Genomic DNA, 48,440 nt, shown 5'->3' on the forward strand with positions numbered 1-48,440 from the left:
GCTATTTCGCCGCCCAGTTCATAGCCGCCACTGAGCTGCAGTCCGTCACCGCTCCAGAACCGTCCGGGGTCATACCAGTTGGGGCTTCGGTGTTGCGGCAGCAGTCCCATCGACTGGTAGGTCGCGGCCACGATCTCCGCGCAGTACGCGCTTTCCAGCTCCTGGGCGGCCGCTCGGCTCGATCGGCGTCGTGGGAGCCGTACTCGGCCGCGTAGCCAGCGTCCGGCGAGACCGGCAGTGGAAGGGAAGGGGGTTCCGTCGAGTCGGGCGATGGTGCGCAGCAAGCTGTCTTCCATCTCTTGGGTTGCCGGACGGTTCAATTGGCGCAACCAGGCCTGCTGACCGTAGCGGTGTGCCCACACCAGTACCGCGTCGCGCAGGTTGTGCAACTGGACGCCGCGGTGCGCGACTCCGGTCCACATGTCGGGCAGTGATCGGCCGAGCTCCGCGTGCCAGATCAGCGCGGGCAGATCGTCGAGTACGACCGACATGCCGACATGGTTCACCGGACTGTTCGTCGTCATCCGAATCGCACGGTCGGCTGCCGAATGACCGCGGAACAGCCAGATGTCGCCAGTTCTGGTGATCTCGAGCGCTCGATCGAGACTGATGCTCGTACCCGTCATGGACGTAGCCTATGCGGTATGAGGTGGTGGAAGGCAGTGGGTTTGGCGGGCGCGGCCGGTGTGGTCGCGACCGGTGTGGTGGTCGTGCGCGCTGAGCGCCGTCGCCGTGCCTACACTCCGGACCAGGTCCGCGAACAACTGCACATGCGATTCGCTCAGGTGACCTCGTCCGAAGCGGCCGCCGAAACCGCCGCGCCAGTGACTCGGGAAGCCGTCGGCATCCGCAGGCGTATCCGCCGTTTGTTTCAGCGGTGACTACAGCGTTCAGGCGATAGACGGCGCCCGTCGCAAGTTCCTCGCCGGCGACCGGTTGGACATGCAAAAACTCGGCGTCGACCGGTCAACGCTGTTCCGCTGGGTCGGCAATCGCGACCGGCTGCTCGCGACCGTGCTGTGGTCGCTCGCCGAGCCGACATACCGCGCCGCGGTGGCGACGCGAACCTCACCGAGGCGAATCTGACCGGCGTGAAGTACGACGCCAGCACGCAGGGGCCGGTGGGATTCACCCCTCCACCATCGCGGTGATCGTGCCCCAGCGCGTCGCGAGTGGCGTGATTATGGGCTACCCACTCGGACCCTGGTCGCACTGGCCTCGACGGGGTGGTGTCGGTGGGTATCGGTAGCGTCGGGTGCTGTGGAAACTGGGGAACATATCCAAGAGCTCGCGGACCGCATTGTGGCGCTGCGCGACGCCTACTACCAGGGCTCGCCGCTGGTCGCGGACGCCGAGTACGACGCGATCGAGGACGAGCTCCGTGCCCTGATCGAGGCGCACCCCGACCTCACGCCCGACCCGAATCCGCTGGAGCAGGTGGGCGCGCCCGCGGTGCTGCACGCTCCGATCCGGCACTCGCGTCCGATGCTGTCCCTCGAGAAGGCGACCAAGCCTGAGCAGGTCGCGGCGTTCTTCGACCGCTTCCCCGGCCAGTCGGTGGTGGTGATGCCGAAGCTCGACGGCTTGTCCCTGGCCGTGGTCTTCGAGGACGGGCGGCTGGTGCGTGCCGTGACCAGGGGTGATGGCACCACCGGTGACGACGTCACCGTGCTGGTGCGGGCGTTGGTCGATGGTGTTCCTGAGCGGATCGACGTCCCGGGGCGGGTGGAGGTGCGTGGCGAGGCGGTGATGCTGCGTTCGACCTTCCTGGCCTACAACACCGCACATCCGGACAAGCCGCTGATCAATCCGCGTAACGCCGCGGCGGGCACGCTGCGGGCGAAGGACCCGGCCACGGTCTCCGAGCGGCGCCTGCGATTCTTCGGCTTCGACTTGGATACTTCTGTCGGTGGCGCCGCGATCGACCTGGAGGAGGGGCTGCGGGCGCTGGGGGTCGCGGGCGCGCAGATGCGGCTTTGCGCCGACGCCGAGCAGGCGCAGGCGGCGATCGCCGCGATCGAGCAAGGTCGCAACGAGCTGGACTACGACCTCGACGGCGCGGTGCTGCGGCTGGCCGACCGCGATGCCTACGCGGCGGCCGGCATTCGGTCGAACTCCCCACGCGGCGCGCTGGCGTTCAAGTTCGCCGCCGAGGAGAAGACCACGGTGCTGGCCGACGTGGTCTGGGACGTCGGCAAGACGGGCAAGATCGTCCCGGTCGCGTGGCTGGAGCCGGTATTCGTGGGCGGCACGACGGTAACGAAGGCCACGCTGGCCAACCAAGAGGTGATCCGCGCCCGCGACATCAAGGTCGGTGACACGGTACTGGTGCGCCGCGCGGGCGACGTGATCCCGTTCGTGGCAGGCGTTCTCGACGCCTCCAAACGCACGGGCGAGGAGCGAGAAATCGTGCCGCCCACCAACTGCCCCTCGTGCGCACAGCCGGTGACCGAGCAGGGCAACAGCCGAGAACTGTTCTGCACCAACGCCTCGTGCCCCGCACAGACGGTGCGCAGGCTGATCCACTGGGCGTCGCGGGCGGCGGCCGACATCGACGCGATCGGGCAGGTGTGGATCGAACGCCTGGCCGAGGCGGGCATCCTGGAGAGTCCTGCGGACTTCTACACGCTGACGAAGCAGCGCCTGCTCGAGTTCGACCGCATCGGCGAGGTCTCGGCCGGGCGCATGATCGACTCGATCGATGCCAGCCGCCAGGTCGGCCTGCGCCGCGCCTTGATCGGCCTGGCGATCCCGATGGCCTCCGACGGCACTGCCGCTCGCCTGGCCCGGGCGGGATTCGGCTCCCTGGAGGAGGTCGCCGACGCGGGCGAGGAACGGCTCGTGGCGGTGGAGGATATCGGACCGAAGGTTGCCGCCTCCCTGGTCGCGCACCTGGATCGCCTGCGTCCGGAACTGGAGCGGCTGCGAGGGGCGGGCGTCTGTCTGGACGTGCGCGAGGAGGACCTTCCCCCGGTCGTTTCGGCCGGCGCGCCCCTGGCAGGCAAGACGGTGGTGATCACCGGCGCTATCAGCGACCCACGCTCGGGCGAGAAGGTTGCCCGCCCGACGTTCCAACGCCTGTGTGAGAAGGCGGGCGCGACGTCGGCGTCCTCGGTATCGGCGAACACCGATCTGCTGATCACCGGTGCGGGAGTCGGTGAGAGCAAGCTGACCAAGGCGGAGAAGCTCGGCGTCGAGGTCGTCGACCAGGGCGAGATCTGGAGCCTGCTGATCGCCGCCAAGGTCATCTAGACCTCGGTAGGCCCGGCCGGGCCTTGGTGCAGTACCTGCGGTGGCTGGCCGGGCATCGAGGTGAGTCGGGGCGGATCACCCCGCCGGAGACGGTGCGCTCCCGAGGTAGCACCTGCAGCGTGCGGCGATCCTCATCGCCGGACAAGTTCATCAGAACGGACAGCGCGGGCGAGACGGAACGGTATGACCAGGATCCGGGAGCTGCTTACTGATTTCAACACGAGCGCGTCAGTTGTCGGCTCCCGGGTGCCGTCCACGGAAGCCATGCGCGTCATCTTCGCTCATGTTTCCGAAGCATTGTTCTGAGATGCCGCGATCCATGCTGCGATCTGTGCCCGGGAGGTGAAATCCAACTTGGTCAGTAGATGCTCGACGTGTCCCTGGGCGGTGCGTGGCGAGATGACCAGACGAGTGGCGATCTCCCGATTGGTCAGACCTTCGGCGATGAGTTTGGCGACTTCCCGCTCCCGTTTGGTCAGTTTGCGACCGGCACCGTCCGCGGGTGCGGGAGGGGCGTGTTCACCCAGGGCGTAGGCGATCGCGGCGTCGAAACTGAGCGCGGCGCCCTTCCTCTGGGCTGCAGCGTATGCCTGCTCGCTCATTGCCTGGCGAGTCCGGCGCTCGGACTCTTCGTGGCGGACGAGCAGGTCCGAGTACCAGCTCGGCGAACTGCCCACCGACCGGCCGAGTTGCTCAGCGGCCGCCATCAACACGACCGCACGCTCGGCATCCTGCTCGTCGGCGGCAATCCACGCCAATGCTTGTAGACACATGCTCGTGTTCGTCCGGTCGTTCACCGCCCGGCTCGCCCGCAGTGCCTGCGCAAGTAGTCGAGTCGCCCGCGTGAAGTTCGCCTGCCGACACGACGCCACAGCCAGCGACCACAGCACGTATGGCCGGTACATCGTTTCGCCGCGCTCTTCGGCGATGGCGAGCGCGTGCTCGTAGTACTCGACGGCTCCTTCTGTATCGTTGCCCAGTTCCTGGATGAATCCGAGGAGTGTCAATGCGTGGAGGCGGAAGAAGACGTTGTCGAGTTTCGTATACGCCTGGACAGCCTTCTCGAGGTACGGGCGTGCGGCAGAAGGTTTTCCACTGAGTATCGCGAGAATTCCGTCGGCGAGGTCGATGTGTGCGCGGGCAAAGGGGGCGGTAGTCTGCTCGACGAGCGGGCGCCCTTCGCGCACGAGACCCTCGACCGCGGGAAGATCACCCTGTACGGCCGCCATCATGCAGGCGGCGTAGAACGCCGCGGCTTGGTCGATGGTGAGTTGGCCAGTGCGGCGAGCCAGAAGACGGTACAGCCAGCGGCGCGCCTCACTCAGCGAGCCTTGGGAGTACCAGAACGGCCAAATATCGGCGGCGATCCGAATCCCGACTTCAGGGTTGTCGGAGACGCAGAACTCCAGCGCTTGCCGCAGGTTCGGCTGCTCCCGACGTAACCGGGAGATCCACTCGAGCGCCCGCTTACTGGGCCAGTTGGCATACGCGTCGAGCGCCAGCCGTTCGTACCAGTCGCGGTGGCGGCGTCGGTACTGGAGGCATTTGCCGGTCGCTATTGCCTTTTCGTGACCGTAGTCGCGCACGGTGTCGAGCATTCGGAACCGGACCGCAGTACCCGATTCCTCCCGTATCAATATCGACTTGTCGACCAGGGAGGCCACCGTGTCCAGGAAATCCTCTGCCGTGGGATCGTCGCCACAGACGTATTGGGCTGCCTCGAGTTCGAAGCTTCCGGCGAACACCGAGAGCCGGGCCCATACTCGTTGTTCCGTCGGTGTGCACAGGTCGTGGCTCCAGTCGATGCACACGCGCAACGTCTGTTGCCGTGGCGGGGCGCTCCTGCTGCCGCGGGTGAGCAATGCGAATCGATCGGTCAGCCGCTGCAATATCTGCTCCGGCGACATAACTCGCAGCCGGGCTGTCGCCAGCTCGATCGGCAACGGCAAGCCGTCCAGCTGCCGGCAGATCCCGGCGATGGTGGCCGTGTTGTCGTCGGTGATCTCGAATCCCGCGACAGCCGTGGCGGCCCGTTCGGCGAACAATCTCATCGCGTCGTTGCGGGATAGGCTCCTCGGTAGCTGGTCGGGATCGGGGACAGCAAGCGGGTGTACCGGCAATACTGCTTCTCCGTCGAGGCCGATCGGTTCGCGGCTCGTCGCGAGAATCCGCAACCCGGGACACGCGCGAAGCAGTGATTCGGCGAGCTCGGCGACCGCGGCGACCATCTGCTCGCAATTGTCCAGCACGAGTAGCAGTTCCCTGTCGGCCAGGAACTCGGCGAGCACCTCGCACAACGGCCGCACCGACCGGTCCTGCAATCCCAGCGCGTTCGCCACGATGCTCGCCAGCAGCGACTCGTCACGCACCTCGCCGATTTCCACGAAAGCCATACCGTCGGCGAACTCACCCTCCACGTTGGTGGCCACCCGCACCGCCAGCCGTGTCTTGCCCACCCCGCCCATCCCGGTCAACGTCACCAGCCGCGCGGTCGACAACGAGTTCTTCGCCTCGGTCAGCTCGGTGCGCCTGCCGACGAAACTGGTCAGCTCTAACGGAGCCCTCCCCGGTCGAGAAGTCGGCGACGGCCGACGCCGATGCGATTCTGCCGACGAAGACTTTCCGCGTGTGGGTGGCGTGGACTCGTGCTCGGCTTCGGGCCGGGTATGCAGAGCCATCTCATCGACGGGAAATCCATGATGGCGTTGCGAGGCCTGGAGTTGCTCACCCAGTTCCGCGGCGGACGGGCGGCTGCGCGGGTCGCTGCCCATGGCGCGTTCGACGATGGCGCTGACATCCTCGGCAATGCCCTGCTCCCGTAGATCCGGAGCCGGCTCGGCGGTGATCCGGACGAACTGGGCCATCACCTGCTCACCGCTGTGGCGTTCGAAGGCGGCATGGCCGGTGATCGCAGCGAACAAGGTAGCGCCTAAGCTGTAGACGTCCGCGGCGGGACTCGGTGACTCGCCGGCGATCACTTCCGGCGCGGTGAATGCCGGTGTACCTGTCACGATGCCGGTGCCGGTGACGAAACCGCCTGTGAAATGGGCGATTCCGAAGTCCACCAGCGTCGGCTCGTCGTAGTCGGTGAAAAGGATGTTCGCGGGTTTCACGTCGCGATGCAGGACCCCGAAATGATGCGCCGTCTCCAGCGCCCCGGCCACCTTCACCCCGAGCCGCAACGCTTCTCGCAGCTCCAGCGGACCGTCCCTGCGGATCCGTGCGTCGAGAGAGCCGCGCGGATAGTACGGCATCACGAGGAAGGGGCGACCCTTGCCGGTGGCGTCGGCATGCAGGACATGCACGATGTTGGGATGACCGGTGAGCCGGCCCGCCGCGCGCTGCTCGCGGAAGAACCGCGCCCGATTGTCCTCATCGAGATCGGCGGTGAGCAGTTTGACCGCCACCACGCGGTCGAGCTCGGCCTGCGTGCACCGGTAGACGACACCGAATCCGCCGCGGCCGATCTCCACGGCGTTGTCGAACCCGGCCGCGGCCAGTTCCGCCGCGACCGAACCGGACGCGTCGCGTTGCGTTGCGAGTGGATCGGCGCCGGTCATCGACCTATACCGATTCACCCGATCCACGCCATGGCAACAGCACCACTATCCTGCTCACCTCTCGATGACTACCTCGAGGATATCGCTACGGTAGTAACAGCGGGCACCATCGTCGCTGTCGACGGCACGTGAAGACCGATCACTGCTCGGCATCCGAATTTCGACCCCTTGCCCACTGACCCAGGCTATTACCCGAGTCAGGAAGGGCGAAGGGATGCGTTGTGGAGGATTGGGCTGACAATGTGTCGTGAAATGGCAGATGAACAGCATTTCTGAGCTGGTTACAGGCCCTTGACCAGGGCTTTTCCGGGGTGGGCTGACGGTCTGTCAGCCGAGCATGGGCCCGAGTCCGAAGTTCTCGACGAGATCATCGCGTCCGCTGATTTCGCCGAGGGTGATGTGGCGGTGCCGGGTAGTAAGACCAAGCAGTTTCGTAATTGGGCGGTGGGTGATTTCGAGATGTATTCGACGAGTACGTCGTTGCCGACGGTGCAGCATGCGTGGATGCAGGTGTATGCGCCGACTGATGAGGTGGCGTGGGTGAAGTTTCGGGAGTTGTTGGCGATGACGGAGGAGGAGCGTCAGCGTCCGTGGGTCGAGCATTGAGTGACTTATCACGCTGCGGCGGGGTGAGTCCGGGTGTGTCGCACTGAAATCGGGGCCTCCACCCCCGGGTGCGCATGATGATTTCGTGGCCGGGTGATCCCGCAGTCGGCGCGCGGAGTAGCCAGGGCCGAGTAGCGGCATCTCGCGTGAGTGGGTATGCAACAGATGCTTGATTCATTGCACCATTTGTGAGTATGTTGCAAGCATGAGTGGTCCCGGTCACAGCAGTCCTGGAGGTGGTCAGGCGATCGAGGTCGCCCGCCGCAAGTTCCTCGTCGGCGACCGGTTGGACATGCAAAAACTCGCCGCCGAACTCGGCGTCGACCGGTCAACGCTGTTCCGCTGGGTCGGCAATCGCGACCGGCTGCTCGCGACCGTGCTGTGGTCGCTCGCCGAGCCGACATACCGCGCCGCGGTGGCGTCGACCACGCGCAATGGTGCTGCCCGGATCGCCGACGCGACGGGCGCGTTCGGCCAGGCACTCATCGACGCACCGTATTTCCGCACGTTCCTGCGTCGGGAACCCGAACGCGCGTTGCGCCTGCTCACGACCAAGGAAAGCCCGGTCCAGCACGAAATCGTCGGCGCCGCAGAACGCGTGGTGCAACAGGAACTGGACCGCGGCCACCTCATCCATCCGATGTCGGCGCGCGACCTGGCCTACCTCATCGCGCGCATCGCCGAATCGTTCATCTACGCCGATCTCATCACCGGCGACGACCCCGACGCTGCGAAGGCCGCCATCGCGGTGGCGGCGTTGCTCGGCGATGCCACCTATGTACCGAAAGGGATTTCGTCATGACCGTGCGCGGGCACTGTAGCCCCGAATTCGACGAGCTCCGAAGTGAGTTCGAGAGCAACATCGCCTCTGGGGAGGAGCTGGGCGCGTCGGTAGTAGTCGACGTCGACGGCGATGTCGTGGTCGACCTATGGGGCGGGTTCTGCGACAGCGAACGGACCCGGCCGTGGGAGGCCGACACCATCACGAACGTATGGTCGTCTACAAAGACGGTCACGAGCCTGGCGGTGCTGATGCTGGTCGACCGTGGCCGGCTCGATGTGCGCGCACCGGTTGCGGAGTACTGGCCCGAATTCGCAGCCAATGGGAAAGATCGGATCGAACTCCGCCATCTCCTTTCGCATACCTCCGGTGTCGCCGGATGGGAGCCGCCGTTCGGCATGGACGAGCTCTACGACTGGGAACGGGCGAGCTCCCGCCTGGCCGGCCAAGCTCCGCGGTGGGAGCCGGGAACCGCATCCGGATACCACGCACAGAACTTCGGCCAGTTACTCGGCGAGATCGTTCGCCGGGTCTCCGGGCAGACCCTAGCCGATTTCGTCGCCGACGAGATCGCCGGACCGCTGGGCGCCGATTTCCAGATCGGTGCTCGCCAACCGGATTGGCCGCGTATCGCCGAAGTCGTTCCGCCGCCGCCGTTTCCATTCGATCTGACCGTGCTTCCCGAGGACAACCCGACACGCCTTGCCCTCGGCACTCCACAGCTCGATGCGGCCGCCGCGAACACCGCGTCGTGGCGGCGCGCCGATCTGGGCGCCTACAACGGACACGGCAACGCCCGGTCGCTCGCTCGCATCATGTCTGTCATTGCCCGCGGCGGGACCGTCGACGACATCACGTTGTTGACACCGGGCACGATCGACTTGATTTTCGAGGAGCAGTCCAACGGGAACGACCTCGTGCTCGGACTTCCGCTGCGCTTCGGCATCGGATACGGCCTTCCTCAAACAGTCAGCCTCCCGTACATCCCGGACGAGCGGATCTGTTTCTGGGGTGGCTGGGGCGGATCGATGGTCGTCATGGATCTGGACCGCCGGATGACCGTCACCTACGCGATGAACAGGATGGGTCCCGGCATCATCGGTTCGCCGCGAAGCGAGGCGTACCTGCGCACGATCTATCGGCTGGTCGACGCCTGATCGTCGCACACACTGGCCACCCTTGATTTCGATTCTCGAGAGCCCGGATCGGCGGCGCCGTTCCGCTGGAGCCTCGCTGGTCACGGCGCGCGTGCTGCGGCGCGGGTACACGGTGGTCTCGTCTTTCGCGCAGAGATGGCCGTTGTTCGGGTGGACAATGGGAAGATGCACCCGCACGGGACGCTGCCCGGCTCGGGAAAGGGTCTGAGCAGAGCCGAACTGCTGGCCGCGATATCGCTTGCGATCGACCTCGGTCTGGGTCAGCCGATGGAACACATGCTTCGGTCGTCCTTGATCGCGATACGGATCGCCGAGCGGATGGGTCTCGACCGGCAACAGCGGGCGACCGTGTACTACGCCAATCTGGTCGGGTGGATCGGTTGTCACGCCGACTCCCACGAACTCTCGGCGCTCTTCGGCGACGACATCGCTTTCCGGGGCGACACCTACACGGTGGACATGACCGGCATGCCGTTTCTGCGGCTGATGATGAGTCATGCCGGACGTGGATTGCCGGGCTGGAAGCGCGGCATCCGTGCCACTGCCTTGCTGGTCACGGCTCGCAGCCAGGTCGCCACACTGATCCAGTCGCATTGCAGTTCCGCCGGGGTTCTCTCCGATCGGATGGGCTTGGACGAGCAGGTCGGGAAGGCGCTGGCCCACGCCTTCGAACGCTGGGACGGCCGGGGGTTGCCCAACGGTTCCCGCGGAGACGATATCCCGGTCGAGATCCACATCGCTCACGTCGCAGACGTCGTCGAGGTGCACCTGCGGACGGGTGGGCTCGAGCACGCGAAGGATGTCGTCCGTTCTCGGTGCGGCAGTCAGTTCAGCCCAGCCGTGGCGGCGGTGTTCGATCGCGACGCGGCGGCGATCGTGGACGGATTGCTCGAAATCGACGTCTGGACAGCGGCATTGGCCCAAGCACCGGATCGCGACCGAACCCTGACGGCCGAGGAGAGCGATGAGTTACTCGGGGCCATGGCTGATTTCGCCGATCTCAAATCTCCATTCACTCTTGGGCATTCGCGTGGCGTCGCGAATCTGGTGGCCGGGGCAGCCCGACACCTGGGCATGTCGCCGTCGGACATCACGCATCTCTACCGTGCCGGCTTGGTGCACGGCCTTGGCAAAATGGGAGTGTCCAACCGGATCTGGGAGAAGAAGGGGCCGCTCACTACGGCTGAATGGGAACGGGTACGGATGTATCCGGATCTGACCGGCCGGATACTGGGTCGAGTCAACGGCTTGGAGTCGGTAGTGCCCATCGCGATGAAGCACCGGGAACGGATCGACGGGTCCGGCTTTCCCCGGGGGATCGCCGGCGGGGAGTTGAGCGCGCAGGACCGGCTGCTAGCCGCGGCGGACGCTTATCAACGACTGCTCGAGCCGCGTCCCTACCGGCCGCCACTCGATCCTCGCGGCGCTGCCGATCAGTTACGAAAGGAGGCGCGCGCCGGACGCCTCGACGCCGAGTCGGCTGCGGCCGTGCTTGCGGTGGCCAGTCCGCGGAGCTCGCGGCGGACGCCCTGGCCGGCCGGGCTGACCGACCGCGAGGTCGAGATCCTGCGACTCGTCGCGCAGGGCCGATCGAACAGAGAAATCGCCGCCGAACTGTTCATCGCCGAGAAAACGGCACGCAACCACGTCGAACATGTCTACGCCAAGCTCGGCGTCAACAACCGCACGCAGGCCAGCCTCGCCGCGATCGATCGGGGTCTGGCGGGGTCCCCGGTCAATGCGGCCGTCGGAAATTGAAACATCCGCTGCGCCAGGTACTTCAGCTCGGCAACCACTGCGCAGGGCCTTCATCGCCGGGATGCGCTGGGCCGGGACCGCCGGTCCAAGACCCATATCGTGGCCAGCATGAGGCCAACGGCAAACGAGGCGAGCGCGATGAGACTGGCGCCGGTGCCTCCGTGGAAGGTGTCGCCATAGGCGGACATGGCCGGCAGCGTGGCGGTGTACCGCTCGAGATCCAGGTCGCGACCCAGCGCTTCGAATGCATGGCGGTTGGATAGACCGAAGCTCATCAGGCGTCCGGGGAGGGCCATCTCGTCAACAGGGACAATGGCGCCACCGAACAGAACCTGCGGGAAGCAGAGCATCGGCAGTGCGAGGGCGGCCTGCGCGGCGTTGGAGACCGCGGCCGAGGCGAGCAATCCGAGGGCCAGTGCCGAGGTCGCCTCGATCACAATCGTCACGAACAGGAAGGCGGACACGTCCCATCCAACGGCAGGCAGCCGACCGAGCGCCCGCAGCACACCGAGGAGCACCGCGCTCACTCCAGCCAGCACCGGAAGCAGCGCTGTCACCTTGGATGCCACGTAGGCGCCCACGCTGAGCCCGGCCAGGCGCTCCCGCCGGAAGACGGCCATCTCCCCGACGATCTGGAGCAGGCCGTATGTAAGGCCGAAGAAGAAGCCTGCGAATGCGATCCAGAAGACGATCTGGGCCGGGCCGAGGTCGGCTGCGTTACGCGGATCGAACGCGTCTCGCTGGAACAGCGTCGCCATCATGGCAGTGACCAGCACCGGTGAGCCGAGCAGGACCGCCAGGGTCAGCCGGTTGCGAAGGAGAACATCGACATTGCGTCGGGTGAGTAGCCACCATTGCCGGACCATGTCTGTGCGCTTGACATCCGAACGGGTGGCGGGGATGGGCAGTAGAGCCGAGCCAGGCCCGGCCTTCGACTTCCCACCGCTGTCCGCGAATCGCTCCGCCCAGATCTGAGGGGTGTGCTCATGAGCCAGCCGGTCGTACACCTCGGCGAGATCCTCGACGCCGAAGTAGCGCCGAGCCTCGGTCGGGCTGCCGGTGAAGGCCAGGTGGCCGTCGCGCGCCAGGAATACCACCCGGTCACACCGGTCGATGCCGGTCGGCTCATGCGTCGTGAGGACGACGGTGACCCCGCGCTGGCTGAGTCGGCGCAGCAGGCGCATCACGTCGGCTGCGGTCGACGGATCGAGCCCGGAGGTGGGTTCGTCGAGGAAGAAGAGGTGCGGCCGGGTCAGTAGCTCCACGGCGATACTGGCCCGCTTGCGCTGGCCGCCGGAGAGCGCACGGACCGGCACCTCGGCCCGATCAGCCAGGTCGAGGTCATGCATGGTCTCTTCGACCACCCGATCCGCCTCGGCCGCCGATGTGCCTGCGGGCAGCCGCAGCCGCGCCGCGTAGCGCAGCGTGCGGCGCAGGGGCATCTCGAGGTGGATGATGTCCTCCTGGGGCACGTAGCCGATACGGGAATCGGCGCTGACTCGGGCCCCGCGAACGACGCCGTCATGCCGAACCTCCCCGGTAGACGGTGGTCGCAGTCCCGCGAGGATCTCCAGCAATGTGCTCTTTCCTGCTCCACTGCCGCCGGCAATGGCGACCAACTCGCCTGGTTCGACCGACAACGACAGCTCCTGGAGAATCTGCCGCGTCCCGACACGCCGGCTTACGTTGACTGCATCGACTCGCCCGCCGTCCGGCACCCCAGGTGCGTGATTTGAAATGGGCGTACCGAACCGCTCGACGGTCGGTGATTCGAATGTCAATTCGGTCATGACCGGTGATCTCCGTGATTCCTGAACTCGCTTCGTCATGCCCTGATCATCGGTCCGCCGCCCTCGTGGTCGCATGGGGCGTTTGCCTCAAATCCGGCTCTGGCTGTGCCAGTTCCTGAGCATCTCCCCGTCGTAGCCTTGAACCAGCCAGGCTGTGTCGCGGCAGCCCGACCAATCGTAGGAGGCGCGTGATGATCTTCATCGTCGTCAAATTCAAGACCAAGCCCGAAAGGGCGGACGAATGGCTCGACATCGTCGGCCCGTTTACCGCGGCCACCCGAGCCGAGGAGGGCAACCTCTGGTTCGACTGGTCTCGCAGCGTCGACGACCCGACCGAATTCGTCCTGGTGGAGGCATTCCGAGATCAGGCCGCCGGCAGTGCACACGTCGGCAGCCCCCACTTCAAGGCCGCAATGGCCGAACTTCCCGCGGCCCTCGCACAGACCCCGCGCATTATCAGTCAGACCATCGATGCCACCGACTGGTCCGAAATGGGGGAGATGACCGTCGAATAGCCGCTTCTGCGAAACGCCGCATCACAGCCCGGCTTCGCTGAAGTTCCGCCCGCGGTTGTCAGCGCGCGACCTCGCAGACCGTCCACACGCTTCGCAGCCCCCGCAACCTCTGCGAGGCGTGTGAAGCCTCTGCGAGGCTCTGTCCGTCGGCGGCGGCCAGCAGTTCGTTATGGCGCGAATCCCATGCCTGGGTCCATTCACCACGATAAACTGAATCTTGCCGAAGGTGCCCGACCCAGACGGCGCGAAATCCGCCGCTACACAGTGGAATCCCACACCCTCACTCGATGGCCCGTGCTTGGTGGTCACCGACGCCCGCGAAACTGCCCATCCCGAACTTGCGCCAGCCGTTCGCACTTCAGCGCCGAAACTCGGCGGAGGAAGCCATGATCTCATCGACTCGCAGTACTGTCATCGCTCGCATCGGCGCAGCCCTTCTTGTCGGTCCGCTGCTCGCCGCTGTGCCCGGCCAGGCAGCGGCCGCCGACGACTGCAAGAGACCCGTCCAGGCCTCGGATGAGCGCAAATTCACCTGGGACAGAGACATTCGCGTGGGGGACTGCACCATGTTCGCGGGCGCGACTTGGTCGTTGCGACGCGATGGCTGGGCGCGTTTCACCGGGAAGGTGACAAGCAGCGACAGCGACGATGCCTGGCTGATGTACGCCGAGCTTTACCGGAACGGCCGCCACGTTGACAACATCGCCGCGCAGCAGACCGGCGTCGACAACATCCATCGGTTCGTGATGAACCTGGACTCGGACCGCCAGACTGAGTGGGATGTCTGTGGTACGTACAGACCGGAGCTGTTCGGCGACCCCAATTTCCGCATCGATGGGATCAGGCTTCGGTCGCACTGCTGAATAGGCTGGTGGGCTCCCGCGCGGGTTGAGTAGGTCTTGCCGACAACGGAATTGGAAGCCACAGTAGGCAGGTGGTCGATCCGGTCCGCCGGTGCGGCGGGCTGCCTGCCCGGGTCGCAGACAGGCAGCGACTCGAACGACGACTATCGCGCCAATGCCTTCTCGACGATTCCACCGGTGACGGTCTTGACCAGGTAGTGCGTCGAATCGTGCGGCTTCGCACCGTTGTCGAGTGCTTCGGCGGTCACCGGCACGACCGCCGCGCCGGGTGCGGGAGGGAAGAACGGCGCAAGGTCGAGGTGGGCGGCGACGAGGTCGTCGCGATCGACGAGATTGTCCCAGCCGGTCACTGCGGCGGGCACCGAGACCGGCTGCGGCCGCAGCCGGTCGTATACAACGGTACGCAACCCCAACGGGGAACCCATTGTCAGCAATGCGATCTCGTGGTCGCAATGATGCAGCGCCTCATAGGCGACGACCGACCCGAGCGAGTGGCCGATGACCAGTCGGGTGTCCGGGCCGATATGCGCGAGCACCTGCTCCTGGGCGTACTGCCGGACAGTGTCGTCGGTGAAGTAGCGGGTGACCTGGGACAGTGCGCGCCACACGAACTTCTCGGCAAGTCCGATGCCCCACGGCGCGAACCAGCGCAGCCGCGCCAGTCCGTTCAGTGCGGGCCGGATCGCGGCCTTGGCGCCCATGGCGCGCGCGTCCTCGGGAATCGTGGTCAATTGCTGCGCGGCGCGTCGATCCCTGTCGTCGCCGGCATGCTCGGCAGCCGTGGTCAGCCACAGCTTGGCGAGTTGCTCCATGAGTTCGAGCTGGGCCTCGTCGACTCGGCCCGGCCCGGCTCCCTGCGCGCCCGGGGTCAGGAATCGATTGCCGTAGAACGCCATGCGCGTCGATATCTCGCCTGGTAATCCGTTGCGCCACAATCGATCAGCCAGGACCGGGTTACCGTGGTTGCGCACCCCGCCCGCCAGGCCGGGAAGCCATTTCGCCTCGAGGGTATCGGCCGACTCCTGCTCTTGCGCGATGCCGTGCACCAAGACGATCGTTGCCAACTGCGATTCCCTTTCGAGCCGGAGAAGGTTGTATCCGCGCAGGCTGTCTCCGATAGTGTGACCTATGGCTGACAGGGTGGCCCTGGTTATCGGGTCGGAAAGCACGAAATTCGGGCTCCTCGGCTGCACCGGCGAACTCGCCACCGCGTTGTACACGACCTTGACCACCGAAGGCTGCTGGCGGCCACTCGGTGACGGCCCGGTGCTCGACCCGACGGTCGCCGAGTTCCACCGCATCGTGAAGGCAGCATTCCGGCAGGCCGACGCCCTGCGGGCCACGCTGCTGATCGCGTTCATCGGCCATGGCTTCACCGATGACGACGACTTCTATCTGCTTGCCCGCGATTCGGAGCTGCCACTGGACTTCGATACCGGCCTGAGTCTTGTCCATGTAGTCGCTACCCTGCTGAAACAGACGAAGTCGTTGGATGGCCTGATCGTGCTGGTGGATGCCTGCGAGGCGGCCACCGGTGTCACGGGCGCGGGCGATCGCTGGGTGAAGCTCATGGAGAAGTCGTCCGGGCGGATGGAATTGCTGGTGGCCTCGGATCAGGGAAATGCCTACGACGGCTGCTTCACCCGAACCATGTTGCGCACCTTCGATTCCGGCCTCGGCGCCAGAGGCACCAACCTGCTGTGCGGCGATTTGTATCCGGAGATCAACGCCGCCTGCGAGTGGCAGAACCCGCGCCACCTGACTTTCAACGGCGCCCGAGTACAGCGGGGCGATCTCGGACTGTGGCTTGTGCCGAATCGGGCTCGTCGCCGCGACGCGGTGACCGGCAGACCCGTTGCGGGTTTGGTGGATCACCTGCTGTATTCGGTGTCGCCGACCATGACTGTGCAGGAGATCCTCGCCGCGATGGTCGAATCCGGGGGTGACCGCTTGCAGGCGCTGGTCGGTCCGGCCGGATCCGGCAAGTCCACGATCATGGCGCTGCTGGTTCGCCCGGCGCTGATACCGGCGCTGGGTGGGGTGACTCCGGAATTCGTCTCCGCCGCAGTATTTCTCGACCTGACCAGCTCAGTGGAGACGATGATCGCCGAGTTGACGGCGCAGTTGGACACCAGGTTCGGCGGCGAATTCCGTTCCGCCCGTGCGGCCGTGCTGGCGGAAGTGACCGACCACGACCGGGTGACCGAGTTCGAGATCGCCGTTGTGCGTCCCCTGCAGCGGCTTCGGGCACCCGGCCGCCGCATCCGGCTGTTGGTCGACGGCCTCGATCAACCAGAAGAGGCAGGCCGCGATGGCATCGTTACCGCCGTGGCCACGCTCAGCACCGACGAACGCCTCCCACACGTCCGGGTCATCGTCGGCATCCGCTCCGGTACCGAGGTGGAGAACCGCCCAGAACTCGCCCACGCGCGCGTGTTCGCGCTGCGGCCGCCGTCCCTCGCGGAGGTGCTCGCCGGATTCGTCGCCGTCGACAGCGTCCTCCCCGCGGCTCTGGCCTCGGCCATGGCCGGGCTGACCGAGGACACGACCGGGGGCGGCTGGCTGATACCCCGACTCGTCACCGAAATCGACTGGACCCTCGATCCGGACCAGACGATGGATCTCATCGGCCTGGTGGAACATCGATTTCACACAACCGCCCGCCGTCCCGGATATGCCGCCGTGTGCGGGCCGCTGGTCACGCTGCTCGCGGCGGTAGGGGTAGGACCGGTCGCACCGCTGCGACTGGTCGCCGACGCCTTGGGTGCACTCGGCACAGCGACACCGCTGACCCACCTGCACGATCTCGTCGTCGACCTGGGCATCCTGGTCGCACGCGGCAACCCGGGTCAGCGGAACGAGAAGGTCGGCTTGGCCCATCTGGCGTTCACGGCACCGCTGACAGCCGCCGTCGGAGGGGCCGAGGCGGTGCGCGCGGCCCACGCCGTGCTCGCGGATCTTCTCGCCCCGGCGGCTGGGCAGGAGTCCGCACCTGAACAGGACATCGCCGCCTACGCGCTCGCGGCCGCACCGCGTCACCTGCTGGCAAGCGGAAACCCCGCGCGCGCACTGGAATTCCTCGACCGCCTCGATGCGCGACGGCGGCCGATCGACAATCGCGCGTCATGGGCTGGATGGCTGGCCGCCTTCGAAGAAGCGCTGCCTCCCGACAACACCTACCGGCTGGCGGCCAGGTCCCGGCTCGCGCGCTGGACCGGCGATGCCGGCGACCCACACGGGGCGCGGGACCTGTACGCCGAGCTCGCCGGGTATTGCACGCGGGTTTTCGGGCCCGAACACCAGGAAACCATCGCCGCCCAACTGCAACTCGCCCACTGGATCGGCGAGCTCGGCTACCCGGACCAGGCTGTCGCCATCATGACCGAACTGCTGCCGTCGCAGCTGGCGATCACCGAGCCCGAGCATCCGGATACCCTCAGGATCCGGGCCGACCTGGGATTCTGGACCGGGCAAACCGGTGACATCACCGGCGCCCGAGACCAATACACGCAGTTCCTGCCAGTACTCGAACGGGTGCTGGGGCCGACACATGTCGATGTGCTGCGCTCGCGCGACCAATACGCACGGTGGGTCGGCGAGGACGGTGACCCGGACACCGCGCTACAGATATTGACCGAGGCGGTACCCGTTTTCGTTCAGGTACTGGGGCCCGAGCATTCGGATACCTTGTGGGCCAAGCTCAACCTGGCCTGGTGGATGGGTAGCTGCGGCAACCTGTCCGGTGCGATCGAACTCAACACCGAGGTGGCATTGGATCGGGAAAGAATCTCCGGCCCCGAGCATCCCGCAACCTTGGTGACCAAGGCGAACCTGGCCTACTGGCTCGCGATGGGCGGAAAGTACAAGACAGCCCTCGATGTGGCCGCGCCGTTGCTCGAGATCCGGCTGCGACTCTACGACAGCGACAACTACGAAACACTCCTGCTCGAGGAGAATCTCGCCGATTACACCGGCCGCGCCGGGGATCCGACCGGCGCGCGGGAACGCTACACAGAACTGCTCGCCAAGCTCGAACAGTCGCCACGAGCCGATCCGTCGCTCACCGCGAAAGTACGTACTGCCCTGGCCTTCTGGAAGGAAACCGCCACCGACGGCTGAGCTGTTCGCAGTATTCGGGCGCCTACCGACGGGTCGCCGGTCAGCACGCCGACCGACGCCCGAGTGCTCGAATACCTTCTAGAACATCCCGTTCGGGATCTGGTCTGCCTCCGGCACTGGCTGCACGACGTCCCAGTGCTCGACGATCTGCCCGTCCACAAGCCGCCAGATGTCGACGACGGCGATGCCGCGCTCGTCGCCCTCCGGCGTCATGTGGTAGTGCATGACCACATGGTCTTCTTCGGTGATGACCCGCTTGAGGTCGAGGTGCGCCCCGGCGACCGGGGCGGCGGCAATGAACTCGATGAACGCACCCCGCCCGCTGGGGTTGCCGGGGCTGTGCTCGATGAAGTTCTCATGCAGGAGTGTGCGCAGCACTTCGACATTTCCTGCCGCGAATTCGCGGAAACCGTCGAGAACGAGTTGCTTGTTGGTCTTGTCCATATAGTGACTGTCGCGGACGGGGCCGGGCGCGTCGATTACATGCCTGGTAATGGCGGCGTTCGGCGGGCGAGCAGACTTGGGGTATGACGAACGACCGGCCCGTCGGCGAACTGCTGCGCGAATGGCGGCACCGCAGGAAGCTGAGCCAGCTCGACCTGGCGATCCATGCGGAGGTGTCGGCTCGGCACGTCAGTTTCGTAGAGACGGGGCGGACGATTCCCAGCAGTGCGATGGTCCTGCATCTGGCCGAGCGGCTCGATGTGCCGTTGCGCGAACGCAACCGGTTGCTGGTCGCTGCCGGGCATGCGCCGGTCTTCCGGGAACGCCCCCTGGACGACCCGGATCTTGCACGGTCGCGGGAGAGCATCCAGCAGGTGTTGCTGGGGCACGAGCCGTATCCGGCGCTCGCGGTGGACCGCCGATGGAATCTCCTCCTAGCCAACAGCGCGGTCAAGGTGTTCCTGGAAGGAGCGGACCCGCAGCTGTTGGGGCCGCCGATCAACATGATGCGGCTGGGACTCCACCCGGACGGGCTAGCACCGAGGCTACGTAACGTGGAACAGGTGCGCGGCTACTTGCTGCCCCGGCTCGCTCGCCAGGCCGCGCGCAGCGGGGATCCGGAACTGCACGCGCTGTATGAGGAACTAGCCGCGTTCGGCCCTGGAGACGAGGCCCTGCCGCCCGACCCTGCCGAGGTAGCGCTGCGCATCCAGATCGCGCATCGGGGGACTGAACTGTGCTTCGTCAATACGGTCACAACGTTCGGCGCGGCCTTCGACATCATGCTGGAAGAGATCGCTATCGAGGCCTACTACCCCGCCGACATGGAAACCCGCCGGTTCTTCCGAACGGCGCAGAACGCCCAAGATATGCCCAGAGCATGAACAAAGGCGAACGCGGACAGGTGGGCTCAGTTCTCAGATGCGCGATTGGCCGGCTCGACGAACCGATAGCCGGGATCCATTGACCCGCATAGCATCACGCGGTGACAAACGAACACCGCCGCCGCCGAGTGCTCATGGTGGGTGAGCAGCAGTACCTCTGGAAGACCTCCCACCGGCATGCAGACGGCTGCGAGGAAGTCCTGCGGCTGCGACAACTCGGATCAGTAGCTGGCCTGACACTGGTCTTCCGCCCCGACGGTGAGCGCAACGTCTCCGACGGCGGGCCGTCCGCGACCGGTGTCATCTGGATCGGTGACCGTGTGCTGAACCTGAACAAGCCCGGCGTGGTCCGGGCGTTTGTCGATGCGGCCATCGACGCGGGCTGGATGACTGAGGCCCGCGCCGTTGGCCGCCGTAACGGCTGGGACCTATTCGACGAGGCGTATGCCAGGAATGCCAACGGCTTATCGACGCTATGAGCACCGAGAGCAGACCTGCCGCGGCAGCCTCTCGGCGCTCGTTCGCGGCGCGGCCATCGACGCCATCCTCGACGGCACCGAGAAGATCACCAAAGCCACCTTGACGAGCAGCTACTCGACCGAGCCGCCCAGGAATACCCGGAAAACGGCTCCCGGCAAGCGTTCTCGCCGCCGACGTGGCGTCGCGTGAACCCGAGGGCACGCCCGTCACCGCGGCAACCATCCGAGTGCGCAAGGTGGGCGAACCCGCCGTCGCGGATGATTCGCTTACGACGGCTGCCGGGTCGGCATGATCGTGACCTGCTGCAGGTTCACGTGCGCAGGCTGGGACGCCAGGAAGTTGACGGCCTCGGCGATATCTTCCGGATCGAGCCAGGTCATCTCCTGCTTCGAACCCTCGAGCCATTCCAGGGCGCCGGCGTTGGTGACGTGGTTCTGCAGCTCCGTGCCGACGATGCCCGGCTCGATCGCGGAGACACGGACATCCTTGGCACCGAGTTCCGCGCGCAGGGTCCGCGACAGGTGCGTCACGTAGGCCTTGGTGCCCGAGTACACCGCGAAGGTCGGGAACAGGTTCTGCGCGGCGATCGAGGACGTGTTGACGAGGTCGGCCACGCCCTTGTCCGCGGCCGCGGCGATCAACTGCGGTACGAACGCGCCGATGGCATTCATCAGGCCGGTCACGTTCAGATCGATCTGCCGCTGCCACTGCTCGACCGGCAGCTCCTCGACGGGTGCGGGCAGCATGACACCCGCATTGTTGAACAGCAGATCGGCGGTACCGAGTTCGGCGGCCACCCGCTCGGCCGCGGTGCGCAGGGCCTGCGCATCGGTGACGTCGACGGTTAGGGCCAGCGCCGTCCCGCCCGCCCGTTCGATCTCCTTGGCCAGGAGTTCGAGCCGATCGGCCCGGCGTGCGAGCAAGGCCACCGTCGCCCCGGACGCGGCCAGCCGCTTGGCGGTGGCGGCGCCGATGCCGCTGGAGGCGCCCGTCACCACGGCAACGCGACCGGCGAGGGGGGAGGTGTTGTGAGTAGTCATGGGTGTGATCTCTCCTGTGTGTCGTCCGCGGTGGATGCGCCGCGTATTCGATACAACAGCGGGAACAGGGCCCGAGGACGGCCAAATTGCGCCCTGCTCGACCTAGGTCCGGCGAACCTGGGTCCAGCAGACCGACCTTGGTTGCGATGTGTGGCCGCCGTGCACGTCAGACTGGATCCATGGAGCACAATGCCGAGCTGAAGGAGTTCTTGCGCACCCGCCGCGCGCGCCTGAACGTCGATGACATGCAGATCGGCGGAACGGGCGGGGTACGCCGGGTGCCGGGGCTGCGCCGCGAGGAAGTTGCCCAGCTCGCCGGGGTCAGCGTGGACTACTACAGCCGGCTCGAGCAAGGACGCAATATCAACGTTTCCGACGAGGTCCTCGACGCCGTGGCCCGCGCCCTGCGCCTGGACGAAGTCGAGCGCTCCTATCTGTTCCAGATCGCCCGGGCAAGTCCGCGGCGCGCCCGGCGCCGGACTCCAGCGCGAGTGCAGCGGGTCCGTCCCGGGATCCGCCGCATCCTCGAGACGCTCGACGACGTGATGCCTGCCTTCGTCTTCGGCCGCCGCATGGACATCCTCGCCGCCAACCGTCTCGCCCGGGCACTGATCACCGACTTCGAGGCGCTCCCGCCCCGGGACCGAAACCTGTTGCGCTACACCTTCCTCGACGAGTCCGCCCGCGAGCTGTACCTCGATTGGGAAGAGGTCGCCCGGGACAACGTCTCGGTCCTGCGCCTGGACGCCGGCCGTCACCCGGACGACCCGCTGCTGGCCGAACTCGTCGGCGAACTCGCGGTCAAGAGCCCGCAATTCCGGCGCTGGTGGGCCGACCACAACGTCCGCGAACGCAGTCACGGCAGCAAGCGCTACCACCATCCCCTCGTCGGTGATCTCACCATCGACTACGAAAGCGTCTCGCTACCAGGCGATCCCGACCAAACGCTGTGCATCTACACCGCCGAGGCGGGCTCGGCGTCGGAGACCGCACTGCGGCTGCTCGCCGCGTGGACCGGGTCGCAGACTACGCCCGTGAACCCGGGGGCCGGCGGTTCCGATGCGGAACACCCCCGTGCGCGGCCTGCTGAACGGTTGGAGACCGAGGAACGCTGATATTCAGGGCTCGGGTACCCGCCGAGCGGTGGTCATGACACATCTCCAACTAGCCGCTGAGAGCGATTCGGCCAGCGGCGGTCCCGTCGAATCGAATGTCCTCTTCTGTCGACGAGCGCGCGGCGTGCCCCTCAGAGTGGATATCGATCAGCTGTGGTGGGACTGCGGATCCACTGCCCACGAAACTCAGCCGAGCGTCGGAGCAGCCAGGTCACGACTCGCCGGAAGCCCGCCGAACACCAGTTATGGTTCGTGCTCGGCGGTGAGGTCAGTCGGTAATAAGGCGCGTCGCCCGATCCGGTAGGACCCCTGCCCGGACGAGTTCCTCGTAGATCCGCTGCTGCTCGTCGTCGAGATTCGAGTACAGCATGTCGTACGCCAGCTCTTCCTCGGCGAGCACCGCCACCGGATCCCAGTCGTCACCGAGCGCTGCGACGACGGCGCTGCGCCGTCGTGCTTCGTCCAGCGTGAGGTCGTAAGCAAAATTGTGGTCGGCCATTTAGGCATCTCCAACCAGGTTCTTTCCAAAAACGAAATGACGACGATGCCCAAACGCGCCTTCTCGGGCAATGACCTGCATCACGTTTCACGGTTGGACTTCGTCACATTTGATGGCCGTGCGCGGGGGTACGGCGACGCTATGTCGCCACCCGCCAGCGGAGCGGAAACTCGACAATGGCCTCGCTGGCGCCTGGGTGTTGTTGCCGACCACCTCGACGCGAACACCCCCGCACCGATCGAACCCGAACTGGGCTGTACGACATCAGCGGCCGGTGACGAGCGCACCCGACTTGTGTCGAACACGGCGGCAGATTCATGCGGCACCAGATCCTCGTCGACCGTCGATACTGCCGTGGACAATTCGAGGAGATCGACGATGGCGACAACGCGCGCACGCTATCCCGAACGGACGGTGCGGCCTTGCTCAAACTTGGCTGAGCAGCGTGGTGTATGCGTCTTCGAGTCCCGACTCGAAGCCCTTCGATAGATCGACGTACGGCAGGGCGGCAGCCGCGCACGCATCGCGAAGCATGACGCTCTGCTCTCCGATCCACGACGCGACTTCCCGATAGGTCGAGTCGTCCGCGCCGTCGAGCCAGTGCGGCGCCGTTCGCAGCGCCTCCACCGTTATCGTCGTATTTCCAAGGAAGACGGCCGTTACCGGCAGGCCCCGAGCGGTAGCCGAACCGGCCACCGCCGGCGTGACGACATCACCCTCCAGCACATAGCAGTCAGGCGGATCGGTCTCCTGGTCGAGCCCTTCGGCGATCGCCTCGAGAAACGCGAGAACGAAAGGTTGCGCCAGTTCGGCCTTGTCCAAGTGCATTCCGTGTCGCACCCCATGCTGGGGCGCCACCTGCCCGAGCATCGACACCAGCGCGTCGGTTGGGCAGCCAGGGATACCGTCGCGCTCGAGCAGCATCCAAGCCAGGGTGCTCTTACCCACCCGAGGTGGACCTCCGATCAGAAAGATCATCCTCCCAGAGTAGCCAGCAGGCACCGAGGCAGCCGCCCGTCACTGAGCCCAAATTCCGCTCCAGCCAACAGAATCCAATCAGCTGTAGCGGCAACAACTCACCGTCGCATCGGTCTGCGCGGCGGCCTCCCACCACCGCACCAGCAACTCCCGCTCCCACCCTGGTTGGACGTCTCCCGATCAACACCACAGCTCACCCACCGACAGGCCCTCGCGCGCGGCGATCGGTCGCCACCGATCCAGCTGCCCGGCGACCCGGCGACGGTCGGTCGCGAGTTCGGGGTCGGCGAACGGGTTGCGATAGTTGGCCAGGAAGCCGGGCCCGAGCGCGGAAACCTTGGGGGAGAACTTGGCATCGTAGAGGTCGGTGCGCTGCTGGCTGCGTAACCATTTCGGGTAGCCGACGGGGATCTTCGGTTTGGATCCGATCGGGGAATCCGCGGCGGCGGTCGGCCGGTACCGGCCGTCGACGGTGGTGACGCCGCTCGTCGACGACCGGCCCGACCCCCGACAGGTCGACACCCGGCCTCCGCGCGCAACGCGGAGGCCGGGGCGGACGGTCAGGAGTGGGCGATGGCGGTTTCGCCGACGGTAGCCGGTGGTGTGTGCGTCACGGTTTCCGGCAGAGCCCACGCACTGCCGAGGGTGCACATGGCCATGAGCATCAAGAAGGCTGAGACCGCCGCCGTTGATCCGGTCGCGGCTAGCAATGCGGTCATCAGGAAAGGCGTGCCGCCGCTGACCAGGATCGCGGCCAGCTGGTAGGCCAGCGTGATACCCGAGTATCGGATCCGGGGTTCGAACAGTTCGGCCAGATATGCCGCGAGCGGCCCGTATACCAAGCCGGAGCCGATGCCGCTGCCCACGGCGGTGGCGATCAGGATGGCGGTGAGCGAGCCGGTGTTCACCAGCCAGAAGAATGGGAACGCCCACACCGTCAAGATTGCCGCGCCGGTGAGCATGAGCGGGCGGCGCCCGAAGCGGTCGGACAGCGAGCCGGCGAAATAGATGACCGGGATGCCCACCGCAGACGACAGCAAAGACACCGTCAGCAAGCCGTTGCGGTCCAGCCCGAGTTCGCGGACACCGTAGTCGAGCACGCCGGCCACGCTGATGTAGAAGATGGAGTTGCTACCGAAGAGCAGACCGGCGCCGAGCAGCACCTTCTTCGAATGCTTGCGCAGCACCTCGAGAATCGGGGCTTGCGCGATCGTGGCCGAGGCGTCGCCCGCGCGAGCCTGGAGCCGGCGGAACTCCGGGGAGTCCTCGATGCGCAGTTGGATGAACAGCACGACGGGGAACAGCAGGGCGCTCGCAAGGAACGGGATGCGCCAACCCCACGACAGGAAGTCCGCGCCTTTGACGAAGTGGGCCACCAGCAGGAATGCACCCGTGCCGAGCAACAGACCGAATGGCACACCCATCTGGCCGAATGTGCCCGCCCGGCCCTTGCGGTTCGGACGGGAGGTTTCGGTGAGTAGCAGGGTGACCCCGCCCCACTGACCGCCGACCGCGATGCCCTGCAGGAATCGTAGGGCTACCAACAGGATCGGTGCTGCCGCCCCGATCGACGCGGCGGTCGGTAGCAGGCCGATTGCGCAGGTCGATACCGCGACCAGGATCAGGCATGCGACGAGCGCGGGCTTGCGGCCGAACTTGTCGCCCACATGCCCGAAGACGAGTCCGCCCAGGGGCCGGGCGACGAAGCCGGCCCAGAAGGTGCTGAACGACAGCAGCGTTCCCATCAGCGGTGAGGCGCCGGGAAAGAACAGCTTGCCGAAGACCAAGGCCGCGGCGGTGCCGTAGATGAAGAAGTCGTACCACTCGATGGAACTGCCGATCAGTCCGGCGGCCATGAGTCTGCGCAATTTCTTCTGGTCCGGGGCGGCGGAAACCGGGGTCGGCGTCATCGCTATCTCCAAGGTTCGGGGTGAAGGAACTGATGTGACTGCCGTCACTGTCAGTGGCCGAACCGTACTTGAATCTGGTGTCAAATTCAATGCGTTTCCCGGCTGTTGTTTTCAGTTCCCGTCGGGGGTGGAAGTAGGTCGGCTGTCCATCGAGGCGGGCAACGGCGGGCTGGCGTGCGAAGGCGCGACCATCGCGGAACGTGGGACCCGCGTCATGCGGAGTTCTCCTCGATGAGCTCGTTTGCCGGCATCAATGCCAGCGCCCGTGGCCCTGTCGGGGAGTTCATCGGACCGTGTTGCATGCAGCCGAGAGCGACCGGTCGGGGGCTGGGCTCGGGTAGTGCTCCGCCGAGCTTATTGATTGCGGATGGCTATCGACAACGTCATGCGACATTCCGAAGCGCTTCTGGCAGTCAGTTTTCGGCCGAGAAGCCGAGGTTCGGTCGAGGGTGGATGTGACGCAGGTCATGCCATTGATACCTGAATCGGGCGTCAAGTTCAAGTGGTTGCCGGAAGATAATCGCGCTGTGCGGAAATTTGCCCGAAGGGGTTGACGCCACTATGCGGCCTGCTGCATCTTTGGTGGCCACACCAGTAAACGAGCGCTTAGTTATGGGCCGGTAGGCCCGGAAGGATCGCAGTTGCCGATGCCGCTATCGGCGTCGACTGCGTTGCGCTGGTGCGCATATGGATCTCTCGAACGGTCGGTTCGAGGTATCGAGAAGAAGGAATTCGATGAGGAAATCTATTGCGGCCTCCGCGCTGCTTGCCGCCGCGCTGGGTGTCACGGCAGGCGCGGGTTCGGCCGCGCCGCTCGATCGCAGCGATGCGGTGAACTACACCGCGTCGGTGGGCGAACGGTCCATGGTGATCAGTGCCGACGCCGGTTCGCTGGCGGTGGAGGAGGGGGTGCTGAAAATCAAGGCCCCCAACGGTGCGGTGCTAGGTGGGTCGGAATTGTCGTTCCGGGTCGATGATTTCGTGTTCCCCATTGCCGCGGAGATCCGCGACCGGACGGCCACGCTGACCCCGCAACTGGATCTCGCGCACGCGACCTACAAACCCGTGGCCCTGCCGTACGAGGATCAGGCGCCGTGGAAGACGCAATACGACCGTGAACAGGCCGCCTGGGCGCGGCTGACATCGACGATCCTGATGGGCGCGACGATCGGCACGACCGTCGGCGGCATCGGTGGCGCCGCGGTCGGTTGTGTCCTGGGCGGTATCGCGGGGGCCACCGTTGCCTCCGCGGCGATCATCGGATTGTTCGGCGCGTTCATTCCGGCCGCGGCGATCGGATGTCTCGGTGGTATCGCCGCCCTCGGCACCCTCGGGACGATCGCCGGCCAACTGCTGGTGACCGCCCCGGTCGCAATCATGGCGGCCGTGCAGTACTTCACCACGATCAACCAACCGCCGCCGGCCGCTCCGGCGAAGTAGTGCCCGAGCGAGATGCTCGGCCCGCCCTGCCCCAGTCTGTCGCATCGACTGGGGCAGGGCGCTGCCGTGTCATCGGGCATTTCTGCGGGCATCGTTCGCTGTGCCGGATCGAGCACGACAACCGGAAGCGCAGCTGCTCGGCCGGCTGCTTGGTGTGCACCGCGTTGTCAGCCACGCTGTCGAGTGCAGTCGGTCCTTCCTCCGATCGGAGCGAGATCAAGATCCACCGGTATCCCGATGCTCCCTCCGATGGAGTCTGGGCCATGTCGGCTCGGGTCGCGTGTGTCCGCGCATGATGTCGACGGCGAATTGCGCGTATTCGAAGGCGATTTGTTGTTGAGAGACGGGGCCGCCAGGGCGGAACCACTGCGGCAGGGACGTGCACATGGTGGAGACAGCGCGGGCGGCTTCGCGTGGGTAGCGGGTGGTGAACTCGCCTGCCCGGATTCCGGAGGCAACTTGGTCGTCGATCATTCGCTGAATGTCGCTGCGCAGAGCAGCGATTCGGGAGCGGCTGGGTTCGTCGAAGCTGCGCATTTCGCTGGCCCCGATGAACGCGAGGTCACCGCGGTGTGTGTGGAACAACGCGAGGGCTTCGACCATGTTGGCGAATCGTTCTACCACGGAGACACCGTCGTCGCGGGCCGCCGGGATTCGCCAGTGCAGTTCGGCCATTCCGAGGTCGAATATGGCGACGAGTAGGTCTTGTTTACTTGGGTAGTAGTGGTAGATGCCGGCGACACTCATACCGGCGTTGGCCGCGATACTCCTCATCGTCGCGCCGTGGTAACCGGTTTGCATGAATGCTGCGATCGCCGCGTCGAGGGCTGGATCGAGATCCAAGGGCTCGAAGGTGCGCCATGGTTGCCCGTCACCTGTCGACCGGGCGGGTGATGTGCCGGTGGCGTCGGCGGCTGATGGTAGCCGGTTGGCGAGAATGTCGACGGTGGCGACACCGAGTTCGGCAGCGATCCGGTCGAGCCGGCCGACGGTCAGTGGTGTTTTGCCGTTCTCGATGGCACTGAGGGTTCCGGCGCTGACGCCGATATTGCGCGCCAGTTCGCGGAGCGAGACTCCAGCCGCCGTCCGCGCCCGGCGCACCAGATGACCCGCACCGGTGTCGCCGGGACCCTCACTCACGATCGTGTGTTCAGACACACTGAACATACTACATCGCGCTTGTAAAACGGATTGCAGAAGTATCGGAGGATCGCTTGACATCCCTGAGAAGTGCAGTGACCATGGTCACTGTCTGAACAACGACCTATCGAACGTACGGTGAATGTTCAGCTCCGCTGGTAAATGGAAGGATGCACGATGGCTGAGACTCCGGTCCCTCGGCGGGACGAGGAAATCTTGTTCCAGTCGCATCTGGGGGCTGTCGCCACACTTTCCAGGCTCGAGACTGACGGAGAGCCCATGAGATGCGGGCAGCGGCCGGCCCGGCTCGCTGCGGAACCCACTTCCGCCGTGTCTCCCGGCGCGTACGACTGGCGATCCAGCCCTCTGTGGACAGGACGGTCGCGACGAGACCTTCGCTACCATTCGCCGGTTCGCGCGCCACCGGCGTCAGAACTGCGAACACGTCGACCCGGTCCTCTGGCTTGTGGTGGGCCGCAGGTTGCTGGCGTCGTTCCTAGCGGACAGGTAAATGTGATCCGTATGTTGTTGCCTCTTGCTGCTACTTCTATCGCCGGAGGTGTCTCACGCTGACTCGAACCAAGGATTGATCATGAATTCTCACGAAATAGATATCAACAGAGCCGGGTTTCATGCGGCTATGGAAGCCCTGATGATGGACGATCCCCACCCTGGTGATTGCTTTCAAGACCCCAGTGATTACTTTCGGGATTGTCCCTCACGATGGCTGCGGAGAGCGCTCTACGCGTATGAATGGGCAAAGCGGACCTATCTTACTCAGAATCTTGATTCCAAGCTCTACCAGGAGCTTCCACAGCCGGGCGCAGCTCGTGAAGCTGTCCTGCTTCATGAGGCTGGAGAGCAAGAGGGGCGGATATCGCGATGACTACGTGGAGTTGTTCAGTGTGTAACACCCGCATGCATACGGAGTACGACTTCAGAAATGGCCGTCATCGCGAGTGTGAGAATGGCATTGCCAAGCTGAATTCCGAAGACATGGAAGCTCTGGCCCCGTGGCTCAATCCTGACATTGCTGTGGCAAGTTTCTCACCCCTCAGGACTGCGCGAGAGTGAGGAATCAATGGGCCCGCGGCCCCAGTGGATGCCGAGCGTGAAGCACGGAAGCCGCGCATCGACATACGATCTCAGGGCGTTTCAGGGGCTTGTCCTGTGGGTTCACCGGTGCTTCTCGGCGGATACGTAGCGCGCCTCCCGCATCCGGTCGAGCAGCTCGGCGGGCAGGTCGGCGGGCAAGTCGGTGATCGGGCGGCCGTAGGTGGCGGCCAGGTCGAAGGGGGTGGCACGGTCGACAGACCAGCCGTGTCGAGACAGCCAGTCCCCGGGTTCGGCGCGGGCGTCGTCGTACCACAGGTCGCGCACGTTCAGGTTGCCGAACGGGTTGTTGTCGCTGCCGAAGAACTTTTCCTCCATGTCGAAGTGGCGCTGGTCCAGGCCGCGGCCGAAGTCGTCGATGGCCACGCCGCTGCCGAGCGCGGACAGGGCGTCGATGTGTTCGAACAATGCGTCGTGTGCTGAACCCGGCAGGAATGGCAACAGCCCCTCGGCCGACCACGCTGCCGGCTGCCCCGGATCGAAATCCGCGGTAGTGAGTGCGGCGGGCCAGTCGTCGCGCAGATCGACCGCCAGCGCACGCCGATCGGCCGTGGCAACGGCACCGTGATCGGCGAGCACCCGGTTCTTGAACTCCAACACGCGTGGCTGATCGATCTCGAAGACGACCGTGCCCGCGGGCCAATCCAGCCGATACGCTCGTGCGTCCAGACCGGATGCCAGGATCACTGCCTGCCGCACACCCCGCTGCCACGCCGCGGCGAAGAACTCGTCGAAGAACTTTGTCCGAACCCCCATGAACCGCCCGAACAGACCGAGTGTGCCCGCGGACGCCGGGTCGTCCAGCATCCGCAGAAAGTGCGGTTCACCCGCCGCCTCGACAAACCACGCCGCGTAGTCGTCGTGGATCATCGGCTCGCGATCGATCGTCTCGAGTGCGCGAAATGTGGCGACGCCCAGGGCGGTCAGGCCCACGCTCGTCACGATGTCCCAGCTGTCTCCGTCCGTTCGCATCAATATCACCCCATGGTGTCAGCGATCATCAGAGCCCTGTTGAAGCGGAGCTAACGCCCCGCATCCACCCCATCGATCTTCCTCTCATGGAGAACCTCCGGGCAACGCCCGACTCTGCGTCCCCCGATGACACCGCGGGCGGCGGGCGTATCTCGCACTATCGGGCGTTCCACGATCGTTACGCGCTGTCGCTGTGCCCGCTTCGAACGGAACGCCATAACCCCAGGTCACGCGCTCACTTCACGACTTTGCCGGAGACCTGGCCGACAGCTTCTACGTCGTTGGGGGTTCATGGTTGCCGGATATTTTCGGGTGGAGTGCTCAGATGTCGTGCTGAAGGCGGCCAGTTCGGTCTGATGGAGGATCACGCTGCCGTCGACGTATTCGACGACGGTCATCGGCGATGGCCCAGCGGTGCACCTCCGACGGCCCGTCATGGATCCGGAACGGTCTTACTTCGCGTGCGAGCCGCGCCAACGGCATATCGTCGGACACGCCAAGGCCGCCGCACATCTGGATGCTGCGATCGACGATGCGGAAGATCGCCGCGCAAGCAAAGGTTTTCGCGACGGACGTCGGCTCCGCCGCCTAACGACGAACTCCCCGTTGGTGATGCCGTGGACTTTGCGGGTCACGATCGGGCTGATCGGCGTGTTGGGACGGATCAGCCAGGACCGCATGTCGGTGGCCTGCGCGGTTTCGGTAGTGATCGGAACGATCGCGATCTCGATGATCTCCGGCGGAGTCGCCAGAGATAATGCCGCATGGGATTTTTCAAGCCGACGTGCCCGGTGGGGGAGATCGAGCGGCTGTGGGTCGAGGAGATGTTGAGCTGGTGCGCAGCGCAATTCGGACCCAGGACGCTGCGAACACCGGTGATCCTGCCGACTTCGGACTTCTTTCCGGACGCGTACTCCGGCACCGAGCCGGAGGTCCGTTCCTTGGTCGAGCGCGTGAGCGGGTACATGGGTGTCCGTCGGGATCGCGTCGTCGTGGAGGTCGACACGGACGGCGATGTGCTGCCGGACGATGTCGCGTTTCTGGAGGGTTCTTCGCATGGGGAGGCGGGCCACTATCGCCTGGAGCGCGGCCGCGCGGTGGTGTCGCTCTCGATGTTCCAGATGCGCTCGCCGGTCGCGTTGGTAGCGACCGTCGCCCATGAGCTGGCGCACGAACGGCTGCTCGGCGAGGACCGCATCCTGCCCGATCGGCATGATGGCGAGCAGCTCACCGATCTGGTCACCGTGTATCTGGGGCTCGGCGTCTTCAACGCCAATGCGGCGTTCCAGTTCTCCCAGAGCCGCCACGGCTGGCGATCCCAGCGGCTGGGCTATCTGTCGCAGCCGATGTTCGGGTACGCGCTCGCCTGCTGGAGCGTAATGCGCGGCGATCCCAGACCGCTGTGGGCCGAGCACCTCGACACCAATCCCCGCGTCTACATGAAACAGGGCCTCAAATACTTGCGAGCGAACCCCGACAAAGTCGTCTGCTCGCCCGGAATCGGGACGCCAGGATGACAACCATCGGCATGTTCAGAGCCGCCATAGCACGAATGACAAACAGCGGTGTGGGTCCTGCCCTGCTCGCGGAAATGGGGGATTCGGGTGTCGTCTCGCCCATGTAGTCAGCACGTCGAGCGGACGTCTGCGATCGACGGGTTCCGGCTGGCGTACGACCGAATCGGTACTGGAACCCCGGTGGTTTTGCTGCACGGGTGGCCAAGCGACAGGACCGAATATCGCGACGTGGTCCCGCTCTTGCCGATGCACGACGTCGTCGTGCCGGACCTGCGCGGCTTCGGTGCATCCGACAAACACCTCGAGGACCCTTCGACCCAGTACAGCGCCGACGCGCAAGCACGCAGCGTCATCGGACTCATCGAGGAACTGCAGCTGGACCGGCCAGTCCTCGGCGGGCATGACATCGGCAGCAGGATCGCGCTCGCAGTGGCGCGCCAGCGTCCAGACTTGATACGGGAACTGGTGCTTACGCCGCCGTTGCCGGGCATCGGTGAACGGATTCTCTCCGCCGAAGCGCAACAAGAGTTCTGGTACGTGTCGTTCAACCAGCTCCGGCTTGCCGACGAACTCATCGACGGCAAGGCCGACGCCGTACGCGCCTTTCTGCTCCACTTCTGGTCGCGCTGGTCCGGACCCGACTTCGTCCTTGCCGAAGATCATCTCGATCACCTTGTCTCCGTGTACTCCCAGCCGGGAGCATTCACGGCATCCCTGGCCTGGTACCGGGTCGGCGCAGGCGGAGTCGCCCGCATCGCAGCCGAACGCGCGCCTCAGCCGACCGAGCGCCTCGCCGTACCCACCACTGTGCTCTGGCCGGAGAACGACGTGTTGTTCCCCAGGAGTTGGGCCGATCGGCTGACTTCTTACTTCGCCAACCTGCGGCTCCACCACGTCGACGATGCGGGGCACTTCATTCCACTGGAGAGCCCGCGAACGTTCGCCACCGCCGTGACCCAAGCTGCGACTCGAGGCACCGCTGCTCGACATTCGCCGTGAAGGTGCTCAAACAACGGTCGAACAGACCCCGACGGGCGACGCGCCTCGATCGAAGGATTCACCCTCACCGTTCGCGGCGACGGCCCAGCCCAGCTGACGATGCCCGCCGGGGCGGCGCTGACCATTGTCGCGCGATGAAAGTGCAAGGCCGAGTGCTCAAAACGCGGCTGATGACGACGGCCGTGTCCGGGCCCGAGGAGGCAGGCCACCAACAACATCACGCCAGCGAGGGCAGCGTACTGAGCCAGAGACGACACCAACTACCCCTGCCACGTTGAGGGATACGGCGCTGGACGGGTGACCCGTCGGACGTGAAACGGGCAACTCGTGCAAGGGAACCCGGTCGAAGACGGTGGTCTCTCTGCGACCCGGGAGGCTACCGATGCCCACACCTGGCCCGCGGTCCCGCAGCTGTTGCGGTGACGTGTTCTCCTACCGACAGATCCGTTGCGTTGCCGAGAATTCGAGCGCAGGTGTCGAGTCCTGAACCCCTTCGTTCCCGAAGCAGCGGATGGACACTCGCACGGAGGATGGGTATGCCGCTGGTTCGGATGTCCTGGCAGGCGCGAACGGCGCCTCGACCACCGATCCGTGGAGTGTCAGCTCGCTGTGCTGTCCGTATTCAGGCTCGCCGCGGTGAGATTCCGGGCGGCGAAACCGGCGATGGTGCATGCCTGGCGCGCATGGGCTTCCGGGTGCGCGGTGCGCTGTTCCAGCACGGCACGGATCCTCTCCAGCGATGCGGTGGCTTCGCGGGCCGCTCGACGTAGCACGGTGTACCGGTGGTCGAGTTCACGGTAGGCGAGGTCGATGTCGCAGTAGCGACGGTGTAGGTCATCGATGAGGTCGAGCAGTTCCTCAACCTCGCGTGTGGTCAGCGCGAGGTGTGGATGGTCCTCTCCCGAGAGGATCGCCTCACCCGCGATCTCGGCACAGCGCGCGTGCAGTACATCGAGGATGTCGGGCACACAGATCACCTCCCACACTGCGGCGGAGCGCTCCAGAGCTTCTCGGGCGCACTTGCGACGATCGTAGACAGCCCGCCGTCGCATGGCCCCGGAAAACAAGAGAAACACTTGCGAGAGCAAACATTGTAGGTCAATACATTTGGCAAGTGGTGGGCTCGAGTCTGCTCGGCGGGTCTCGCAGACCTGGAACGCTTCTACATCGAGAGCCGATAACCATGAGGTATACCGACGCGTTCGAACAGTTCCGTCAGCCGTCTGCCGGAATTCCTCGACTGCTGTCATAACCTCGAGGGAGACATTTCCCACGATACGCGCGGGTAACAGCCGCGCGCCGTGCACCTGCGCAAATGGAGGTGCAGACTACGCGGGACCGGTAGTCGCAACCCGCCCGACCGGGCCAGTTCTGTGAAAGGAGCCTGCGAGTGTTCCACCGCATCGCCATCGTGAACAGGGGAGAGGCCGCCATGCGCCTCATCCACGCCGCCCGAGATCTGGCCGCCGAAACCGGGCTACCGATCGAAACCGTCGCCCTGTACACCGATGTCGACCGGAACGCGACGTTCGTGCGGGAGGCCGACATCGCCTACGACCTCGGTGCGGCGTCCGCGCGCCCGTACCTGGATCTCAAGGTACTCGAGCGTGCTCTGGTGGCTACCGAGGCCGATTCCGCTTGGGTCGGCTGGGGTTTCGTCGCGGAGGACCCGGCGTTCGCGGAGTTGTGCGAGCAGATCGGGGTCACCTTCATCGGCCCGAGCCCGGAGGCCATGCGCAAACTCGGCGACAAGATCGGCGCGAAGCTGATCGCCGAGGATGTCGGCGTGCCGGTCGCGCCATGGAGCCGCGGTGCGGTCGAGACCGTGGACGCCGCCTTGGCGGCCGCGGCCGAGATCGGCTACCCGCTGATGCTGAAGGCGACCGCGGGCGGCGGCGGCCGCGGTATCCGCGTGATCACGAACGAAGCCGAACTCGTCGACGCCTACGAGCGCACCCGTCAGGAAGCTGCGCGCGCCTTCGGCAGCGGCGTGGTCTTCCTGGAGCGGCTGGTCACCGGCGCCCGGCACGTCGAGGTTCAAGTGATCGCGGACGGCCAGGGCACCGCCTGGGCACTCGGCGTCCGCGACTGCTCGGTGCAGCGGCGCAACCAGAAGATCATCGAGGAGTCGGCGTCGCCGGTGCTGCTCCCCGAGCAGACGGCCGAGCTCAAGGCGTCGGCCGAGCGGCTGGCGATCGCCGTCGGCTACCGCGGCGCCGCGACCGTGGAGTTCCTCTACCACCCCGGTGACAAGCAGTTCGCCTTCCTCGAGGTCAACACCCGCCTGCAGGTCGAACATCCGATCACCGAGTCCACCACCGGTTTCGACCTGGTCCGGGCCCAGCTGCTGGTTGCGTCCGGAGGCAGGCTCGAGGGCGAACCCCCGGCGGAACGCGGGCACGCCATCGAGGCCCGGCTCAACGCCGAAGACCCCGACCGCGATTTCGCGCCCGCCCCGGGCCGCATCGCGCGGCTGGATCTGCCTGCCGGGCCGGGCATCCGCGTCGACACCGGAGTCAGCGAGGGCGACACGATTCCCGCCGACTTCGACTCGATGATCGCGAAGATCATCGCCTACGGCCGCGATCGTGACGAAGCGCTGGGCAGGCTGCGCCGGGCACTGACGCAGACCAGGGTCGTCATCGAGGGTGGCGTGACCAACAAGAGCTTCGTGCTCGATCTGCTGATCCAGCCCGAGGTACTCGATGCCAGCGCGGACACCGGCTGGATCGACCGTGTTCGCGGCGAAGGCCGTCTCGTGTCGCACCGCCACTCCACCATCGCGCTGGCCGCTGCCGCCATCGACGCCTACGAGGAGGAAGAGCGGGTCGAGCGGCACCGGCTGCTGTCCACGGCGTCCGGCGGGCGGCCCCAGGTGCAGCACGAGAGCGGTCGACCGCGCGACCTCAAGCTGCGCGGAGTCGGCTACCGCGTGCGCGTCGCACGCGTCGGCGCTCATCGGTTCCGTGTCGGTATCGAGGCGGGTGGCGATATTCGTACCGCCGACGTGGATCTCGAACGCTTCGATCGGCACTCCGGGCAGATCGTAATCAACGGTGCCCGGTACCGCTTGATCACCGGCACGCACGGCCCTGTCCACATGGTCGACGTCGACGGTGTGGCGCATCGGATCAGCCGCGACGAGGGCGGCGTCGTCCGCTCCCCGGCCCCCGCGCTCGTCGTCGCCACGCCGCTGGAGATCGGCGATGAGGTCGAGGCGGGCGCGCCGGTCCTGGTGCTGGAAAGCATGAAGATGGAAACCGTGCTGCGCGCACCGTTCCGGGCCCGGTTGAAGGAGTGCGGTGTTTCCGTCGGCACTCAGGTCGAGACCGGCGCGCCGCTGCTGCGGCTGGAACCGCTCGCCGAAGACGACGAGGACTCGGACACCACGGCGGTCGGCTCGGTCGAGCTGGATCTGCCCGGCGAGCCCGCGTCGGTTGAACAGCACGTGCGTCTGACCCGCGGCCAGCAGGACCTGCGCAGCCTGCTCCTCGGCTTCGATGTCGACCCGCACGACGACCGCCGCGTGGTCGACGACTATCTCGTCGCGCGCCAGGCCGCCATCGCCGACAACCGCAGGCCCCTCGCCGAGGAACTCGAGCTCGTGCAGGTGTTCGCCGACCTCGCCGAACTGAGCCACAACCGGTCTTGGGACGAGGACGGCGGCCAAGGCCACGTCCACAGTGCCCGCGAGTACTTCCACACCTATCTGCAGAGCCTCGATGTCGAGCGGGCCGGGCTGCCCGCGGCGTACCAGGCCAAACTCGGCAAGGCGCTCGAGCACTACGGCGTTACCGATCTGGAGCGCACCCCCGACCTCGAAGCCGCGGTCTTCCGGATCTTCCTCGCCCAGCAACGTCCGGCCGACACCGTCACGATCATCACGACATTGCTGCGCGAGTGGCTGCGGGAGCCGGTGCCGGACAGGGCGCTGCGCGAGCCCGTCGGTCTGACGCTGGAGCGGCTGGTGGCCGCGACACAGGTGCGCTTCCCCGTGATCGCGGACCTCACTCGCGGGCTGGTGTACGCCTGGTTCGGCCAGCCGTTGCTGCGACGCAATCGCGCCCGCGTGTACGCCGATGTCCGCAAACACCTGAGCCACCTGGACGCGCACCCGGACGCCCCCGATCGCGGTGAGCGCCTCGCCGAGATGGTGCGTAGCACCGAGCCGCTGGTGCGGTTGCTCGGTCAGCGGCTGGCGCGCGGAAGCGCCGACAACACCGTCATGCTGGAGGTGCTGACCCGGCGGTACTACGGCAACAAGGGCCTTGCCGGCGTTCGGACCCGTGAGGTCGGCGGCTGCGCGTTCGTGATCGCCGAGCGTCGGGGCCTCTCCCTGGTCTCTGCCGCCGTGAGCTTCGACGCCCTCGCCACCGTCCTGCGCGGGCTCGCCGAATTGGCGAGCGGCGCCGCGTCCATCGAGGCCGACATCTACCTCGGCTGGGAGAAGCAGCCGGAAGACTTCGACGCGATGGCCGAGGCTTTGCAGGAGGTGCTCAGCGCACAACCGCTGCCGAATCAGGTGTCCCGAATCACCGCGACGGTCGCGGGTAGCGGCGGTGCGGTGATGCACCACCACTTCACCTTCCGCCCGTCGGCCACCGGATTGGCCGAGGAGCGATTGATCCGTGGCCTGCACCCCTACATCGCGGAGCGGATGCAGCTGAAGCGGCTGCGCAAGTTCGACCTCACCCGCCTGCCGTCCTCGGACGAAGAGGTCTACCTGTTCCGGTGCCTCGCGAAAGAGAATCCGTCGGACGAGCGACTCATCGCGTTCACGCAGGTCCGTGACCTGGCGGCACTGCGGGAGCAGGATGGCAGGCTGCTCGCGCTGCCGACGGCCGAGAGCACCATCAGCGCCTGCGTCGACGCGATTCGGCGAGCACAGTCCCGGCGGCCGTCGGGCAAACGCCTGCACACCAATCGGATCGTGATGTACGTCTGGCCGCCGCTCGACCTCACCCGCGCCGAGCTGGAGTCGATCATCGAGCGCGTGGAAGCCACGACCGTGGGCGCCGGGCTGGAAGAACTCCTCCTCATCGCGCGCCAGCCCGATCCGGAGACCGGCGAGCTGGTCAAGATCGTCGTGCGGGTCGCCTTCGACGTCACCGGCGGCACCACGGTGACCATCGGGGAACGGACCGACGAGGTGATCGAGCCGCTCGACGAGTACCGGCAAAAGGTGCTGCGAGCCGGCAGCCGCAACACCGTGTACCCCTACGAACTGACCGGGCTGCTCGGTGAGTTCGCCGAATACGATCTCGACGACGACCACACGCTCGTACCGGTCGACCGGCCCAAGGGACGCAACACAGCCGCGATCGTCGCCGGCGTGGTCACCACGCCGACCGAGCAACATGCGGACGGCGTCACCAGGGTGGTGTTGCTCGGTGATCCCACGAAGTCGCTTGGCGCACTGTCCGAACCGGAATGCCGCCGGGTGATCGCCGCACTGGACCTCGCCGAACGGATGCAGGTACCGCTGGAGTGGTACGCACTGTCCTCGGGCGCCCGGATCTCGATGGAGTCGGGCACCGAGAACATGGACTGGGTGGCCGCGGCGCTCAAGCGGATCGTCGAGTTCACCCAGGACGGCGGCGAGATCAACATCGTGGTCGCGGGCATCAATGTCGGCGCCCAGCCGTACTGGAACGCCGAGGCGACGATGCTCATGCACACCAAGGGCATCCTGGTGATGACACCGGACTCCGCGATGGTGCTCACCGGCAAGCAGTCGCTGGACTTCTCCGGCGGTGTGTCGGCCGAGGACAACTTCGGCATCGGCGGTTACGACCGGGTGATGGGCCCCAACGGGCAGGCCCAGTACTGGGCGCCGAACCTGCTCGCCGCACGAGACGTGCTGATGTCGCACTACGACCACACCTATGTGGCGCCCGGTGAGCAGTCGCCGCGGCGGTCGCGCACCGACGACCCCGTCGATCGCGACGTCTCCGGCTTCCCGCATGCCATGGCGGACAGCGACTTCACGACCGTCGGCGAGATCTTCTCCGCGACCGCCAACCCGGATCGCAAGAAGCCCTTCGACATCCGGACCGTGATGCGGGCGCTGTCCGACCAGGACCACCCGGTGCTGGAACGCTGGGCGGGCATGGCCGACGCCGAGACCGCGGTGGTGCAGGACGCGCGGCTCGGCGGCATCCCGGTGTGCCTGCTCGGCATCGAATCCCGAGGCGTGCCGAGGCGCGGCTTCCCGTCCACCGACGGCCCGGACACCTACACGGCCGGCACGTTGTTCCCGCGGTCGTCGAAGAAGGCCGCGCGAGCCATCAACGCGGCCAGTGGCAACCGGCCACTGGTGGTACTGGCGAACCTGTCGGGCTTCGACGGCTCACCGGAATCGATGCGGAAGCTGCAGCTCGAGTACGGCGCCGAAATCGGTCGCGCGATCGTGAACTTCCAGGGGCCCATCGTGTTCTGCGTGATCTCCCGCTACCACGGCGGCGCGTTCGTGGTGTTCTCGAAGGCGCTCAACCCGAATATGACCGTGCTCGCGCTGGAAGGTTCGTTCGCCTCGGTGCTCGGCGGCGCACCGGCCGCGGCGGTGGTGTTCTCCGGTGAGGTCGGCACTCGAACCGCAGCGGATCCACGAGTGCGGGACCTGGAGGCGCGCGCGGCGAACGCGACCGGCGCCGATCGCATGGCCCTGACCGCGGAGCTCGACGAGATCCGATCGTCGGTGCGGGCCGAGAAGCTCGGTGATGTCGCGGCGGAATTCGATCGCGTGCACAACATCCAGCGCGCTGTCGAGGTCGGTTCGGTCGACGCCATCATCAGCGCTTCCGACATGCGCCCACGCATCATCGCCGCCATCGAGGCAGGCCTGCCTGGGTGATCCGGCGGGGGAGAGCCCGGGCCCTTCGATGCCTGACGCATCGGGCCCGGGCATCCCGCCCCGCGATCCCGGGTGGCGGGATCAGTCCAGATGGGCCGACAGCAACCAGGCCGGAACCGATTTGCGGCCACTGGGCTCGTCGCGCATCCCTTCGAACCGGAAAGGCGCGTCCGCTGGCAACTCCGCAGGCAGATTGCCATGGATTCGCGCCGGCCTGATCTCATCGATCACCCAGTACTGCGACACCACCTCGCGAAGCTCGTCGGCGGTGACCGGCGACGGCCCCGGTTCAGGTGCTTCGGGCAGGGCGGCCCGGTCGAACACCAGCACGAAATACGACGCGCCCGGCGCGGCGGCGCGCGCAATCGACTGCTGATAGCCCTCCCGCGACTCGACCGGGATCGAATGGAACAACGTGCTGTCGACGATGGTGCCGAAGCGGCCGTCGTAGCCGGTGAAGGAGGCGATGTCGGCGACCTCGAAGGAGGCGTTGCCGAGGCCGCGTTTGGCGGCCTCGGCGCGGGCCAGCTCGACCGCGGTCGGCGACAGATCCAGGCCGACGGTGGTGAAACCCCGCTCGGCCAGATACAGCGAGATCGCCGCCTCACCGCATCCGACATCGAGGACATCGCCATGGAATCTGCCCTGCTCGATCAGCGCGGCGAGTTCCGGCTGGGGTTCCCCGATACTCCACGGCGGTTTGACGCCCGGCCCGAACGGGCCCCCGGTACCTCGGTAGATTTCTTCGAATTCGAAATCATGAGGGGTAGTCATAGCCTACGAATATCAGAGAACCTGATACATGTTCGGGACGTGGCCCGCGACGCGCTCGGGCTGGTCAGGAGCCGATGCGGTGGCGGCAAAAAGAACCATCAAGCGGGTGCGGTGTCGCCGATGGTGATCTCGAAGAGGCCGCGCAGGGTGTCGGCCGTGAATTCGTCCAGCGGATAGAACAATTCGATCGCCAGCTCCGAGAGAGTGACGTCGGAGGGCGCGCCGAAGGTGACCATTGTGGTGAAGATGCGCAGTTCACCCCTCGGGGTGTGAATGCGCAGGGGAACCGCGAACGGGCTCGGTGGCATGGCGGCCGCTTCCGATTCGGTCTCCGCGGGCACCGGGTACTGAGAGACCTCCTCGTACAGGTTGCGCAGGATCGGGTCGTCGGTGGCTTGGACCTGACGAAACAGGCGCTCCAGGAGGAAGTCTCGGACTTCGCGGTGATTGATCAGGTGCGTGGAAGCGGACGCACTGGCCGGGTGCAGGGTGAGGCGGTACATATTCCGTGGCTCGGCCAGCAGATGTTCGGGGACCCCGTCCTCGAACAGACCCATCGCGCGGTTGGTGGCGACCACATTCCAGTAGCGGTCCACCGCCACCGCGGGATACGGCTCGTGCGTGGCCAGTATGGTGTCCACGGCTGCTCGCGCGGATGCCAGTTCCACATCATCGAGACTGCTCTCCCGGTACTCCGGCGCGAACCCACCCGCCAACAGCACCGTATTACGTTCTCGCAGCGGCACTGCCATGACTTCGCAGAGTCTCACCACCATGGCCCGGCTGGGCTGGGACTTGCCGGTCTCGAGGCAGGAGAGATGCCGCGCGGAGCTGCCTGCGGCCAGTGCCAGATCGAGCTGACTCAATCGCCGCCGCTGCCGCCACTCGCGCAGGAGCGTGCCCACCGGGGAGTGCTGTGCCGATCGAGTCATTCGCGCAGGATATCCAAGCGCCGATCAAGTCCTCCATGACCTCCGAGGTCATTGAGACCATGATCGACCGCTGGCAGCGTTGCCGTCATGACGACAACGACAGTTCCGGTCCCCGACACCGGTCACGACTTACTGCGCACAGTCCTGCGCGTGGATGGTTGGAGCACAGGCGCATTCGGCGCGATCATGCTGGCCGCCGCGCCGATCCTGAGCGAACCCCTGGGCCTGCCGACCACCTGGTCGATCCCCTTCGGCGTCGCCATGTTGGGCGGTGCGGCCGCCTTGCTGCTCCTCGCGAAATACCCGGAGATCCCGGCGCCCCTGGCGGTCACGGTAGTGACGGTCAACGCCCTGTCCGCGGTCGGAATGGTACTGCTCACCTTCACCGATCTGATGCCGCTGACCGGCTGGGGCATTGTCTTCCTGCACATCGGAGCCGCGTTCGTCGCGATCTTCGCCACCCTCGAATATGTCGGCCTGCGCCGCGCGAATAGGTGACACATGACAAACGAAATGACAGCCTCGGAAACCGCAGTGCGCGAACTCCTGCGGGCGCAGATGGTCGCGTGGGCAGCCGGTGACGGGAAGGCATTCGCCGCGACCTTCACCGACGACGCCGACTTCGTCTCGGTGATCGGCGAATTCATCCGGGGCCGTGAAGAACTGGCCATCGAGATGCAGAAGGGCTTCGACGGCTTCATGAAGGGCACCCACATGTCCGAACCGCACACCCTGACCATCCGATTCCCCACACCCGATACGGCGGTCATGGTCACCCAGGGCCTGCGCCCGAGCCCACCCGACGCGCAGCCCGGGCGCGACGAGCAGTCCATCCAGACCCGAGTGGCGGTGCGCACCAACGGAACCTGGTTGTTCACCACCTTCCAGAACACGTGGGTCAAATTCCCAGCCTGACCTCGCCAGAACTCGGCGGAATCAGCAGCACGGCGCGGGCACGTTCACCAGGAAGGCGCCGCGCAGCCGAGTGTCGGTGCCCGGTCCTACAGTGCCGGTCATGACAGCTCCCGACGACGGATCGCCATTCAGCAACCACTTCGAGGACGGGCATGTCGTGAGCCCAGGCCCTGGCTCCTCCCCGTCCTTCCAGCAGTACGTGGGCTCGGCTATGGCAGGCGCGCTCGATGCCCTGCTCTCGCTCGACTCGACGGATGAGGAAGTAGACGATCTGGACGAGCTGGTCTACAAACTGCTCAGTGTCGCAGTAGATTTCGGCCACACCGAGGCCGAAGACCTCATCGAGGACCTCCTTTTCGGCTCCTCGCTCGCCAATGACGACGATCGGTTCGTGCAGGGCAACGCCCACTTCGAACTCGGTCTCGCCTATCTGATGGGAGCCGACGGCCTGCCAGCGGACCTCGACAAGGGCAGGGCCCACCTCGAGAAGTCCCACGCATGCCAGTGGCCATGGCACGTGCAGCAGGGGGAGATGCTGTTGGACGAGTCCCGTGCCATCCTGTCCGCTCCTCAGCTCGCAGTGTTCGACGAGGTATATCGCTCCCGGTGAAAACCGTTGCGGGGTAGACTATTTCCCTAGTTGCTCGTCAGCCGGCCGGTGGTGCCTCCTTGGGGATGTCCACCGGCCGGCGGGCGCGGGGTTCATGCGCCGGAGTCCAGGATTTCGGGCTGCATCCGAAGCGGTCTTTGAACCAGCGAGAGAAAGAGCTGAGTGCGGCGAAGCCGAGGTCCTCGGCGATCTCGGTCAGCGGCCTGTCTCGGTGGGCGACATAGCGTTGAGCGAGTTCGATTCGCGCCGCGTCCACCAGCGAGGTGAAACTCTCCCCGGATTCGGTCAAGTGACGGTGCAGTGTGCGCCGATCCATCCCGAGGCTGCGCGCGACGTAGGTGCTCGAGCAGCGCCCGGTGGGCAACAACGACTCGATCATGCCTCGGACCTGATCGATCGTGGTGGTGTCCTCGCGGGGCAGCAGCGATTCGAGGTATTGACGCGCGTAGGGCCGCAGCAGCGGATCGGACATCGCGTTGGGGGCGTCGAGCTCACGCGAGTAGAACACGACTCCGTTGAACCTGCAGCCGAACTCGACGTGCGGGCCGAGAGCGCGGTGGTGTGCGTCGAGGTCGGCCGGAGCGTCGTGTACGAAGCACACCGTCAGCGGCCGCCAGTCGTCGTGTAGGAACTCGCGCAGTATTCGGCATGTCGCCGCCACCGCGATCTCCGTGCTCTGCCGGCCGAGAGTGAAGTTCGGCGCGGGACCGACCTCGGCTGTGACGAGCCCGTTCTCCTCGATCAGCCGGTTGCGCAATCCCTCGTTGTGCAGGCTGATGTGCCGCATCATGATGCTTACCGCGCCGCGGACGTCCGGTTCCTCGCGAGCGGCCAACGCCACCGGTCCGAGATTGGACATCCCTCGGGCAGCCGCCAGCAGCAGTCCGAAATCCTCACGGCCGGTCACGGCGGCAGACATCTCGAACAGCCGATCGACCGGCTCGACCGGCAACCAGCCCTCCCTGGCAAGCGTCGCGGCACCGATTCCCGCTTCGCGCATCAACGATGACGGATCCTGCCCCAACGTCAACATGAGGTCCACGTAGCCGTTGAGCACGGCTTTGCGGACTTGGTACTGCGCCATCTGCTGCCCCAAATAGTCAAATTTTGTGTCCCATCTAGTGAAGAATATCAGCCTCCTTTCTCGTAGCGTGATCGGCGTCACCCCAACCGGATGAGTGCGGCAACACATTCAGCGCCCACTGGTATGACCGAGACCGCAACGGAGCCATGTCATGACCGTTCAGAGCACCAGCCCCGACCAGCCAGTCCCGACCCCGGTCATCGATCGGATGCGTGAACTCGACACCTGGAACCCGCTGTGGGACCAGCTGTGCGAGTGGGATCCGGAGTGGACCGAGCAATTCATGGCGATGGGGACCACACCGATCCGGCGCGGCGTGTTCACACCGCAGTTCGTGGAGTTGCTCAGTATCGCCATCGACGCGGCGTGCACCCACATGTACTCACCTGGTGTTCGCCGCCATATCCGGGCCGCGCTCGAAATCGGTGTCAGCCGCGACGAGATCCTGACCGTTCTCCAAATGGTCAGCGTGCTCGGAATCCACGCCTGCAACCTCGGCGCGCCGATTCTGGCCGAAGAACTCGAAGCATTCGAGCGCCGCACTCAGGCCTAGGCCGATTGCCCTGCCGATCACCACAATTGAAAGGACTAGATGATGCACTACCTCGACGATTCGCTGCTTCCGGAAACCCAGGAAAAGCTCGTCATCCAGGTCGCCCCGTACGGGCCGGAGTTCCTGCCCGGCGACTCCGATGACATCCCGGTGACGATGGACGAGCAGATCCAGAAGGCCGTCGACTGCTACAACGCAGGCGCCCAGGTGCTGCATGTGCATGTGCGCGAGGAGGACGGCCACGGCTCCAAGCGGCTCGAGATGTTCAACGAGATGCTCGCCCGGCTGCGCGAGGCTGTCCCGGAGATGATCCTGCAGGTCGGCGGCTCGATCTCCTTCGCGCCGCCCAGTGACGGCGACGCGGCGAAGTGGCTGTCGTACGACACCCGGCACATGCTGGCCGAACTCGATCCCAAGCCGGACCAGGTGACCATTGCCATCAACACCTCGCAAATGAACATCATGGAGTTGTTGACCGACGACGACATCGCAGGGACCTCGCTGCAGAACCCCGCTTACTACCGGGCCTATCGGGACATGGTGGTAGAAGCCGGTCCCGAGTTCTACCTCGAACACCTGCGCCGGCTCACGGAGGCGGGTATCCAGCCGCACTTCATGCTCGGCAATCTGACGCAACTCGAGACGGTCGAGCGGTTGATTCGGCGTGGCCACTACACCGGACCCCTCGTGCTGAACTACGTCGCCATCGGCGGCGGCGCCGCGGGAGTGCATCCGGCCGACCTGATCGAGTTCATTCGCCGCACCCCGGACGGTGCTGTGCTGACCATCGAGTCGATCATGCGCAGTGTCACCCCGATGTGCACGATCGCCATGGCGCTTGGCCAGCACGTCCGGGTCGGCATCGAGGACAACCTGTGGGGTCGCAAAGGCGAGCGCCGCACCTCGGTCGAGCAGGTCGAGCAGATGGTGCGCATCGCCGACGGACTCGGCCGAGAGGTGGCCACCTGCAAGGAATCCCGCGACATCTACAAGCTCGACGAGATCTACGGCGGCACCGACGAGGCGCTGGCCAAGATCGGCTTCCCGCCGAACCGCAAGCCGGGGCAGCTCGGCTTCCTGCACCACGCCTGACCAATTACCGACCTGTTCCAACCCCGGGGGCGCGGACGCACGAAGCCCGCGCCCCCAACTGCACTCGGCCATAGGAGCCCCCATGGGCCTGCTCAACACCGCGATCGCCCCCTCGACGACCATGGAGGGTACGACGCGTGAACGAACCCGCGCCTACCCGTGGCTCGTCTTCGCCCTGATCTTCGGGCTACTCCTATCGGACTACATGTCCCGGCAGGTCCTCAGCGCGGTCTTCCCGTTCCTGAAGGACGAATGGGCACTGTCGGATTCGAAACTCGCCTCGCTCAACAGCATCGTCGCCCTGACAGTCGGCGTGCTGGCGTTCCCGATCTCGCTGCTGGCCGACCGGTGGGGACGAATCAAGAGCCTCGTCACGATGGCGGTGATCTGGAGCGCGGCGACACTGTTGTGCGCCTTGGCCGCCAACTACGGACAGATGCTCGGCGCCCGCTTCCTCCTCGGCGTCGGTGAGGCGGCATACGGCAGTGTCGGACTGGCCGTCATCCTCACCGTTTTCACACCGCGCCTGCGGGCCACCATCAGCGGCGCCTTCCTGTCCGGAGCCACCTTCGGTTCGGTCATCGGCGTTGCTCTCGGCGGCATCATCGCCACCCACATGAGCTGGCGCTGGGCATTCACCTCGATGGCGGTTCTCGGCCTGCTCCTGGTGGCGCTGGTTCGGGTTCTGGTCACCGAATCCGGACTCGCTCGCCACCAGGCCGACGAGGCCGTCGCCGAGCAGGCCGCAATGGATACTTACCGCGCGCCGCTGTCGACGCTGGTCACCAACCCGGCACTGCTGTGCGCCTACGTGGGCAGCGGGCTACCGCTGTTCGTCAGCGCCGCCCTCATGCTCTGGCTACCCAGCTACTTCAACCGCTCCCACGGCATGGCCCCCGACAAGGCGGGGACCACCGCAGCGCTGTTCATCGTGCTCATGAGCATCGGCATGATCGTCTTCGGCGGCCTCACCGACCGTCTCAGCCGTGATCGCCCCGCCCGTAAGTGGGTCATCGCGGCCATCTACTGCACCGTATCGGGAGTCCTGTTGTTCGCGGGATTCGGTGGCGCGTCCGGAACGCTGCAGTTCGCGCTGCTCGGAGCCGGGGCCCTCGTCAGCGCCGGCGCCACCGGACCGATGTCCGCGCTGGTCGCCGACCTGGCCCACTCGAGCGTGCGTGCCTCCGCCTTCGGCATCGGCATTCTGGCCAACAACATTCTCGGAATCGCACTGGGCCCGATGGTGATCGGCGCCCTGGCCGACCACATCGGTCTGGAGTCCGCCCTGAGATTGTCGCCCGTTGTCTACATCGGCGCCGTCGCCGCATTGCTGCTCGGCCGGCGGTTGTACCCGGCAGGACGAGCCATGGTCACCGCACTCGGCGCCGCAGATTCTCGCTGAACTCATCCGAGGAACAAACCGTGAACACTACCGTCAACCCGACCGTGGTCCTCGTGCCCGGCCTTGCACCCACCACCGTCGACCATTGGCAATACCTGCTGGCTCAGCGGCTGCCCAAGGCCCGGATCGTCGAGCCGCCCGCCTATGCTCCGCTCAGCCGAGAGGCACGAACGGCCGCACTGGATACCACGGTGAACGCCGTCGCCGGCCCCGTCGTTCTCGTCGCCCACAGCGCCGGGGTCCTGACCACCGTTCATTGGGCCCAGCAACCCACCCGCCCGATCCTGGGTGCGCTGCTGGCCACCCCGCCGGACTTCGAACTGCCCCTGCCCGAAGGGCTTCCCTCCCGCGACGAACTCGAACGTCACGGCTGGAACCCGATTCCGCGACAGCGCCTGCCGTTCCCCAGCATCGTGGCCGCCAGCACCAACGACGCCCTCGCCACTTTCCGGCGGGTCGCTGGAATGGCGGAGGCCTGGGGTGCCCGGCTGGTCGATCTCGGTCAGGTCGGGCACCTGAATCCGGCATCGGGATTCGGACACTGGCCTGACGCCGAAGGATTCGTGAACGAACTCAGCCGCACCCAAACTGCCTCTGTTCGCTGACAGAACGGTCTGTCCAGACCGTCGCGATCTCTCACTCGATAGCCAACCCATCACCGGACCGACCGGGTTCCCCGGTTCCCAGCGGGAAACGATCCTCGAACGCGCACTCGCGCAGGGGCATTCGATACCGCCGGGAGCGGTCCTGAATCGACCACCAACGCCCAACCTCCAGCGGGAATCAGGGCACATGGCACGCACCAACCCCCAGCGGGCGGCGGTCACGAGGGCGCTGCCCAACTCACCAATGAAGATGAGGAAACCCATGAAGATAAGAACAACGGCTCTGACGGCGGCGCTGGCCGCCACTGCCGTGACGGTCGCGGCGGCGACCGCGCAGGCCGCACCCGCGGCCGGCGAGGAATCCGGTGGCGTGCACTACGAAGTCACCCGGAGCGGGGACTCCGCGGTCGTGGCGGTCAGTGGTGGCACGCTGCGCCACGACGACCAGCAACTCGTACTGTTCGACCACACCGACAAGCCGGTCGCCGCGATCCCGCTGACCTACCGAGTCGACGACACCGCCTACCCCATCACCGCCGAAATCGACGGCACCACCGCGACCCTGACACCCTCGCGCGACCACGGACAACCCGTCACACCCGTGGCCGCCAAAGACATCGTCACCGTCGAACAAGCCGCCACCCAGGTCGCCGAATCCTTCACCCCACGCGACGCCCAAGCACTGGGT

Annotated in this window: 41 protein-coding genes and 1 pseudogene (1 of these 42 only partly in view); 25 read left to right on the forward strand and 17 right to left on the reverse strand. The window is 66.0% G+C overall.

The annotated features are described in order from the left end of the window. A protein-coding gene (locus NL1_RS02640) for a hypothetical protein (protein WP_067833838.1) crosses the window boundary here: on the reverse strand, positions 1-626 show its 5' portion. It extends 31 nt beyond the left edge of the window; only the first 626 of its 657 coding nucleotides appear in the window; the start codon lies at positions 624-626; its stop codon lies beyond the left edge, outside the window. 18 nt (positions 627-644) lie between these two features. Here NL1_RS02640 and NL1_RS02645 point away from each other — a divergent pair, with 18 nt between their 5' ends. Beyond that, positions 645-881: a hypothetical protein gene (locus NL1_RS02645; RefSeq protein ID WP_067833841.1), complete on the forward strand. Its 237-nt coding sequence runs from the start codon at positions 645-647 to the stop codon at positions 879-881. Between the two features lie 379 nt (positions 882-1,260). After that, positions 1,261-3,252, forward strand: coding sequence for an NAD-dependent DNA ligase LigA (gene ligA / locus NL1_RS02650; protein ID WP_067833844.1), 1,992 nt, complete (start codon positions 1,261-1,263; stop codon positions 3,250-3,252). A 281-nt stretch (positions 3,253-3,533) separates the two neighbouring features. On the opposite strand, the gene NL1_RS02655 is transcribed toward ligA, so the two are convergent. Further along, on the reverse strand, positions 3,534-6,812 hold the full coding sequence (locus NL1_RS02655) for a protein kinase domain-containing protein (protein ID WP_067833847.1): 3,279 nt from the start codon (positions 6,810-6,812) through the stop codon (positions 3,534-3,536). A gap of 291 nt (positions 6,813-7,103) precedes the next feature. Here NL1_RS02655 and NL1_RS02660 point away from each other — a divergent pair, with 291 nt between their 5' ends. From NL1_RS02660 to NL1_RS02675, 4 genes are all read left to right on the forward strand, one after another. Next, positions 7,104-7,418: a hypothetical protein gene (locus NL1_RS02660; protein WP_067833850.1), complete on the forward strand. Its 315-nt coding sequence runs from the start codon at positions 7,104-7,106 to the stop codon at positions 7,416-7,418. Between the two features lie 205 nt (positions 7,419-7,623). Next, the gene (locus NL1_RS02665) at positions 7,624-8,220 is read left to right on the forward strand and encodes a QsdR family transcriptional regulator (RefSeq protein ID WP_067833853.1); all 597 of its coding nucleotides are present in this window, start codon (positions 7,624-7,626) and stop codon (positions 8,218-8,220) included. Continuing rightward, positions 8,217-9,356, forward strand: a complete 1,140-nt coding sequence (locus tag NL1_RS02670) for a serine hydrolase domain-containing protein (RefSeq protein ID WP_067833856.1) — start codon at positions 8,217-8,219, stop codon at positions 9,354-9,356. Before NL1_RS02665 ends, NL1_RS02670 begins: the two co-directional genes overlap by 4 nt. A gap of 165 nt (positions 9,357-9,521) precedes the next feature. Next, positions 9,522-11,114, forward strand: coding sequence for an HD domain-containing phosphohydrolase (locus NL1_RS02675; RefSeq protein WP_067833859.1), 1,593 nt, complete (start codon positions 9,522-9,524; stop codon positions 11,112-11,114). Between the two features lie 50 nt (positions 11,115-11,164). Here the strand turns inward: NL1_RS02675 and NL1_RS02680 are convergent, their stop codons facing one another. Further along, positions 11,165-12,979, reverse strand: coding sequence for an ABC transporter ATP-binding protein/permease (locus tag NL1_RS02680; protein WP_067833862.1), 1,815 nt, complete (start codon positions 12,977-12,979; stop codon positions 11,165-11,167). 116 nt (positions 12,980-13,095) lie between these two features. On the opposite strand from NL1_RS02680, the gene NL1_RS02685 reads away from it, so the two are divergent. Together NL1_RS02685 and NL1_RS02690 are read left to right on the forward strand one after the other, a co-directional pair. Further along, on the forward strand, positions 13,096-13,419 hold the full coding sequence (locus tag NL1_RS02685; RefSeq protein WP_067833865.1) for a putative quinol monooxygenase: 324 nt from the start codon (positions 13,096-13,098) through the stop codon (positions 13,417-13,419). A 287-nt stretch (positions 13,420-13,706) separates the two neighbouring features. Then, positions 13,707-14,282, forward strand: a complete 576-nt coding sequence (locus tag NL1_RS02690) for a DUF6294 family protein (protein ID WP_156094617.1) — start codon at positions 13,707-13,709, stop codon at positions 14,280-14,282. Between the two features lie 143 nt (positions 14,283-14,425). Here NL1_RS02690 and NL1_RS02695 read toward each other — a convergent pair whose 3' ends face one another. Continuing rightward, the gene (locus NL1_RS02695; RefSeq protein WP_067833870.1) at positions 14,426-15,346 is read right to left on the reverse strand and encodes a hypothetical protein; all 921 of its coding nucleotides are present in this window, start codon (positions 15,344-15,346) and stop codon (positions 14,426-14,428) included. A gap of 64 nt (positions 15,347-15,410) precedes the next feature. Here NL1_RS02695 and NL1_RS02700 point away from each other — a divergent pair, with 64 nt between their 5' ends. Further along, positions 15,411-18,401, forward strand: coding sequence for a tetratricopeptide repeat protein (locus NL1_RS02700; RefSeq protein WP_067833872.1), 2,991 nt, complete (start codon positions 15,411-15,413; stop codon positions 18,399-18,401). Between the two features lie 78 nt (positions 18,402-18,479). Here NL1_RS02700 and NL1_RS02705 read toward each other — a convergent pair whose 3' ends face one another. After that, positions 18,480-18,845, reverse strand: a complete 366-nt coding sequence (locus NL1_RS02705; protein ID WP_067833875.1) for a nuclear transport factor 2 family protein — start codon at positions 18,843-18,845, stop codon at positions 18,480-18,482. Positions 18,846-18,928: 83 nt separating this feature from the next. Here NL1_RS02705 and NL1_RS02710 point away from each other — a divergent pair, with 83 nt between their 5' ends. Both NL1_RS02710 and NL1_RS02715 read left to right on the forward strand, forming a co-directional pair. Beyond that, entirely contained in the window at positions 18,929-19,729 is an 801-nt protein-coding gene (locus tag NL1_RS02710; protein WP_067833878.1) for a helix-turn-helix domain-containing protein, read from the forward strand. Positions 19,730-19,830: 101 nt separating this feature from the next. Beyond that, complete coding sequence (locus NL1_RS02715; RefSeq protein ID WP_156094618.1) at positions 19,831-20,208, forward strand: hypothetical protein; 378 nt, start codon at positions 19,831-19,833, stop codon at positions 20,206-20,208. Positions 20,209-20,475: 267 nt separating this feature from the next. Here the strand turns inward: NL1_RS02715 and NL1_RS02720 are convergent, their stop codons facing one another. Further along, a complete protein-coding gene (locus NL1_RS02720) occupies positions 20,476-21,249 on the reverse strand; it encodes an SDR family oxidoreductase (protein ID WP_067833884.1) in 774 nt (257 codons plus the stop codon). A gap of 179 nt (positions 21,250-21,428) precedes the next feature. Between NL1_RS02720 and NL1_RS02725 the strand changes: the two genes are divergently transcribed. Further along, positions 21,429-22,364 (forward strand): helix-turn-helix transcriptional regulator, encoded by a 936-nt coding sequence (locus tag NL1_RS02725; RefSeq protein ID WP_067833887.1) that lies wholly within the window; start codon positions 21,429-21,431, stop codon positions 22,362-22,364. Positions 22,365-22,632: 268 nt separating this feature from the next. Here the strand turns inward: NL1_RS02725 and NL1_RS02730 are convergent, their stop codons facing one another. The 4 genes from NL1_RS02730 to NL1_RS02745 all read right to left on the reverse strand — a co-directional run bounded on the left by NL1_RS02730 (position 22,633) and on the right by NL1_RS02745 (position 25,751). Further along, entirely contained in the window at positions 22,633-22,863 is a 231-nt protein-coding gene (locus tag NL1_RS02730) for a DUF6400 family protein (RefSeq protein ID WP_067833890.1), read from the reverse strand. Between the two features lie 426 nt (positions 22,864-23,289). After that, entirely contained in the window at positions 23,290-23,841 is a 552-nt protein-coding gene (locus tag NL1_RS02735; protein ID WP_156094619.1) for a hypothetical protein, read from the reverse strand. 180 nt (positions 23,842-24,021) lie between these two features. Further along, the gene (locus tag NL1_RS02740) at positions 24,022-24,363 is read right to left on the reverse strand and encodes a hypothetical protein (RefSeq protein WP_067833895.1); all 342 of its coding nucleotides are present in this window, start codon (positions 24,361-24,363) and stop codon (positions 24,022-24,024) included. Positions 24,364-24,401: 38 nt separating this feature from the next. Further along, entirely contained in the window at positions 24,402-25,751 is a 1,350-nt protein-coding gene (locus NL1_RS02745) for an MFS transporter (RefSeq protein WP_067833897.1), read from the reverse strand. Between the two features lie 735 nt (positions 25,752-26,486). Between NL1_RS02745 and NL1_RS02750 the strand changes: the two genes are divergently transcribed. After that, a complete protein-coding gene (locus tag NL1_RS02750) occupies positions 26,487-27,191 on the forward strand; it encodes a DUF8020 domain-containing protein (RefSeq protein WP_067833899.1) in 705 nt (234 codons plus the stop codon). A gap of 216 nt (positions 27,192-27,407) precedes the next feature. On the opposite strand, the gene NL1_RS02755 is transcribed toward NL1_RS02750, so the two are convergent. Beyond that, positions 27,408-28,412 (reverse strand): TetR-type transcription factor C-terminal domain-containing protein, encoded by a 1,005-nt coding sequence (locus NL1_RS02755; protein ID WP_245673059.1) that lies wholly within the window; start codon positions 28,410-28,412, stop codon positions 27,408-27,410. Positions 28,413-28,923: 511 nt separating this feature from the next. Here NL1_RS02755 and NL1_RS37175 point away from each other — a divergent pair. Beyond that, the gene (locus NL1_RS37175; protein ID WP_156094620.1) at positions 28,924-29,217 is read left to right on the forward strand and encodes a hypothetical protein; all 294 of its coding nucleotides are present in this window, start codon (positions 28,924-28,926) and stop codon (positions 29,215-29,217) included. Between the two features lie 290 nt (positions 29,218-29,507). Here the strand turns inward: NL1_RS37175 and NL1_RS02760 are convergent, their stop codons facing one another. Both NL1_RS02760 and NL1_RS36140 read right to left on the reverse strand, forming a co-directional pair. Further along, the gene (locus tag NL1_RS02760) at positions 29,508-30,416 is read right to left on the reverse strand and encodes an SAM-dependent methyltransferase (protein WP_067833905.1); all 909 of its coding nucleotides are present in this window, start codon (positions 30,414-30,416) and stop codon (positions 29,508-29,510) included. Positions 30,417-30,737: 321 nt separating this feature from the next. Further along, positions 30,738-31,004, reverse strand: a pseudogene (locus tag NL1_RS36140) (acyl-CoA dehydrogenase family protein); the annotation flags it as partial. Between the two features lie 176 nt (positions 31,005-31,180). Between NL1_RS36140 and NL1_RS02770 the strand changes: the two are divergent. Further along, positions 31,181-31,933: a hypothetical protein gene (locus NL1_RS02770; protein WP_067833911.1), complete on the forward strand. Its 753-nt coding sequence runs from the start codon at positions 31,181-31,183 to the stop codon at positions 31,931-31,933. Positions 31,934-31,981: 48 nt separating this feature from the next. Further along, complete coding sequence (locus NL1_RS02775) at positions 31,982-32,932, forward strand: alpha/beta fold hydrolase (RefSeq protein WP_307621721.1); 951 nt, start codon at positions 31,982-31,984, stop codon at positions 32,930-32,932. A gap of 599 nt (positions 32,933-33,531) precedes the next feature. On the opposite strand, the gene NL1_RS02780 is transcribed toward NL1_RS02775, so the two are convergent. Beyond that, complete coding sequence (locus tag NL1_RS02780; RefSeq protein ID WP_156094621.1) at positions 33,532-33,900, reverse strand: hypothetical protein; 369 nt, start codon at positions 33,898-33,900, stop codon at positions 33,532-33,534. Positions 33,901-34,322: 422 nt separating this feature from the next. Here NL1_RS02780 and NL1_RS02785 point away from each other — a divergent pair, with 422 nt between their 5' ends. Continuing rightward, complete coding sequence (locus tag NL1_RS02785) at positions 34,323-39,785, forward strand: ATP-binding protein (protein ID WP_067833920.1); 5,463 nt, start codon at positions 34,323-34,325, stop codon at positions 39,783-39,785. Positions 39,786-39,866: 81 nt separating this feature from the next. Here the strand turns inward: NL1_RS02785 and NL1_RS02790 are convergent, their stop codons facing one another. Further along, positions 39,867-40,559 (reverse strand): class I SAM-dependent methyltransferase, encoded by a 693-nt coding sequence (locus NL1_RS02790; RefSeq protein WP_067833923.1) that lies wholly within the window; start codon positions 40,557-40,559, stop codon positions 39,867-39,869. Between the two features lie 98 nt (positions 40,560-40,657). Further along, positions 40,658-41,491, reverse strand: a complete 834-nt coding sequence (locus NL1_RS02795; protein ID WP_067833926.1) for a helix-turn-helix domain-containing protein — start codon at positions 41,489-41,491, stop codon at positions 40,658-40,660. Positions 41,492-41,578: 87 nt separating this feature from the next. On the opposite strand from NL1_RS02795, the gene NL1_RS02800 reads away from it, so the two are divergent. The 3 genes from NL1_RS02800 to NL1_RS02810 all read left to right on the forward strand — a co-directional run bounded on the left by NL1_RS02800 (position 41,579) and on the right by NL1_RS02810 (position 43,016). Then, the gene (locus NL1_RS02800) at positions 41,579-41,989 is read left to right on the forward strand and encodes a hypothetical protein (RefSeq protein ID WP_067833928.1); all 411 of its coding nucleotides are present in this window, start codon (positions 41,579-41,581) and stop codon (positions 41,987-41,989) included. A 15-nt stretch (positions 41,990-42,004) separates the two neighbouring features. Next, entirely contained in the window at positions 42,005-42,406 is a 402-nt protein-coding gene (locus NL1_RS02805) for an SgcJ/EcaC family oxidoreductase (RefSeq protein WP_245673060.1), read from the forward strand. 100 nt (positions 42,407-42,506) lie between these two features. Beyond that, positions 42,507-43,016 carry a hypothetical protein gene (locus NL1_RS02810; protein ID WP_067833934.1) on the forward strand — a complete coding sequence of 170 codons (510 nt, stop codon included), beginning with the start codon at positions 42,507-42,509 and terminating at the stop codon, positions 43,014-43,016. A 37-nt stretch (positions 43,017-43,053) separates the two neighbouring features. On the opposite strand, the gene NL1_RS02815 is transcribed toward NL1_RS02810, so the two are convergent. Further along, positions 43,054-44,181, reverse strand: coding sequence for an AraC family transcriptional regulator (locus NL1_RS02815; RefSeq protein ID WP_245673061.1), 1,128 nt, complete (start codon positions 44,179-44,181; stop codon positions 43,054-43,056). Between the two features lie 70 nt (positions 44,182-44,251). Here NL1_RS02815 and NL1_RS02820 point away from each other — a divergent pair, with 70 nt between their 5' ends. From NL1_RS02820 to NL1_RS02840, 5 genes are all read left to right on the forward strand, one after another. Beyond that, positions 44,252-44,653, forward strand: coding sequence for a carboxymuconolactone decarboxylase family protein (locus tag NL1_RS02820; protein WP_067833940.1), 402 nt, complete (start codon positions 44,252-44,254; stop codon positions 44,651-44,653). 42 nt (positions 44,654-44,695) lie between these two features. Then, a complete protein-coding gene (locus NL1_RS02825; RefSeq protein WP_067833980.1) occupies positions 44,696-45,745 on the forward strand; it encodes a beta-keto acid cleavage family enzyme in 1,050 nt (349 codons plus the stop codon). A gap of 82 nt (positions 45,746-45,827) precedes the next feature. Next, entirely contained in the window at positions 45,828-47,147 is a 1,320-nt protein-coding gene (locus NL1_RS02830; protein ID WP_067833942.1) for an MFS transporter, read from the forward strand. 20 nt (positions 47,148-47,167) lie between these two features. After that, positions 47,168-47,752 (forward strand): RBBP9/YdeN family alpha/beta hydrolase, encoded by a 585-nt coding sequence (locus NL1_RS02835; RefSeq protein ID WP_067833944.1) that lies wholly within the window; start codon positions 47,168-47,170, stop codon positions 47,750-47,752. Between the two features lie 262 nt (positions 47,753-48,014). After that, positions 48,015-48,440, forward strand: a 426-nt coding sequence (locus tag NL1_RS02840; protein WP_479687428.1) for a DUF8020 domain-containing protein, incomplete at its 3' end; no start/stop codon positions are given.

The organism is Nocardia lijiangensis NBRC 108240, from assembly GCF_001613045.1.
GTDB classification, from domain to species: Bacteria; Actinomycetota; Actinomycetes; order Mycobacteriales; family Mycobacteriaceae; genus Nocardia; species Nocardia lijiangensis.

Bases quoted from the DNA above. Each gene is read 5' to 3' on its own strand.
- NL1_RS02690 (WP_156094617.1), top strand. From the start codon at position 13,707: ATGGCCCGTGCTTGGTGGTCACCGACGCCCGCGAAACTGCCCATCCCG.
- NL1_RS02795 (WP_067833926.1), bottom strand. From the start codon at position 41,491: ATGACTCGATCGGCACAGCACTCCCCGGTGGGCACGCTCCTGCGCGAG.
- NL1_RS02680 (WP_067833862.1), bottom strand. From the start codon at position 12,979: ATGCGACCACGAGGGCGGCGGACCGATGATCAGGGCATGACGAAGCGA.
- NL1_RS02645 (WP_067833841.1), top strand. From the start codon at position 645: ATGAGGTGGTGGAAGGCAGTGGGTTTGGCGGGCGCGGCCGGTGTGGTC.
- NL1_RS02810 (WP_067833934.1), top strand. From the start codon at position 42,507: ATGACAGCTCCCGACGACGGATCGCCATTCAGCAACCACTTCGAGGAC.
- NL1_RS02665 (WP_067833853.1), top strand. From the start codon at position 7,624: ATGAGTGGTCCCGGTCACAGCAGTCCTGGAGGTGGTCAGGCGATCGAG.
- NL1_RS02805 (WP_245673060.1), top strand. From the start codon at position 42,005: ATGACAGCCTCGGAAACCGCAGTGCGCGAACTCCTGCGGGCGCAGATG.
- NL1_RS02760 (WP_067833905.1), bottom strand. From the start codon at position 30,416: ATGCGAACGGACGGAGACAGCTGGGACATCGTGACGAGCGTGGGCCTG.
- NL1_RS02755 (WP_245673059.1), bottom strand. From the start codon at position 28,412: ATGTCAAGCGATCCTCCGATACTTCTGCAATCCGTTTTACAAGCGCGA.
- NL1_RS02700 (WP_067833872.1), top strand. From the start codon at position 15,411: ATGGCTGACAGGGTGGCCCTGGTTATCGGGTCGGAAAGCACGAAATTC.
- NL1_RS02655 (WP_067833847.1), bottom strand. From the start codon at position 6,812: ATGACCGGCGCCGATCCACTCGCAACGCAACGCGACGCGTCCGGTTCG.
- NL1_RS02800 (WP_067833928.1), top strand. From the start codon at position 41,579: ATGACGACAACGACAGTTCCGGTCCCCGACACCGGTCACGACTTACTG.
- NL1_RS37175 (WP_156094620.1), top strand. From the start codon at position 28,924: ATGAATTCTCACGAAATAGATATCAACAGAGCCGGGTTTCATGCGGCT.
- NL1_RS02705 (WP_067833875.1), bottom strand. From the start codon at position 18,845: ATGGACAAGACCAACAAGCAACTCGTTCTCGACGGTTTCCGCGAATTC.
- NL1_RS02725 (WP_067833887.1), top strand. From the start codon at position 21,429: ATGGAGCACAATGCCGAGCTGAAGGAGTTCTTGCGCACCCGCCGCGCG.
- NL1_RS02735 (WP_156094619.1), bottom strand. From the start codon at position 23,841: ATGATCTTTCTGATCGGAGGTCCACCTCGGGTGGGTAAGAGCACCCTG.
- NL1_RS02670 (WP_067833856.1), top strand. From the start codon at position 8,217: ATGACCGTGCGCGGGCACTGTAGCCCCGAATTCGACGAGCTCCGAAGT.
- NL1_RS02720 (WP_067833884.1), bottom strand. From the start codon at position 21,249: ATGACTACTCACAACACCTCCCCCCTCGCCGGTCGCGTTGCCGTGGTG.
- NL1_RS02825 (WP_067833980.1), top strand. From the start codon at position 44,696: ATGCACTACCTCGACGATTCGCTGCTTCCGGAAACCCAGGAAAAGCTC.
- NL1_RS02685 (WP_067833865.1), top strand. From the start codon at position 13,096: ATGATCTTCATCGTCGTCAAATTCAAGACCAAGCCCGAAAGGGCGGAC.
- NL1_RS02820 (WP_067833940.1), top strand. From the start codon at position 44,252: ATGACCGTTCAGAGCACCAGCCCCGACCAGCCAGTCCCGACCCCGGTC.
- NL1_RS02675 (WP_067833859.1), top strand. From the start codon at position 9,522: ATGCACCCGCACGGGACGCTGCCCGGCTCGGGAAAGGGTCTGAGCAGA.
- NL1_RS02710 (WP_067833878.1), top strand. From the start codon at position 18,929: ATGACGAACGACCGGCCCGTCGGCGAACTGCTGCGCGAATGGCGGCAC.
- NL1_RS02750 (WP_067833899.1), top strand. From the start codon at position 26,487: ATGAGGAAATCTATTGCGGCCTCCGCGCTGCTTGCCGCCGCGCTGGGT.
- NL1_RS02790 (WP_067833923.1), bottom strand. From the start codon at position 40,559: ATGACTACCCCTCATGATTTCGAATTCGAAGAAATCTACCGAGGTACC.
- NL1_RS02830 (WP_067833942.1), top strand. From the start codon at position 45,828: ATGGGCCTGCTCAACACCGCGATCGCCCCCTCGACGACCATGGAGGGT.
- NL1_RS02730 (WP_067833890.1), bottom strand. From the start codon at position 22,863: ATGGCCGACCACAATTTTGCTTACGACCTCACGCTGGACGAAGCACGA.
- NL1_RS02745 (WP_067833897.1), bottom strand. From the start codon at position 25,751: ATGACGCCGACCCCGGTTTCCGCCGCCCCGGACCAGAAGAAATTGCGC.
- NL1_RS02770 (WP_067833911.1), top strand. From the start codon at position 31,181: ATGGGATTTTTCAAGCCGACGTGCCCGGTGGGGGAGATCGAGCGGCTG.